Raw genomic sequence first — 41,198 nt, 5'->3', positions numbered from 1 at the left:
GAGCCCTGGGTCACGGCTGCCACTTCATGTACCTACCCCGCCGAACCGGCGCCGGTGCGCACCCGCCGCCGGCCGCACCCGCCCGGCGCTGCCGGCTGGACCGCCGGCGGCGCGGCGGCCAGAATGCTGCCAGTCGGCAGCGGCCCGGAACCGTGGCCGACTACGGCGCTTCTGTGGCACAGCAGCAAGAGGACGGTCGTGACCGAATGTCCGATGGGCCACGAACGCACCATCACCTATGACCAGCGCACGCCGGAGCAGGAGTGGACGCTCACCTGCCCGCTCTGTGGCGGCGAGCACCACATGCTGGCGCCGGAAATCCTGTGCTCCGACCTGTAGTTCCACCAATCCGCGAGTTGGACAAAACACCTCAGCCGCTCGATCCGGTCACATGGCCTTTGCAAGGTCGCAAAGTGTTCGGGCCAGCGGCGCTGGCCGGTGCGACGAGAGCCGGCCAAGTTATTACAATGTGATCATGACCCCCGAACGGCAACTGCGTGAAGAATTCAACCGCTGGGCCGAGGCGGGCCGCGGCGAGGAGATGGAGAAGCACCATCGCGACATCACCGAGAAGGCCATCCGGCGGATGGAGCTGCGGCCCGGCGAACGCGTGCTCGACCTGAGCTGCGGCACCGGCTGGGCGACGCGCATACTGGCGCGCCTGGTCGGGGAAGGACCGCAAGGTTTCGGGCAGGTAGTCGGCCTGGACATTTCCGATGAGATGATTCGGCGCGCGCGCGTTGCTTCCACGGATTTCGACAATGTCATGTTCGTGTGGGGTTCGGCGCAGCAGATTCCGTGGGAAGAAAATTTCTTCGATAAAGCGCTGTCGGTGGAGGCGTTTTATTACTATCCGGACCAGGCCCGCACCTTGGCGGAGCTGTTCCGCGTGCTGGCGCCCCGGGGGCGGTTCTTCATCTTGATCAACCTGTACAAGGACAATCCGTATTCGCTGCGCTGGGTGGACGAGCTGAAGGTCCCGGTGCACGTACGCTCGGAGGCGGACTACGTGCACCTTCTCCAGGTTCATGCCTTCGAAGACGTGTGGGCGATGCGCATTGCTGACGACACGCCGACCGCGGACGAGTACAGCGGCAAATGGTTCAAGAACGCTGCGGAGTTGCGCGAGTTCAAGCGCATTGGGGCGCTGCTGCTCAGCGGACGCAAGCCCGACATACGCTCCCTGGCGCCGGCGTGCCAGATTTACTGAGGAAAGTGACCTGGAGCGCCAAGGTTTTGCCTCCTCGGTCCCATGCGAGTAGCATATCGCGCAAGAAGTGGGGTGGCCTATGACAACGGGCACGGATCTGATTGCGGCGATCAAGAGCAACGAAGTGGCGCGCGCGAAACAGGTACTGCAGGCGAATCCCTCCGTGGCCAACGCGCGCGACGAAAATGGCGTGTCGGCGACATCGGCGGACATCGCGTCCGAGCGCGGCCACACCGATCTGGTGCGGCTGTTCGAGTCCGGCAGCCGGTCGCGGGCGGCCGGTTAGTCTTCCGCGCCGTTGACGGCGGGATCGAACGGCGATTCCGATTCCATCACGTCGGCATGGTTGTGATAGTCCGACCTGATCTCTTCCGGGTTCATCCGCTTGCGACACTCAAAGCAGATAATGATCGGTGTTTCCATGACCCTGACCCCCACTGCCCTTGACTCTACGAGCATTGCTCTGCGGATGAAAGATGGCGCGGGTAACCAGCTCGAGTCACGCCGGTAATGCGCGCCAAGCGCAAGGCTGGAAGCTTAGATCAGGGTTCGTGGCTGCAGGTATTGGAAAGTTTGTCGCGGGACGAGTAAAAAACCGGACCTGGTAATCGAAAAAACTGCGCCTATTGGGCGGCGGGCGGCGCAACCGGCTCGGACGTGTGGCGCGGCGGCAGCGGCAGCGCGCTCTCTTCCCAAGCTGTGTACCACAGGTTGAGCAGCATTTGCGAGCCGGCGGCCAGTCGACGGCGCAGGAATTCACGCGATTCCGGCGTGCCTGCATTCTTGAATTGTCCGGCTTTCTCCATCTGATACACCTTCTCAACAAGCTTGTTGGAATCGTGCAAGTATTGCAGGTAGTCGTGCCAGGGGTCCTGCAGGCGGACCGGAGCGCCCACCAGGCTGGCGATTTCGATCTGATCGACTACGCGGGTAACGAAGCGGCCTTCAAACTCGGCGTGAATACCCTTGGTGGTGGTGTATCCGCTGGGATTGTTGCCGACCCAGCCATCGTAACTGATGGTGGTGTGTAGCGGGTTGGAGCCGTCGCCCACGTAGTGGCCCAGCCATCCGGCGTACAGAGCAATGTTCTGTTCGACGCCTTCTGTCGGCAATTTTTGCGCCTGCAGGCGACGATATTCGCGGAAGGCCACCTTCAGGCGGTCATAAATTTCCGCCGTAATATAGGGCTGCGTGCCGACATGCTCGGGCAGGAAGTCATCGCCGTTTTTCTTGGCGGCAACGCGCTTGGCGTAGAGGAGGCGATAGTAGTCATAACGGCCCCGTGGAAGTTCGCGAACATCGGCCACCGACTCCAGGTTGATGTAGTGGTCGGGCTCTTGCGAATTCTTCAGGGAGTATTCGGAGCGCTCGCGCCAGCGATCCGGCTCCGGGCCCATGTAGGCGATGCGGTCGGCGGCGGCGCGCATGAACGCCGGCATGTCAGGGGGCACCTTCAGCGCGGCGGTGCGGTTGATCAGGATGTGCCCGTTGTCCCACCAGGAAAATGCGGGCTGAACCACCAGAACCACCATGATGAGGGCGGCGGTAATGCGAAGCGGAGCCGAACGCATGAGTGTTTCTCCAAGATTTTCGCAGCCGGTAGCAAGCGGGCGGCGCGGCTGAAGCCCCGCCCTGCCCGGTCGCGTCAAGCGGACTGAATGCGGTGGAACCCGATACTGTAGCAGAGCCCGATGAGTTGAACGCGATAGAATCGCCTGAGCAATGCGCAACCACCGCGAACAGACGCGCCGGGTCGAACCTTGCCTTGTGCCTCCCGAAGGGGGCGCGCGATTGCGCCTGACCCGGAACGCGTGGCTGTTAGCGGTGGTCTCGGGGGTCTTGCAGAGTCTGATTTACCCACTGCCGGCGTTGTCTTTTTTGTGTTGGATTGCGCTGGCGCCGCTGCTGCTGGCAATCCTGCGCGGGCGCGCTCCCGTGAGCGGACAGGCGCAACCGGTCAGCGTCGGGCAGGGATTCCTGCTGGCTTACATCGGCGGCGTGATCTGGTCGTTCGGCACGACCTATTGGATCTACCACGTCATGCACATCTACGGCGGGCTGGACGGCCTGACCTCGTTCGGTGTCCTGGTGCTGTTCTGTTTCGCGCTGGGCCTGATCTGGGGCGTGTTCGGGCTGGTGATGGCGTTCCTGGCCGGCGGTCGGCTGCGGCACAAGGCGCTGTTCCTGGCCCCGTTTGTTTGGGTGCCACTGGAGATGGTGCGCGGCTTCCCATTTGATTTTCCCTGGAACCCGCTTGGCACCGTGCTGGTGAACAACATTCCGCTGACACGCATCGCGACCGCGACCGGCGTGTACGGCCTTTCGTTCGAGATTGTGCTGGTGAACACGGCGTTCGCGGCGGCGTTCTTGGTCGATCCAAAACGGCGCAGAATGGTGCTGATTGCGGCCATTGTCGTAGCCGGACTGCTGCAAGCGGGCGAGCTGGTACAACCACCGAAGCTCGCCGCCGACGGCACGGCGCGCTTGGTGCAGGCGAACATTCCCATCCTTAACGCTGACCAGTGGACACCGCAGTACTTTCACGACACGCTGCGCGCGTTGAGCGACCTGAGCGTTCCGCGTCCGGGGGAACTCGGTCCCACCGAGCCCGCGCCCGATCTGGTGGTGTGGCCGGAGTCGCCGGCGCCGTTCTTCGTTACCCATCCCGAATTCCGCGCCGCCGCAAGCGAGGTGGCGCGGCACGCGCACGCCACCCTGGTGGTGGGAAGCTTAGGCACGCCAAACGGCCCGCATGCGGCATCGCAACTCTACAACTCGGCGGCGGTCATCGCACCCACCGGCAAGTGGATCGCGCGCTACGACAAGATTCACCTCGTGCCGTTCGGCGAATACGTGCCGTTCCAACGCGTGCTCAGCTTTGCCGGCAAGCTGACGCGCGAGGTCGGAGACTTCCTGCCGGGCGAGTCGCGCCAGGCGCTGCCCCTGGGCAATCACAGGATGGGCGTGTTCATCTGCTATGAAGCCGTGTACCCGGCGGAGATTCGCGAGTTCGCGAAAAACGGCGCCCAGGTTTTCGTCAACATTTCCGACGACGCATGGTTCGGCCAGACCGCGGCGCCGGTGCAGCACCTGAACCAGGCCCGGATGCGCGCCATTGAGAACCATCGTTGGCTGGTGCGCGCCACCGACACCGGCATCACGGTTTCCATAGATCCCTTCGGGCGCGTGGTGGCGCAGGCGCCGCGGAACGTCCGCACCGCGATTGACGTGCCCTACAGCTTGGTGGATGGCACCACGTTCTACACCCGCCACGGGAACTGGTTTGTGTGGGGATGTGTCATAATTTCCGCAGCGGCTCTGGTAGTGAGAATCGCCGGTCGAGCTAACGCGATTCTGTAATCTGAGAGTTGGGTGATTTGCCGATTGGGTGATTTGGTGATTGGAAAGCGCGCCGCTCCATCAGCGGATCACCCAATCAGCAAATCGGTAAATCGCTAAATCGGCAAATCTTATGCAGGAAGAATTTGAACAGGAATACCTCCCGTTGCGCGACAAGGTGCGCGAGCTGCGGGAGTATCTTTGACGCACCCCGCCTGCGCGAGCAGATGCAGCGGGTGGAAAAAGAAGCCTCCGACCCGAACCTCTGGTCCAATCCCGAGAAATCACAGACCGTAATGCGCGAGCGCAAGCGCCTGGAGGACATGCTGTCCACCGAGGCCGAGATGGCCCGGCGCATCAGCGACATTGACGCCTACTTCGAGCTGGGACGCGAGGGCGAGGACGTGTCCGCCGACCTGCGGCGCGAGATCGCCTCCTTGCGTGAGCGCGTGGAGAGGCTGGAGACGGAGACGCTGCTTTCGGGCGACCACGACGCGCGCAACGCGATTGTCACCATTCATCCGGGCGCGGGCGGAACCGAATCGCAGGACTGGGCGGAGATGTTGCTGCGCATGTACATGCGCTGGGCGGAACGCCAGGGCTTTCAAGCCATACTCAACGATTATCAGCCGGGTGAAGAAGCGGGGATCAAGTCGGCCACATTCACGGTCAACGGTGAGTACGCGTATGGTCTGCTGACCAGCGAGATCGGGGTGCACCGGCTGGTGCGCATGTCGCCGTTCGACCAGGCCAAGCGCCGGCACACCTCGTTTGCCAGCGTCTTCGTCTCGCCGGAGATCGACGAGTCCATCCAGGTGGACATTAAGCCGGAGGATTTGCGGGTCGATACCTACCGTTCCGGCGGCAAGGGCGGCCAGCACGTCAACACCACCGATTCCGCGGTGCGCATCACGCACCTGGCCACCGGGATCGTGGTGAGCTGCCAGAACGAGCGCTCGCAGCACAAGAACCGCGATCGCGCCATGAGCATGCTGCGCTCGCGCCTCTATGAATACGAGCTGGAGAAGAAGCGCGCGGCAAGCAAGAAAATCGAGGACTCCAAGCTCGACATCGATTTCGGCTCGCAAATCCGCTCCTACGTGCTGGCCCCGTATCGCATGGTCAAGGACCTGCGCACGCGCATGGAGGCGGGAGACGTGGACCGCGTGCTGGACGGCGATTTGCAGCCGTTCATCCGGGCGTATTTGCTGATGCGGCGGCAGGAGCAGCAGGCAAAGAGCTAACTTGCGGACTTGCCGATTTGGCGGTTGGACGGTCTAACGCGAATCGGCGAATCATCAAGTCATCCAATCCAATGTCTACGGCATCTGTTATCGCGCTATCTCGTGGTCGGCGTCTCGAGTACATGACCCTCGCCTGGAACTCGCTTGAAGCGGTGGCGGCAATCGCTTCCGGCCTGGTTGCCGGCTCCATCGCACTGGTCGGGTTCGGGCTTGATTCCATCATCGAATGCTTCTCCGGCGGCGTGCTGTTGTGGCGGCTGCGGGCGGGTGACGAAGGGGAGCGCCGAGAAAGGCGGGCGCTGCGGTTGGTGGGAGCGAGCTTCATCGCGCTCGCCATCTATGTCGCCTATGATGCGATCCGTTCGCTGGTACAGCATGAGGCGCCGGAGAAGAGCTGGTTCGGAGTCGCGGTGGCGATCGCCTCGCTGATTGCCATGCCCTTCCTGGCGCGCGCCAAGCGCCGCGTCGCGTCGCAATTGAACAGCGGAGCGCTGCGCGCCGATTCGCGGCAGACGGATATCTGTGCGTACTTGTCGGTCATTCTTCTTGGCGGACTTTTGCTCAACGCCTTGCTGCGCTGGTGGTGGGCCGATCCGGCCGCGGGGCTGATCATGGTCCTCATCATTGGGCGTGAAGGCGTCCAGGCGCTGCGCGGAAAAACTTGCGGTGGCGGGAAGTGCGAGTTGTGAGTTACGTGCGGCCAGCCGTCACCGGTTGGAACTAGTCCACACAGGGTCCAGCCGGACAAGGTAAAATCGCGAATCTAAAATCAACGATAAGATGCCCATGCCCGACAGCCACAGGCACAAGAAGCGCGTCCTCACACGTCCGTTGAGCGACAAGTTCAACGACGCGCTGGTCTACGCCGCGCGCCTGCACCGCGATCAGCCGCGCAAGGGCAAGGATATTCCCTACATCGGTCACCTGCTTGGGGTTGCCTCGCTGGTGCTGGAATCCGGCGGCGACGAGGAGATGGCCATCGCCGCCCTTCTGCACGACGCCGTCGAAGACCAGGGTGGGCAGCCGCGGCTGGAGGAGATTCGCAAGCTGTTTGGCGCAAAAGTGGCGCGCATCGTGCACGGCTGCACCGATTCCCACGAAATTGATCCCGACTGCAAGGCGCCGTGGTGCGAGCGCAAAGAGAAATACATCGCGCACGTTGCGCATAAGGCGGACCAGGAGGTGCGCCTGGTAACGGCCGCGGATAAGGTGCACAACGCGCGCGCGATCTTGTCCGACCATTACGAACTCGGCGACGTGGTCTTCGACCGCTTCAGCGGCAAGAAGCAGGGCACGCTGTGGTATTACCGCGCCCTGGTGGACGCCTTCGGCGCGGCCGAAGCGCGCGACCATCATCCGGCGGATGCGGCCGCGCGCGGGCGCAAACGCCTGCTGGAGGAACTGTCGCGCGTGGTGGACGAACTGGAGCGCCGCGCCGGCGGCAGGGGAGTGAACCCTTGCCGCGGATGATCGACTTGATCAAGCAATCGGCGGTGCCGGCCAGCATCATGCGCTCGGCGTCGAAGGGAGCGCTCACCCTGCCGCCTGCGGAGACCATCGCGATCCTGGTTTACCTGACCACGACCAACGTCTTCGGCGAGGACGCCAGCATGACCCTGGCAGGCTGGGACGAGGCCGCGTGCCGCTCCGTCTGCTCCGATCCCAACAGTCCCAAGGAAGTGCTCGACTATTTCCTGCGCAACCGGCGCCCGCGGCTGATGCTGGCGCTGCTCGACAATCCGGCCGTTCCGGAATCCGCGCTGCTGGACATGGCGCAGGAACAGTCCGCCGAGTCGGTACAACTGCTGCTGGCGAGCGCGCGCGCCCGCGATTCGCGCAACGTGCTCCACGCGCTCCACTCCAATCCCGTGCTGATGCCCTCGCAAATGCAGCAGATCAAAACCGCGCTGGAACAGATCGAGTCCGCGCCGGCTGAACAAGGCAAAGAAGGCGGGCACGACGAGTTCGTCGCCCAGTATGTCGCCGAGCACGCGGAGGAGATCGCGGCCGAGGAAGGGAAGAGCTTCCAACTCGTCGGAGAAGACGAGCCCGAGCGGGAGCCCGCGCAAGCCGCCCCGGTTGCGAGCGCGGCAGCTCTGGCAGCGGCCCCTCCAAAGAAGAAGGAGCTGGGCAAAGAAATCGAGCGCTTTTCGCCGCTGCAGAAAATCTCGCGCCTCACGGTCGGCGAGCGCGTACAGCTCGCGATGAGGGGCAACAAAGAAGAGCGCTTCATCCTCATCCGCGACGGCTCAAAGGTGGTGTCGTCGGCGGTGCTGGAGTCGCCCAAGGTTAACGATCAGGAGGTTGAGATGTTCGCCTCCATGAAGAACGTGCAGGAGAGCGTGCTGCGTGGCATCGCCGGCAAGCGCAAGTTCATGAAGGCCTACGCGGTGGTGCGCGCGCTGGCGAACAACCCGCGCGCCCCGCTCGACGTGCAGCTTACGCTCGTCAAGAACCTGCTCAACATGGACCTGCGTAACCTGTCCATGAACAAGAATGTCTCCGACACGGTGCGCAAGGTCGCGTACAAGCTGTACAAGGAGAGGACGGAAAAGAAAGGGTGAGCGGAGGCCGCGGCCGGACCGGCAAATTTGCGGCCGCGAGCCGGCATCTACTACCATCATGCGCACACCTCCAGGAGGGCCACGGTGCCTGTTGAGGCCGATCCGATCGAGGAATTGCTCAAGCATGCCCGGAGCATTGCGGTTGTCGGGTTGTCGAACAGCCCGCTGCGCCCCAGCCACGGCGTCGCCGCCTACCTGCGGAGCCAGGGTTACCACATCATTCCCGTGAACCCCACCATCGCCGACGCGCTCGGTGAAACCTCGTACCCATCGCTGCTCGACGTCGAAGAGAAGATTGACCTGGTGAATATTTTTCGCCGGCCGGAATTTGTGCCCGAGGTAGTGGACCAGGCGATCCAATTAGGCGTTCCCGCGATCTGGATGCAGGAGGGCGTGATTCACGAGCCCGCAGCGCAAAAGGCGCGCCGCGCAGGCATTTTCGTGGTCATGGACCACTGCATCCTGAAGGAACACCGCGCGCGCTTCCGGTAGCTCTCGCCACTGAGGAACGCGGATCGAATGTACGAACATGAATCCGCGTTGCTCTTCAGCTATTCCTTTTCTTCTGCGTGCTTCGCGTCCTTTGCGGGTTGCCTTTGCGCACTCACCCGCCGGCGCTTGATTTCCTCCAGCCGTTCACCGATGCGCTTCTCGATTCCTTCTGCCGTCGGGTAGTAATACGAGCGGTTTTTCAGATTGTCGGGCAGGCACTGCATGTCGGCGACCTTCTGCGCCAGATCATGCGCGTACTGGTAGCCGGCGCCGTAGCCGAGGTTTTTCATCAACGAAGTCGGCGCGTTGCGCAGGTGCAGTGGCACCGGCTCGGCGGCGGTCTTTTCCACGTCCTCCCGCACCGAACTGTACGCGGCATAGAGCGCGTTCGATTTCGGCGCAATCGAGAGATAAACCACCGCCTCCGCCAGCGCGAGATTGCCTTCCGGCATGCCGATGAAGTCCACCGCGTCGCGCGCGGCCATGCACAGCGAGAGGGCGTTCGGGTCCGCCAGGCCGATGTCCTCCACCGCCATGCGTACCACGCGCCGCGCGACATACAGCGGGTCTTCGCCCGCTTCCAGCATGCGCCCGAGCCAGTAGAGTGCCGCGTCGGGATCGCTGTTGCGCACCGACTTGTGGAGCGCCGAGATGAGGTTGTAGTGCTCCTCGCCGGTCTTGTCGTAGAGCAGCACGCGCTTCTGCAGCGCGTCTTGCACCAACGCATCGGTGATCTCGCCGTTTTCACCCGCGATTCCGGCCGCCACCTCCAGCACGTTGTAAGCGGAGCGCGCGTCGCCGCTGGAATAGGCCGCAATGCGCTGCAAGACGGTGTCGTCGGCGCGCAGGTTCATTTCGCCCAGCCCGCGCTCGCGCTCCTGCAGTGCGCGCCGCAGCAGAACGACGAGCTGCTCCTCGCTGAGCGGGTTGAGCACGTACACGCGGCAGCGCGAGAGCAGCGCCCCGATGATCTCGAACGACGGGTTCTCCGTGGTGGCGCCGATCAGCCGGATATTGCCCTTTTCGACATGGGGCAGGAATGCATCCTGCTGCGCCTTGTTGAAGCGGTGGATTTCGTCGATGAAAACGATGGTGCGCGTGCCGAACTGGCGGGCCTTTTCCGCGTCGGCCATCACCTGCTTGATTTCTTTGATTCCGGACAGTACCGCGGAAAATTCGATGAATTCCGCTTTCGTGACCCGCGCGATGATCTTCGCCAGCGTGGTTTTTCCGACACCCGGCGGCCCCCAGAAGATGATCGAGCCGGGATCGTCGCGTTCGATTTGCAAGCGCAGCGCCTTACCCGCCGCGAGCAGGTGCTCCTGGCCGACGAATTCGTCCAGCGACCGCGGCCGCATGCGGCCCGCCAGCGGCGTCGCGCGATCCGGCGGCTCGTCGGGACGGCGAATTGGGTTGAACAGGCTCAAGCTTGTTTTACACCACCGAGGCACCGAGGCCACCGAGATGCTCCGAGGACTTAAGCCTCCGAACACCTGTAATTTTATTCCTCTCGGTGTGTCTCGGTGGACTCAACGGCTCAGCGGTGAATGCGCGTTTTCCGCTGTCGCGATGCCTCATACAGCACAACCGACGCTGCCACTCCGGCATTGAGCGATTCCACGGTCGGCGTGTGCGGGATCGCGATCAGCCCGTCCACATGCCGCAGGATGTCTTTCGCTACCCCGGCGCCCTCGTTGCCGATCAGAATCACCATGCCTCCGGTGAAATCTGCCTCATCGATCGGCGTGCCCTTGTGCGATGAGGTCGCCAGCAGCTTCAGGCCGCGACTGCGCAACGTGTTCACGACTCCCGGAAATTCGACGGCGACCACAGGCAGCCGGAACAGCGAACCGGCGGACGCGCGCACGACCTTGGGATTGTAGGGAGACACGCTTCCCGCACCGACCAGCACGCCTGCGGCGCCAAAGGCTTCGGCGGAGCGGATGATGGTACCCAGATTACCGGGGTCTTGCACGCCGGCGGCAGCGATCATCAGGGGGTCCGGCGCACTCAGCATATTTTCGAGCGTGTGACTCTTGAGGCGAACCAGCGCGGCCACGCCCTGTGGCGTCTCGGTGGCGACAGCGCTCTGGAACACGTCGTCGGGCAGGAGCAGCGTTTCGACGTGCGCGGAAAGTTGCGGCAGCAACCGCTCGGCGCGGGCGCGCGCGGATTCGCTGAAGAACACTGCCTGCAAGCGCAGCCCGCTGCGGATAGCTTCTTCGATCGTGTGCACGCTCTCAATCGCTGTACAACCGCCGGGGGTCGGCTCACCGTCGTGGAAGGCGCGCCGGAGTTCCTTGACGAGCGCATTCTGGCGGCTGGCGACGTGGCGCAGGCGGTCGAGCTTGGGCATCGGCACGATGATACGCCGCCCCAATTTGTCCCGTTGGCAATGCGGTCCAAAACGGGCCTGCGCGGCCTACCGCGGCTGTACCGACGGCGCGCTCCTTCCCTTGCGGCTTGCGGCGATGGTAGGGTAGTATTCGCCGTCACCCCGAGAAGTTTCTTCGATGCAGGAACGAGTGTGCGCGCTGAAATCCTGAAGATCAGCTTCGAAAAGCCGGAAGCCTCGCTGGTCGCCTATGCCGCGGAGCAGATCAAGTCCGGCCAGGTTCTGGGAATGCCGACCGATACCTTTTACGGCTTGGCGGCCGACCCCTTTAACCTGCGCGCGGTGGACCGTGTGTACGAAATCAAGTCGCGCTCGCGGCACAAGCCGCTGTCGCTGCTGATTGAGAGCGAAGACCAGGCCGAGATGCTGGCGCGCGATCCCATGCCCGACGAATTCTACGAACTGGCACGCAAGTTCTGGCCGGGACCGCTGACCATCATCGTGCAGGCGGCGTCACGTTTGCCCCTGAAGGTGACCGCCAACACCGGCAACATCGCCATTCGCGTCCCGCAGGCCAATATTCCGTTGTCGATCATCCGCGCCGCTGGTGTGCCCATCACCGCGACCTCGGCCAACCTGCACGGCGCCAGCGAATGCACCACCGCCACCGCGGTGCGCGACCAGTTGGCCGACCGCATTGCTATCATCGTGGATGGCGGTCCGTCGCCGCGCGATGTCGCTTCGACGATCGTCAATCTTAGCGAGGGCGGCTGGCGCATCCTGCGCGAGGGCGCCATTCCCCGGCAGGCGATCGCCGACACTCTCGGCGGAGAATGAAACCGCCGGTTCCTGGACCTGCACGGAATACCTCGCTTGCGAGGCCGGTTTCCCAGCGCAAACGCAAGTCGCACAGGATCGTGGGCGTCGCGGTGCTCTGCCTCATAGCTGCCCTGGCCGCGTCGGTCGCCTTGACGGCAGAATTTGTCGTTCGCCAGGCGCAAGTGGATGAAGCGCGTCCGGCCGACGCCATCATCGTCTTCGGTGCGGCGGAGTATGCAGGAAGACCCTCGCCGGTGTACCGCGCGCGCCTCGATCACGCTTACGTTCTTTTCCAGCGCGGTTTGGCGCCCATGGTGATCACCACCGGCGGCGCCGGCGCCGATCCCAAGTTTAGCGAAGGCGGCGTCGGCCGCGATTACTTGTCGCAACGCGGCATTCCCGACCGCTGCCTTATTGCCGAAACGCAGGGCGCCGACACCGCGGAATCGGCGCAGCGCGTCAGCGCCATCCTGCACGTCAACGGCATGCATACGGTGGTGGCGGTCAGCGATGCCTATCACATCTTCCGCATCAAGCGCCTGATGCGGCAGTATGGCATCGTCGCCTACGGGTCGCCACGGCCCGCTTCGGTGCCGCACACGCCATCGGCGAAGATAACGGCGATGCTGCGAGAGTCAGCCAGCTACATCTTCTGGAGGCTCTACCCCTCCTGGTTCCCGCAATAAGGCCGTTTGTAAGTCGTGAGTTGTCAGAGGACGGCGGTTACTTCCCGCCGCGATAGACCAGCACCACCGAGCGTCCCCTATCCGGAGTCTCGGTGCCAAGTCCGTACGCATAGCGCGCTTCCACCAGGAAGCGGATGGCGTCTTCGCTGAATCCGGGGAAGTGCCCCGCGTTGGAGGCGCGATGGCTCGGATCGGGATGTGTGCGCCATCCCGTACGCGTGTCACTGCGCGCCATCATCACCGCGTTCGCGGGCACGTGGCCGTGCGCTTCCTCCCACTGCGCGACGTCATCAAGCGTGACCAGATAGTTGAGTTCTGATCGCGTGTGTTCCGTGACATCGAGCACCACCAGCGGCGCGACGATGCGCTGCGGATGGGCGATGCTCACACTCTCCGGCGAGTGCCCGGCTGCGGCTCGCCGCGGAGAACTCGCGTAGGTCAACTCCACCACCGCTGTGCCCACGTCTCGGTCGCCGGCTGGCGGCTTGGGATGGGCGATCCACAGCACTGCCAGCGCCATCGTCCAGCCGATCATGAAGGTCCGCCACCGCATAGCTGAACACTGCTCCCCTCTTAGACGCCTATGGTACGGCAGATGTTTCTTCAAAAAAATGGGACGAAAGGCATGGTCCTTCCGAGTTACTGGGATGGAGGGACGAGCACGCCCTCGGCGCGGAGCAGTTCTTGCACGCGCGCTTGGATTTCGTCGCGGATCCGGCGCACCATTTCGATGGGCTGGCCGCGCGTGTCGGTGATGGGCCAATCCAGCCGCTTTGCTCCGGCGATAAACGGACACGACTCGCCGCAACCCATGGTCACCAACAAGTCAGCTCCCTGCGCCAGATCCGGCGTCAGCAATTGCGGCCTGATGCCGCTCAGGTCAAGGCCGACCTCGCGCATCGCTTCCACCACCTGAACATTGAGCTGCGGTCCGGGCCCGGTGCCGGCCGAGACCACCTCGACCCCTCCGCCCGCCAGGTGACGGGCCCATGCGGCGGCGATCTGTGACCGCCCGGCATTGTGCACGCACGCGAATACGATCTTCTTCATCGCCTAATGTCCGATGAGCAGCGCGATCATTCCGGCTGCCAGTGTGCTGGCGACATTCACGCCATTGTTGCCAAGGATGCCGCGCTTCTCCAGGGTTGCGCCCAGCAGGCTGTCAATCATCGTCCCAAGCGTCCCTGCTCCGGCCACAACCGGCAGCGTCGGCCATGGGACTACCTGCCCCGCCGCAGCCACCCCGCCAATCATCACCGCAGCCACCACGGCGGCTATCGTTCCTGGCGCGCTGACGCCGCCATTCATGCCCGCCGGAACTCTGCGAAACGAAGTAATCAGGTAGGCGCGATCGCTGAGCGCTTGGCCGCATTCGCTGGCGGCGGTGTCGGCCGCGGCTTCGGCCAGCGCTGCCATCGACGCCAGCAGCAAGATGCGGTGCTCGGTTGTATGGGCCGCTACCGCAAATAAAGCGCCGCCGCCCAGGTTCGCCAGCACCTGCGCGCCGGAGCGTCCGCGCGCGTTCTCGGCCGTTCCCAGCGCTTGCTTGCGGTCATAGCCGAGCCGCGTGGTCAGCCATGCCACCGCAAACACCGCAATCAGAACCGCGAAACTTCCCGGTCCCGTGGTGAGGAAGAGGGCGAACGCAACGACAAACCCGGCGAGCGCTCCTCCGCTGGTCACCCCGCGCAGCAACCATGCTCCTCCCGCAAACGCTGTTGTGACGGCCACCGCAACCAGGGTTTCGTAGGTGAGCAAGGTATCCACAGTGGCGGCTGGCGACAGATTCGCTGCCCAGCATCGTACCAAAGTCAGAAACAACGAGCGCCGCGCAGCGCTGCCATCCGTTTCGGTGCACTGGCGCTGCCGCTGTCCCGCCGATTACAATGAACAGATTCCTCATGAGCAATGATTTTCTAGGTTCGGCTCAGCCGATGAACTCATCCGCAACCGTCCGCAAAACGCGTGGAAGCCCGCTGGCCGGTGTGGCAGCCGCGTTGGCGTGGGTAATCCTGACCGGCTGCGGCGACGTGTATCGCCCGGTGGCGAATCCCGTTCTCAAGCCCGGCGGCGATCCCACGGCGATACACGTCGCACTGGTCCTCAGCAACAATGCGGGCGCGCTCGGCATCGGCACGGTCGTGGACGTTTCCGGCGACACCAACGTCGGCAATTTCCCGATTGGGCGGAGCCCCGTGCATGCTGCTTTCGTGGCCGGCTCGGGGCAGGTGTTTGTGGCCAACAAAAACGACGATACCTTGTCGACATTCTTTCCTCTCGGTTTGGGTTCCACCATCAGCACAGTAACCTTGCCTCCCGGGTCGGCGCCGGTTTATCTCGCCAGCGCGCAAGCCACGTTCATATATGTGGCCAACTCCGGCACCAATTCCGTCGGCGTGATCAACACCATCCAAGCCACGCAGCAGCTCGCCATCCCGGTGGGACGCCAGCCGGTAGCGCTGGCCCAAACGCCCGACACTACCGTGCTCTACAGCGTGAACCAGGGTGATGGCACGGTGACTGCCATCTCGCCGGCACAGCTTGCCGCGGTCACTACCATTCCTGTGGGAGCGTCGCCAGTCGCAGCTGCGGTTAACTCCGACGGAAAGACGTTGTATGTCGCCAACCAGGGTAGCGGCACAGTCTCGGTAATCAATGTGGCCAGCAACTCCGTGACCGCAACCGTGCCTGCCGGTCCGTCGCCGAAGTTCATGATCTTCGAACCCCGCTTGCGCCGTTTATACGTGGCTAATGCCGGGTCGAACACGATTTCGGTTTTCAATGCCGACACCAGCCTGACCCTGCTCGCCAACGTTACGGTAGGCGCGGGGCCCACCTCGATTGCCCCGTTGCTCGACGGCACGCGCATCTACGTGGCCAACGCCGGTTGCGCCGACGCCGTTAGCCTGACCGGTTGCTCCGGCAACACCGTGTCCGTGGTGGATGCGGTGAGTCTGGCAGTTCGCAAGACCATTCCCGTTGGCTCGACGCCCATCTCGCTGGCGGCGGACCCCGGCTCTACCAAAGTCGTGGTCGCCAATCGCGACTCTAACACCATCTCCAATATCCGCACCTCCGACGACACCGTCGTCGCCACCCTCCCTTCCGGCGCTCCGCAGCCCGTCTGGGTAACCATGAGCCAGTAACCGTTTTGGTCCGACCACATCCGTGCAATCGAAAATCTGCAATCGACAAGCGCCAATGCCTTTCGGACTGAAACCTGATCCGCTGAAAAACTCACAGGCGACTACGCTAAGTTACTGAGGTTCGGTACTCCTCCATAAGCAGCGCTTTGCCTTGCCCACAGTCTGTGTTATACGTACCTGTTTTCCTTCGTGGACCATTTCCCCCCGGCCGCACCGGAGGTTTCTTGGACTTTCTACTCAACGACGAGCAATTGCAGCTCCAGAAGAGCGTGCGCGAGTTCGCCGAGCGCGAAATCCTGCCCCACGTCATGGAGTGGGACGAGGCATCGCAATTTCCGCTGCAAACGATCAAGGAACTCGGTCGCCTCGGCCTGATGGGCGTCGTCTTTCCCCCCGAATACGGCGGCGCCGGTATGGGCTACATCGAATACGTGCTCGCCATCGAGGAACTTTCGCGCGTCGACGGCTCCGTCGGCATCATCGTCGCGGCTCATACCTCGCTCTGCACCAACCACATCTTCCTCGCCGGAACCGAGGAACAGAAGCGCAAATACGTCCCCAAGCTTGCCACCGGCGAGCACATCGGCGCCTGGGGCCTGACCGAGCCCGGCAGCGGCTCCGACGCCGGCAGCGCCCGTATGACCGCCGTGCGGCGTGGCAATTGCTGGGTGCTGAACGGCACGAAAACCTTCATCACCAACGGCCACTACGCCGATGTTCTGGTCGTCATCGCCGTCACCGACAAGGCAGCGCACACCCACGGCCTCTCCGCGTTCATCGTCGAGAAGGGCGCCAGGGGGTTCCGGCCGGGTAAGAAAGAGAACAAGCTCGGCCTGCGCGCCAGCGACACCTCCGAACTCATCTTCGAGGACTGCTGCATCCCCGCCGAAAATCTGCTCGGCAAGGAAGGCGGCGGCTTCATTGACGCCATGCGCACTCTCGACGGCGGGCGCATCTCCATCGCCGCCCTTGGCCTCGGCATGGCTCAGGGCGCCTTCGAGGCGGCGCTGAAATATTCCAAGGAGCGCAAGCAGTTTGGCAAGGCAATCGGGGAATTCCAGGCCATCCAGTGGAAGCTGGCCGATATGGCCACCGAAATCGACGCCGCTCGCCTGCTTACCATGCGCGCCGCCAATCTGAAGGACAAGGGCATGAAGTCCACCCAGGAATCCTCCATGGCTAAGCTCTATACCAGCGAGGTCGCGGTGCGCTGCGCCAACGAAGGCGTGCAGATTCACGGCGGCTACGGCTTTATCAAGGATTATCCGGCGGAGAAGTTCTATCGCGACGTCAAGCTGTGTACCATCGGCGAAGGGACGAGCGAAATCCAGAGGCTGGTGATCGCGCGACAACTGCTGAAGGATTGAATCGATGTCGGATGCTGGCTTTACACCGCAGCTGGAAATTACCCAGGATGACCGTACCATGGGTATCTTGGCGCATGTGCTGCAGGTCGTGGGCTGGTGGATTGCGCCGCTGATCATCTTCCTTGTTAAGCGTGACTCGCTGTTCGTGAAATTTCACGCGCTCCAAGCGTTAATCCTGCAGCTCTGTCTCATGGTCCTGTGGATTGGTGGCATGGCTGTTTTCTTCGGCGCAATCTTTGCGTCCATGCCGATGTCCGGAAGTCCACCTCACAACGCGCCGCCACCCGCTATCATGTTCCTGTTCCCGATTTTCTGGCTATTGGCAATGGGCGGCTGGGTTCTGGTGTTGGTCCTCGCTATTGTTTACGGCATTAAGGCGGGTCGTGGAGAATGGGCCGCCTACCCTGTAATTGGGAACCTTGCGCGCCATTTCCTCAAAATGTAGGCGATCCCAGTCGTGATCGGGACTGGCAACTTGAAACTAGAAACTGGAAACTGGGTTTCACGCATTCGCTCCGGCGATTCCCGCGCCCTGGCGCGTGCCATCACTACGGTCGAGAACCGCGCACCCGAGTCCATGGAGCTGCTCAAAGCGCTGTTCCCGCACACCGGGCACGCGCGCGTCATCGGCCTGACCGGCGCTCCCGGAGCAGGGAAGAGCACCCTGGTAGATCAACTCGCGAAACATTACCGGCAGCAGAACAAGACCATCGGCATCATCGCCGTTGACCCCACCAGTCCCTACACTGGCGGTGCGATTTTGGGCGACCGCATCCGCATGAGCTCGCATTACTCCGACCCGGGCATCTACATCCGCAGCATGGCCACGCGCGGCTCACTGGGCGGACTCGCCGGCGCCACCACCGACGTGGCCGCTGTGCTCGACGCCAGCGGGCGCGACCTGGTGCTGATCGAAACCGTCGGTGTCGGCCAGGACGAGGTGGACATCGTCCGCCTCGCCGAGATCACCGTCGTCATCCTGGTGCCCGGCATGGGCGACGACGTGCAGACCATCAAGGCCGGCATCATGGAGATTGCCGACATCTTCGTCATCAACAAGAGCGACCGCGAAGGCGCCGAGCGCGTCGAGCGCGAGATTCGCGCCATGCAGTCGCTCTCCACGCGCTCCGATAGCTGGACGCCGCCGATCGTCAAAACCGTCGCCACCAGCGGCCAAGGCATCGCCGAGTTGGCAAAGGCGATTAGCTCCTACGAGGAGTTCCTGCGCACGCACAATCTCGGCCTGCAGAAAAAGGTGCAGAATTGGCAGGAGCGGCTGGTCGAGATGCTGCGCCAGTCGCTGCTGGAGCGCGTGCTGCGCGAGCACATGGCCGACGGCGCGGTCTCCCGCTACGCTGCCGAGATCGCCGAGCACAAGCGCGACCCGTACTCGCTGGTGGAAGAAATCGTTGCCAAGCTTGGACGTTCCTGATCCGAGAATTCAGGCTGGAGCGCGCTCGCCCTCGCGCGCGATGAGTTGGAAACCGGTAACCTGAAACTGAAACTTGAAACTGAAACCGAGGTTCCCATGATTGCTCGCCTCTGGCATGGCTACACGACTCCCGCGAATGCCGACGCCTACGAGCAGCTCCTGCGCACCAAAATCCTTCCCGGCATCCATCGTGTGAAGGGCTATCAGGGCGCGCACCTGCTGCGCCGAACGGTCGGCTCTGACGTGGAATTTATTACCTTGACCCTGTGGGAATCCATGGACGCTGTTCGCCAGTTCGCCGGCGAAGGCCACTCCAGCGCCGTGGTTCCCGAAGAAGCGCGCCGCCTGCTGGCGCATTATGATGAACAGTCCGTGCACTACGACGCGGCCTGGTGCCCGTGAGTACATTTAGTGATTTGTGATTGAGCGATTGCACAACCGGCACGTGGCCCTTTAAATCCCGAAATCACAGAATCGCAAATCCTTAAGGACCCGCCATGTTCGAAATCGATCATCTCGGCATCGCCGTCAAATCTCTCGCGCAAGCCAAGATTTTCTACGAGAACCTCGGGATAAAGGTGATGCCCGAGGAAACCGTGCCCCAGGAAAAGGTTCGTCTCGCCATGGTGCCGCTGGGCGACAGCCGCATCGAGTTGCTGGAGCCGCTCTCCGAAGACTCACCCATCGCCAAGTTCATCGCCAAGCGCGGCGAGGGTCTGCACCACGTTTCGCTGCGCGTGGACAACCTGCAGAGCACGCTGGAGAACCTGAAAAAATCCGGCGTGCGCCTCATCAACGACCAAGTCCAGGTTGGCGCCGGCGGGCACCTCTACGTATTCGTGCATCCCTCCAGCGCCGGCGGCGTGCTGCTGGAGTTGTGCGAGGAGCATTCATAAGGCGTGTAACACGGTGATCGTTCTCGCGATAGACACGGCAGGCCCCAACGGCAGCGTCGCCCTGTGCGAATGTGGCGCGGGCGCCCTCGCCCGCGATTGTCAACTGATCGAACTCGTGCCCCTCGCCGGCCGCACTTACTCCGCCCAGTTGATGCCGCAAATCGCTGGGTTGCTAGCGCGCCACAAGCTCGACAAGCGTGCGCTTGATGGCTACGCTGCCGCCTCTGGCCCGGGCTCTTTCACCGGGTTGCGCGTGGGACTCTCGACGGTCAAAGCGTTGGCGGAGGTCACGCAGAAGCCGATTGCCGCCGTGTCGCTGCTGGAGGCGCTGGCCTGGGCCGGCGCCTCTGATGGCCAGGTCATCGCCGCACTTGATGCCATGCGCGGCGAGGTCTACGTCGGCGAGTACGTCATTCACGGCAACGTTGTCCCCAAGCTGCTGCGCGAGGTGCTGATGCCGGTGCAGGAATTTGCCGCCGAGGCGCAACTCGGGGAACCCCTGCGCATCCTCACTCCCGACGAATCTGTCGCCTCCGTGCTGCACGCCCGCGGACTGGAGGTGCGCGTGGTCCCGCGTCCGCAGAGCGACATCATCGCCCGCATCGGCGCCCTCAAAATCGCGGCCGGCCTGGTCACTTCGCCGGATGCTCTGGATGCCAACTACATTCGCCGCTCCGACGCCGAAATTTTTTCGAAAGGAAGCTCATAGTTGTCAGCTCTTAGCCAAACGCATCCCATGCGGCACGGAGCGCAGCCATGAGCCGAAGAACTAAGAGCGAATAGGTTAAAAGCTAACAGCTTGCACATCCGTACCGCCACCTCCGCCGACGTTCCCGTCATGCGCCGGATTGAAGCACAGGCCCCGACCGCCGCGCACTGGAACGAAAGAGAATACGACCGCATTCTTGGCGGCGATGCGCCCCACCTCGCGCTCGTTATCCACGACGACGCCGTGCGGGGCTTCCTGATCGCCAATCAAATCGGCCCTGAATGGGAACTGGAGAACATTGTTGTCGCTGCCGGTGCGCGGCGGCACGGATTGGCCTCCGCTCTGCTCGGCCATTTCCTCGATGTGGCGAAGCAGCGGGGCGGCGAAAGCGTTTTCCTGGAAGTGCGCGCATCCAATGCCGCCGCGCGCGCTCTCTACGCCAAGTACGGTTTCGTCGTGACCGGCCGCCGACGCCGCTACTACCAGTACCCCGACGAAGACGCCGTCCTCTACCGCAAGGCAGTCGGTCCGTAAGCCGCTCTTTAGCTCCGCCTCCCCGAGTACTGACTACTGACTATTGCCTTCCTGGCCGGCGCCCCCCCTTCTGGTCGCAATTTGGGAAAAATATGCACCACCCCCGGGGCGTTCTTAAAAAGGGGGTACCTGCCGCAAAAGAGATTGAAGTGGCTCCGGCTCTGTGCTAGCTTTTAATTCTGTCAGACTGTTGGTAGGAGGTCTGCTGGATGGCAGCTCAGGTTAGGGATGTGCTTATCGCCAGCAATGAAGAATTTCGGCGCCTTGTTACAGAACATTCTCAACACTCCCAGCGGCTCGATTCCCTCACCCAGAAAAGATATCTTTCCGAGGATGAGAAGATCGAAGAGGTTCGTCTGAAAAAATTGAAACTGCGCCTCAAGGACCAAATGGAGTCCCTGGAGCGGCAGTTCCGGCTACAGGGCAGCAACGTAGCGTAAGCACTTACAAGCCCCGAGCGCGGGGTCATTGCCGCTACCACGGCAAGCAAGTTTCGTATGTCTCGAAGACGCGGCTTCGGTCGCGTTTTTTCTTTCACTCGCTTCCTCTCTTGGTCTTTCGGTAGACCGAAAGACCGAAAGACCGGACTCCGCCTCCCCGTCTATAATTCCCTTGCGCCATGGTTCGTGACGGATACTATTACGCGCTCGCATCGCTGGTTGTCGCCGGGCTCATTGCCTGGTTGGCCAGTCCGCCATGGGCAGTGATCCCGCTGGCGTTTGGCGCATTCTGCGCCTGGTTCTTCCGCGACCCCGAGCGCCAGATTCCGGCCATCGAGGATGCGATCGTCTCTCCCGGCGACGGACGTGTCACCGACATTGTCAGCGTCGAGCAGGATGGCCGGTCGCGCACCCGCATCAGCATCTTTCTCAGCGTCTTTGACGTGCACGTCAACCGCTCGCCCATCGGAGGCGTCATCCGCGATGTGCAATACCGCAAGGGGCTGTTCAAGAACGCCATGGGCGCCGCGAGCGCTGACTGCAACGAGCAGAACATCGTGACCCTGGACGATGGCCGCCAGGCGGTCGTCTTCAAGCAGATTGCCGGCCTGATCGCGCGACGCATCGTCTTCACCAAGCGCGTCGGCGACGCGGTCGCGCGTGGCGAGCGCATCGGCCTGATCAAGTTTGGTTCGCGCTGCGACGTCATCTTCGACGCCGCTGCCAGCGTGCAGGTGACAGTCGGCCAGCATGTTTCCGGCGGGTCAAGTATCCTTGCCCTCGCTCCCGTATGCGTGCCGGCGCCGCCGGAGCGTGAGCCGCGAAACCCAGAGCGCAAGAAGGGAGTCCTCCGGTGACTGCCGAATACCGCCGTGCCGACGACCGTCCGCCGCGCTCGCGCCGTTTCCGCAAGGGCATCCATCTACTGCCCTCGCTGTTTACCACGCTCAACATGGCTCTGGGCTACTACGCTCTTTACCATTCCATCCAGGGCTCGGCGGCCGAGCCCTGGCATTACGACAATGCCGCCAAGGCCATCGGTTTCGCCATCGTCTTCGACGGTCTCGACGGCCGCATCGCGCGCATGACCAACACAGTAAGCGATTTCGGCCGCGAGTTTGATTCCCTCGCCGACGTCATCACCTTTGGGGTCGCGCCCGCGTTTCTGGCCTGGATGTGGGGCTTCCGCCTGCTCGCGCCGCTCAACGGCGCCGATCTCATCGCCCGCGTGGTGCAACTGGGTGCGATTGCGACTTTCTTGTTCCTGGTCGCCGGCGCCAGCCGCCTGGCCCGCTTTAACATCCAGGTAAACCCGCAGCCCTCGAATCCTGGCCGCCCCGGCAAAAAGTATTTTGTCGGAATGCCGATTCCCGCCGGCGCCGGTGTCATTGCCGCCGTCGTCCATTTCACGGACGGCGTTCCTGTCGTGACCTGGTGGATGGGTCTGATCTGGGCCGCACTGGTCTTCGTCACCGGCTACCTGATGATCAGCACCTGGCGCTTCTACAGCTTTAAGGACATTGACTTCCGCAGCCGCCGTCCCTTCTGGGTGGTGGTAATCGTCGCCGGCGTCATTGCCTGCATTCGCTATTTTTCCGAGTACTTCCTGTTTTTGCTGGCGCTGTTCTATATGCTGTCGGGTGTGCTCGCGCGCCTGATGTACATTCTCCGCCGACGCGGCAGCCCGCCGCCTCCGCCGCTGGAGGCTACGCCCGTACGATGAACCGCGCGCACCAAACCGGAAGATCCGAAAACGGCATCTACCGCGTTGCCATTGTTGGCGCGGGTACACTCAAGGGCAAGGAACTCGCCGAGGTGTTGCCCGAAACCAGCTTCCCGGCCGTGGATATCAAACTGCTCGATGATGACGAATCTCTCGGCCAGCTTGAAGCTGTCGGCGAGGAAGTTACGTTCGTGCAGAGCGTGCGCCCGGAAAATTTCGCGAATGTGGATTTCACCTTCTTCACCTCGCAGCCGGAATTCACCCGCAAGCACTGGCGCATCGCGCAGCAGGCCGGCAGCATGATCGTCGACCTCTCCTACGGCCTCGAGGACGTGCCCGGCGCGCGCATCCGCTCGCCGTGGGTCGAGCGGGAACTCCGCCAAGCGCAGATTCCTGAACTCGAGCCCGCGCCCGTGGTCGCCGCGCATCCCGCCGCTGTCGCTTTGACGCTGCTGATTGCGCGCGCGCAGAAAGTCGCGAGCCTGCGCTCCGCCGTCGCCACCATCTTTGAGCCCGCCTCCGAGCACGGCCGCGCCGGCATGGACGAACTCCACGAGCAGACCGTAAACCTGCTCTCCTTCCAGGAACTGCCGAAGCAGGTTTTCGACGCGCAGGTCGCTTTCAACCTACTGCCGCGCTACGGCGAGCACTCCTCGCCCACGCTCGACAGCGCCGAACGCCGCATCCTGAGTCACTACCGCGCCATCACCGCCAATGTCCTGCCCGTGCCTTCGGTGATGCTGGTACAGGCCCCTATCTTCCATGGACATGTCTTTTCGCTTTACATTGAGCTGGAACAGGCACACTCCATCGGTGATCTGTCGCAGGCGATTGCCGGCGAGCACGTCGAACTCACCCGCGTCTCCGAGGAGTCGCCCAGCAACGTCGCCGCCGCCGGCCAGGAGGAAGTGCTGGTGTGGGTGCGCGCCGACGCCCAGCGCGAGACCGGCTTCTGGATCTGGGCCGCCGCCGACAATCTGCGCGTGCTCGCGCTCAACGCCATCGATGTCGCGCAGCAAATGGCGGCCGCTATGCCAAAAGGGAAGTTGCAGTGAAACCGCCGTTACCTGTCAGTCGTTGGTCGTCGCCAACACGCGGACCACGCTGGCTAACGACTAACGACTGACGACCAACGACATTAACTTGCGACAGAAACTCACCATTGCCGCTATGCTGGTCGCCGCGCTCGCGCTCTCCGCCTGTGGCTATCGCACCACCACTCACTCCGTCCGCCTGCCCGACTCCGTCCATACCATCGCCGTCCCAGCCTTTACCAATCAGACGCAGAATTACCGCCTGGAGCAGGTGCTGACCGCCGCCGTCGTCCGCGAGTTCGTCACCCGCACAAAATTCCGCATTCTCAGCGAAGCCAATGACGACGCCGACGCCACCCTGCGCGGCACCGTCGTTTCCGCCCAGCTCGCGCCCCTGACCTACGATTCGCAGTCCGGCCGCGCCTCCACCGCCCTGGTCACCGTCACCATGCGCGTCTCGCTGGTGGACCGCAATGGCACCGCGCTTTTCGACAGCCCCAACTACACTTTCCGCGAGCAATACCAGGTCTCGCGCGAGCTCACCAGCTTTTTCGAGGAAGACTCGCCCGCCGTGGACCGCCTCGCGCGCGACTTCTCCCGCACCTTGGTCTCCAACATCTTGGAGGCCTACTGATGCGCGCCTTCGCCGCTGCGGAAAAATTTGTCGCCGAGGTTAAGCAGCGCAAGCTCAAGCCCGCCTACCTGCTCGTCGGCGACGAAGCTTTTTTCCGGAAGCAATGCCGCGAAGCCGTGCTCCAGCACCTGGTTCCGCCCGATCTCCGCGACTTCTCGCTCCACGAATTCGATCTCGCCGAAACCCCGCTCGTCGAAGTCCTCGATGCCGCGCGCACGCCCTCGCTGATGGCGCCCTTCCAGGTGTTTTTCATCCGTGGCGTCAAGGCGCTCTATACCCGCGGCTCGCACGACGCCGAGTTCAAGGCCATCGCAGACTACCTCGCCAATCCCAATCCCGATGCGCTGCTCATCTTTGTCGCCGACCACATCAACATTCCCGCCGACGTCCGCCGCATGGAACTCACCGACCGCGAGCGCTACGAGCGCATCCGCGAAACTCTCGGCCAGTACTGCGGGATGGTCGAGCTGGCGCGTGTCGAGGAAGGCGAGGCCGTGCGCTGGGCGATTGAGACCGCCGCCGCCGAAGGCGTGAAAGTTGACAACGATGCCGCGCGCGAACTCATTGACGCGCTCGGCGGCGACATGATGCTGGTCGCCAACGAACTGGAGAAGCTCATCCTCTACGTCGGCGCGAAAAAGCGGATCGCCCTCGGCGACGTGGAAACCATGGTGCTCGCCGCCAAGCAGCGCTCCCTCTACGACCTCACCGACGCTATCTCCGCCAAGGATCGCGTGCGCGCCCTCGGCGTCCTGGAGGCGATTCTCTCCAGCGGCGAAGGCGAAGAAGCCGCCATCGGCCACCTCTACATGCTGGCCAAAACTTTCCGCCAGATGCTGGTGATTTTCGAAAAGCGCGTTCGCGACTCGCGCTCTCTCTGGCAGGCGCTGTGGCAGGGCTTCCGCGTACCGCCGTTCGCCGCCGAAGACATCCTGCGCCAGGCGCGTCGCTATAAATCGCGCCGTGAACTGACGCGCGCCCTGCGTCTGATTGCCCGCGCCGACCTTGACCTCCGCTCCAACCCGCCGGGCAAGCGCCTGGTCTTGGAGCGCCTCGTCCTCGATCTTTGTTCCGAACCCCAAGTGCCTGAAACTGGCTGGGAACAGCAGCAGTTGCCGGTATAACTTGAACTTCAACTTGAAGCTCGATTCCTATCTCGCCCGCATCTCCTACTCCGGCCCGCTGGCGCCGACGCTGGAAACTCTCCGTGCCCTTCACTACGCCCACCTGCTCGCCGTGCCCTTCGAAAACCTCGACGTCCATCGCGGCGTGCCCATCGTCCTCGACCAGGAGCGACTCTACGACAAGATCGTTCTCCACCGCCGCGGCGGCTTCTGTTACGAGCTGAACAGCCTCTTCGCCGCGCTCCTGGGACAACTCGGTTTCAAGGTAACTCTGTTCTCCGCCCGCGTGCCCATCGAGGAGAACCGCGTCGGGCCCGAGTTCGACCACCTCACCCTGCGCGTCGACCTCGAAACCCCCTGGCTCGCCGACGTCGGATTTGGCGAGTCTTTCATTGAGCCGCTCCCGCTGTTGCCCAACGCCGAACAGTATCAGCGCAACGTCTTCTACTGCCTCGATACTCGCGATGACCGCTGGCGCGTGCTGCGCTACTCACCCGAACCCGGCAGCCAGCGCGGCGTCGCGGTGCAAACCGACTCAGCCTGCGAATGGAGAATGCTCTATGACTTCACGCTGCAGCCGCGGCAGATCTCGGATTTTTACGCCATGTGCCACCATCACCAGACCTCGCCGCAGTCGCATTTCACGCGCAACCGAGTTTGCAGCATCCTGACGCCTATGGGCCGTGTCACCCTGACCGACGCGCGCCTGGTGATAACCGAAAGTGCCACCCGCCGTGAAATCTCCCTCATCAGCACAGAACAGTACGACACCGCGCTGCAGCAGTATTTCGGCATCCGCCTCGACGCTGCTCAAACCACTGCCGTCTGATCCAACCTGTAGGAGACGCACCTCCCAGCGTGCAGCTCGCGGCAGAGTCAGATCCCCGCAAAAGCAAAACGGCAGGCCGCCGAGCCTGCCGTCCAAGAGCTAAAAGCTAAGAGCTAAGAGCTTGTTTTCCCCACCGCGTTCAGCCGCTTGCCCAGCCGCGACTTATACCGTGATGCCGTATTCTTGTGCAGCACGCCCTTCTGCACCGCCTTGTCCAGCACGGATGTCGTCTCGCGATATCCCGTTTCCGCCTGTTCACGATTGCCGGCGCTCAGCGCCGTCCGGAATTTGCGCAGCGCGCTGCGCAGGCGCGACTTGTTGGCGCGATTGGCGGCGGTGCGCTTTTCCGTCTGCCGGGCGCGTTTCAGGGCCGAGAAGTGATTTGCCATATTCGACTGACTATCCTGTGAGAAATTTTCTTACGGGCCAAACCTTTATTTTAGGGGTTTGCCGCCCCATCGGTCAAACGCACTTTGCCGGAGCCTCCTCTGAAAATCTCTATGAAACGCTCCCTTGACGCCCGCTCTCCGTTTCCCCCGCTGCCTCAATACGAGTACCCATCTCGCTACCTTTCAGCCCGGCATCCAAATAATAGCGGATGGTAAGCGGGAATTTTGCTCTCCAGATGTTCGCCTTGTTGTCGGCCAAAGCGGCGGCTGAAAACTGTCAGGCTGTTTGCATTGACTCCATCCAGAGCAAGTCGTACTCTAAGTACAATGGTAGTTGCTCCATCTGTTGGCGAGCATCGAGCCTGCTTCCCAATCTACACCTGTCCATGTCTGCAGATGCGCGCCCCGGCTTGTCCGGTGCGGCGGCGGGAGGTTAACGCCAGCATTAAATGAAGAAAAACATCGAGATCACCCAGAACATTGAAACCCTGTTCGGCACTCGGGATGAAAATCTCCGTCTCCTCGAAGCAGGCCTGAACGTCACCATTGACCTGAAGGCGGAATCCGTCGAGATTGAAGGCGCGGCCCGTGACGTCGCCCGCGCCGAGCAGGTTTTCACCGACTTCGATCACCTCCAGCGCACTGGCTGCGTCTTCAATAATGGCGACCTCGGCTCCATGCTGCGCGTGCTGGCCTCCGATCCCACCGCCACCCTGCGTGGTCTGGTAGAGGCCGGACGCCAGCGCTCCTTCGGCAAGCGCACCGTCCAGCCCAAGAGCCTGAACCAGCGCCGCTACGTGGAGGCGATCGAGAAGAACGACATGGTTTTTGGCATCGGCCCGGCCGGCACGGGCAAGACCTACCTCGCGGTCGCCATGGCCATCTCCGCCCTCGTCAGCAAAAAGGTGAATCGCATCATCCTGGCGCGCCCCGCGGTCGAGGCTGGCGAGCGCCTCGGCTTTCTCCCCGGCACGCTGCAAGAGAAGGTCGATCCCTATCTCCGCCCGCTCTATGACGCGCTCTACGACATGATGGATCCCGAAAAGATCGACCGTTACCTGGAGAAGAACATCATCGAGATCGCGCCCATCGCCTTCATGCGCGGGCGCACGCTCAATGACTCCTTCATCATCCTCGACGAGGCGCAGAACACCACCTCCGAGCAGATGAAGATGTTCGTCACCCGCCTCGGCTTCAACTCCAAGGCGGTCATCACCGGCGACATCACTCAGATTGACCTGCCTACCAACAAGCGCTGCGGCATGTTGGAGGCGATGGACATCCTGGGCAACGTCAACGGGATTTCGTTCGTTCACTTCGATGAAAGCGACGTGGTCCGCCACCACCTGGTGCAGCGCATCATCCGCGCCTACGACGACTACAAGTCGCGCATGAATGGCGACCAGATGGTGCTGCCCATCAACGGCAAGGCGGGCCGCAATGGCTCGCCACCGCCGGTGGAAGCAGTCGCGCCGGAGCCGAAAACGGTTCCCGAGCACGTCGAAGAGTAGAATGATTCGTGGTCACGGGAGGGCTGCACGTGCCCTCCCGTTTCCTTTTATGGTCATGATCAAGAAAGCGGCGCCGGGCGTTTCCGAGAGCGCGCTGACTCGTTTCATCCAGCGTGCGCGCAAGGCCGCTGGTCTGCGCGGTCAAGCCAATGTACTGCTGACCTCCAGCCGAAACCTCCGCGTCCTCAATCGCCGTTTCCGCGGAATCGATAAGCCGACCGACGTCCTCTCGTTTCCGCCGATCCCCGCCGTCGCGCGCCAATTCTCTGGCGACATCGTCATCTCTGCCGACATCGCCGCCCGCAACGCCCGCCTCTACCAGCACACACTGGCGCAGGAGGTGAAGATCCTTATTCTCCACGGTATGCTCCATCTCGCCGGCTACGACCACGAATCCGATCGCGGCCAGATGGCGCGCAAGGAAGAGCGCCTCCGCCGCGAACTCGGCCTAAGCAACGGCCTGATCCGCCGCACCGAAGATGGAGCGCTCTCGCCCTCGCGTGCGACGGAAGCCGTTGACCGTCGACCCTCGACCATCGACCCCCGGAGGCGAGTCCAATGACCCTCGCCCTCGCCGTCGTCTTCGTCATTCTCCTGTTCGTTCTCGGTCTCGTCTCCTACGTCGAGCGCGTTTGCACCGAACGCGGCAAGTTTCTCTCGCGCGAATTTGAGGAAAATATCGAAGCCTTCGAGCAGCAGGTCGAGCCCAGGTTGAAGATGCACCGCGACCGCGTCGCGCTCTCCGTCGCCGTACTCGAGCAGATCACAACTGCCGCCATCGCCATGCTGGTCGCCTTCACCGTCTTTCGCGACGGCATATGGTCGGCGCTGGAGATTGTGCAAGCCGCGTTGGCCATGGTCCTGATCGTCGTCGTCTTCAACCGCCTGCTCCCGTTCGTGCTTTTCTCGCGCACCCGCGGCGCTTGGCTGGCGAAGTTCACGCTCCCGCTCCGCCTCTTGCTGTACCTGGTGTTCCCTGTAACGCTGGTGATCGGCTTCTGCATCTCGGTCGCGTCGCTCACCAAAGAACACTCCGAGCCGCAGCCCGAGCGCCCCTCCGAAGCCATGGACGCCTTCATTGAGGCCGGCCAGGAAGAAGGAATCATCGAGGAAAGTGACCGCGACCTCATCCAGTCTGTCGTCGAGTTCGGCGACAAGACGGTGCGCGAGGTCATGAAGCCGCGCCCCGAAATGTTCGCCGTGCCCGCCGATATGACCATCGAGAAGCTCACCGAAATGCTGCGCACCCGTCCGTATTCACGCGTGCCCGTGTTTGAAGGCTCCATCGACAAGATCGTCGGCATCGTGCACGCCCGCGACCTGCTCCAGGTACCCGACACCGAGGCGCGCACCCGCACCGTCACCCAGTTGATGAGCACCGACGTCAAGTTCGTCCCCGAGAGCAAGCGCGTCAGCGACTTGCTGCGCGAGATGCAGCGCGACAACCTTCGCATGGAGATCGTCGTCGACGAATACGGCGCCGTCGCCGGCCTGGTCACCATCGAGGACATGGTGGAGGAGATCGTTGGCGAGATTCGCGACGAGCGCGAGACCGACATCGTCCGCGAGAACGAGTACTCCTACATCGTGCCCGGCAGCATGGACGTAGACCGCCTCGATGAACTGTTCAGCGTTCGCTTTGAAGGCCACGAGGCCACCACCGTCGCGGGGTTGGCCAGCGAAATCGCCGGACGTATCCCGCAACACGGTGAAGTCATCAACGCCGAGGGTCTGCGCTTCGAAGTGCTGCAGTCCACCGACCGCCGCGTCGAGCGCCTGCGCATCTCAACCTTGCAACGCGCCAAAACCGGAACGTAAAGCGGTAGCTGGTAGTTTGTAGTTGATAGCTGGGGAACCGGCCTTGATAGCAGCTACAATCCCAGCTACCAGCCACGAGCTACCATGAAGAGCGGTTTCGTCACCATTCTCGGCCGCCCCAACGCAGGCAAATCCACCCTGCTGAATGCGCTGGTCGGCGAGAAGCTCGCCATCGTCACCCACAAGCCCCAGACCACGCGCAATCGCATCCGCGGCATCCTCAATCTGCCCGCGAAGAAGGGAAGACCCAGAGCGCAGGTCATCCTCATTGACACTCCCGGCGTGCACCGCCCGGAAAATCGCCTCGACAAGAAGATGATGCGGGAGGTCCGCGACGCCCTCGAAGGATGCCACCTCGTGCTGCTCATCGCCGACGTCACTCAGAAGTTCGGCGCGGGCGAACCGTTGGTCATTGACCTGGCCAGACGCGCCAACACCTCGGTTATCCTGCTGCTCAACAAAGTTGACTTGGTGGACAAGCCGCGCCTGCTGCCCCTGATCGAGCACTGGTCCAAGTTGTACGATTTCCGCGAGATCATTCCCATCTCCGCGCGCAAGCAGACGGGCCTCGACGACCTGCTCGACGCCTTGGTGCGCGCGATCCCCGAGGGTCAACCGTATTTTCCTGCTGACCAGCTCACCGACCAGCCCTTGCGCTTCCTGGTTGCCGAAATCGTTCGCGAGCAGGTGCTCATCTCGACGCACCAGGAAATTCCGTACGCCACCACCGTGCTCATCGACCGCTTCGAGGAAGGCGAGCGCCTCGACAACATCGCTGCTACCATCTATTGCGAACGCGAAGGCCAGAAGGCGATTCTGATCGGCAAGGGCGGCTCCATGCTGAAAAAGATCGGGACCGAAGCGCGTCACCAGATCGAGCGAACGCTCGGCAAGAAAGTCTTTCTCGACCTGTTCATCAAGGTGCGTCCGGGCTGGCGCGATTCCAGCGATTTCGTCGAAGGCCTCGACTGGCGCCGCCAGCTTGAAGACATCGCCGCCCGTGCGCAGTGGGAGAACTCCGCCGCGGATGAACGCGGATGAGCGCTGATCATGGAAGCGGCCGACGCAGGTCGGCGACAGGACCTGGCCCACGGCGTAAGCCATGGGTTTTAGTGCGTTTTGTTGGCTGAGCTCGCTTTAGCGGGCGGCAGAATCTCATGAGGAGCTACCATGTCCATCGGCTCGGAAGAAGAACTTCGCGGCATGAAGGCGGCGGGCGCAATCGTGGCCCGCGTGCTCGCGGCAATGAAGCAGTGCGTTCGCGCCGGCGTGGCCACCCGCGAGCTCGACGAAATCGGCGCCCGCGTCATTCGCGAAAACGGCGCCGTCTCCGCTCCGCGCAAGGTCTATCAGTTTCCCGGCGAGAATTGCATCAGCATCAACGACGAAGCCGTGCACGGCATTCCCGGCGACCGCGTCATCGAGCCCGGGGACCTCGTCAAGCTCGACGTCACCATCGAGAAAGACGGCTACATGGCCGACGCTGCGCTCAGCGTTGCCGTCGAGCCGGTGCGCCAGCTTCATTACAAGCTGGCGCGCTGCGCCGAGCGCGCATTCCAGCGGGCGCTGCTGGTGGCGCGGGCGGGTGCGCGGGTGCACGATATCGGGCGCGCGGTGGAAAACGAAGTCCGTCACAGCGGTTTCTCTGTGGTTCGCGGCCTCTGCGGTCACGGCATCGGCCACAAGATCCACGAAGCGCCGGAAGTCCCGAACTTCTACGAGCCCATGGCGCGCCAGGAACTTACCGAAGGCCTGGTCATTACCATCGAGCCGATCATCGCGGCGGGCAGCGGGGAATCGCATACCGCGGCGGACGGCTGGACGGTTAAGACCACCGACGGCAAGCCCTCAGCGCACTACGAGCACACCATTGTGATCACCCGCGGCGCGCCCATCATTCTGACGGCGTGAGGGCTACTCCTTAAACGCAATCCCCAGCGTCTTCATCTTCCGATACAGGTGGGATCGCTCCAGGCCCAGCACTTCCGCCGTGCGGCTGACGTTGCCGTGGTTCTGATCCAGCGTCTTGAGGATGAAATCGCGCTCATACGCCGCGCGCGCCTGGTGCAGGGTGGAGAAGCCGTCGCCGCCGCGCCGCGGGGTGTCGCGATAGACCAGCGGCGGCAGGTGTTTGCGGTCGAGCTTCGCCACCGTCGGGTTCATAATCACGATGCGCTCGATCACGTTCTTCAATTCGCGTATGTTTCCCGGCCACGAGTAGCGCATCAGCGCCTCAATCGCATCGTCGGTCATCTCTTTCGTGCGCCGGCTGTACTGCGACGAAAATTCCTTCAGGAAATGGCGCGCCAGCAGCGGCACGTCTTCCAGGCGCTCGCGCAGCGGCGGCACGTAGAAGGGAATGACGTTGAGGCGATAAAACAAATCTTCGCGAAAGTTTCCCTTGGAAATCTCCTCTTCCAGGTCGTGATTGGTAGCCGCGATCACGCGCGCGTCCACCGTGACCACTTCGTCGCCGCCGACCGGCGTGAAGCTCTGCTCGTCGAGCGTGCGCAGCACCTTGGCCTGCGTCTTCAGGCTCATATCCCCGACTTCGTCCAGGAACAGCGTGCCATCGTGCGCCTTCTGAAACTTTCCCTCTTTGTCCGCGCTCGCCCCGGCGAACGATCCCTTGCGATGGCCGAACAGCTCGCTCTCGATCAGATCCTCCGGAATCGCGGCGCAGTTGACCTCGACAAACATGGCTTCAGCGCGCGGACTCTCGGCGTGGATGGCGCGCGCGACCAGCTCTTTCCCCGTGCCTGACTCGCCGAAGATGAGCACGCGCCCGTTGGTTGGCGCCATCAGTGCGATCTGCTGCCGCAGTGCCTTCATCGGGATGCTCTCACCGGCGATCACCGTCTTGGGCTGCTGCCGCTTGAGGTCGCGGTTCTCTACCCGCAGCCGCCGCGCCTCGGCCGCGTTCTTCACCAGGATGAGGGTCTTCTCCAGCGAGAGCGGCTTTTCCAGGAAGTCGAATGCGCCCAGCTTGGTGGCGCGCACCGCGGTTTCGATGGTACCGTGCCCGGAGATCATGATCACTTCGGGCCCGTCGTCGGACTGCTTGATCTTCTCCAGCGTTTCCAGGCCGTCCATGCCGGGCAGCCAGATATCCAGCAGCACCACGTCAAACCCCCGCTTGTCGAGCATCTCCAGGCAGACTTCGCCGCTGCTCGCCAGCGCGGCGGTGTAGCCTTCGTCCTCGAGCACGCCTTTCAGCGACTCGCGAATGCCAGATTCGTCGTCAACGATGAGGACGTTATGCATGGACGATCTGCGCCGGTTCCGACGCCACCGGCAGCTCCACAATGAAGCGTGCGCCCACCGGCTTGTTCTCCTCCACCCGGATCGTGCCGCGGTGGTCCTCCACGATGCGGCTGACAATCGCCAGCCCCAGCCCGGTGCCGCGCTTCTTGGTCGAGAAATACGGCATGAACAGCTTCTCCTTGAGTTCGCGCGTGACGCCGTGTCCGGTATCGGCAATCACAATCTCCACCGCGTCGCGCGTGCCCGCCAGCGCGGTCGAGATTTCCACTTCTCGCATCAGCGATTCCTGCATTGCTTCGGCGGCGTTGTCCACCAGGTTGGCGATGGCGCGTTTGATCGCTTCCGGATCGGCCATCACTTTGGGCAGGTCGGGGGCAAGCTGTGTCAGCACGCGGATGCCGTCCAGACGCCCGTTGAACATTGCGAGTGCGGATTCCACGATGGCGTTCACGTCCGCCGGTTGCGGCTGTGCCTGGGGGAAGCGCGCCAAGGTGGAAAACTCGTCCACCAACGTGCGCACCGTCTCCACCGCGCCGCCGATCGTTTCCGCGCACCCTTTGATGATCTCCAGCGACTGCGCGTCGGGCGGCGTTCCACGCTCCAGGTGACGCCGGATGCGCTCCGCCGACAACGCGATCGGCGTCAGTGGGTTCTTGATTTCGTGCGCCACGCGCCGCGCCACCTCGCGCCACGCCGTCTGTTTCTGCGCCTTCAGCAGATCGGAAAGATCCTCGAACACCAGCACGTAACCCTGCCGCCGGCCATCGTGCTGCAGCGATGCCGCGGTGACCGCCGCGATCAGGTGATGGCGCTGGAACGGGATTTCCATCTGGCTGGTGGTGGAGCCCATGCGGTCGGCCTTGCGCAGCAGGTGACGCATCTCCTGCATGACGTCCGGCGGAAAGATGGTGTCAATGCGCGCGCCTTCGTGCGAGCCATTGCCGTCGGGCCACAGAATGCGGTTGAGTGCGTTATTGGTGTGCGTGATGCGGCGCTCGGCGTCGAGGGAAAGCACCCCCGTGGGAATGCTCTCCAGAATGGTCTCCATGTGCCGGCGGCGCTGTTCCAGCGCGGCGTTAGCCTCAGCTAGGTCGCGGCTGGACGCCTCAATCAGCCCCCGTGATCCTTCCAGCTCCTCCGCCATCCGGTTGAACGACTGCACCAGCTTACCGAGCTCATCTCCGGTATGCACCGCGACCCGGTAGTCCAGTCTGCCGCGCGAAATTTCCTGTGTCGCTTCCGCCAGAGCGGCCACCGGCCGAGTCACGAATTTCGAAAGGAATAGTGCCAGCCACGTCGCCGCGAACAGCACCAGCACCGTCAACAACAGGAGCAGGCCCATATAGGTGCGCCGCACCAGCTTGCGTTGCTGCGCCAGTTCCATGTAGCGGCGCTGGCTGGCTTCGATCTGCGCTATGGTGCGCGAAAAGTCCACTGGCAGCGGCATGCCCACCATGATCCAACCGCCCCGCCCGCCCACCATCGCCGCGCCCAGCATGTATTCGGCGCCGTTGAGCGTGAACGATTTCGGCAGCGGCAGCAACGAACCCTGGTGCTCGCCGATGCGCTCCCGCAACATCGGCCACGGCTCCGGAAGGTGATAAGCGGCCTCCGCTTCGCCATCGACAATCGCGGCCGCGAATCCGCCCTGCAGCGGCGCCTCGTGGTGCCGGAAGACACTCACCACCTGCCCGAAATCGCCTTTTTCAAAATCGCGCTGCGTCGGCGGCGCCTCTGCAATCGATCTCGCCTCTGCCTTCGCGTTTTCCAGCGCGTAATTGGAAAGCAACGACGTTACCTTGGCCGTATCCTCACGCACCTCTTCCACGGGGCGCGAAAACCATTTGTCAATCGAGCGGTTCATCAGCCCGTAGGCGAACAGGAACAGGAACAGCACCGGGCCGAACGACAGCACCAGCGCGCCCAGCACCATCTTTACGCGGAATCTCGACCCCAGCACGCCGCCGCGCGTCTCCGCAAACAGCTTCAGCAGCGTGCGCACCAGCACCACCATCAGCGCCACGAGCAGCAGGAAAATCAGCGCCGACAGCGCCGAGAAAATCAGTGTCTGCTCGCTGGTGGTGGGCCGCATGAATGTCAGGTTGAACGCCTGCTGCGACGAGACGATGAAAAACAGCAAGAAGATGGCGACGGCGAGCACAATCAGGGCCGTCCTGCGCCGGTGCGACGTTTCTTCCCGACGAATTGGCGCGTTGGCAGACAAACCAAATCCTGCCCCGCGTGCCATGGGCCTTCCTGTCTGCGGAGCGGCACCGACATTATAAGACTGGACGGCGCTAGCTACAGACTGGACGACACTGAACAGGGGCCTTAACCCTGGTCAACGCGAACGCACGCGTCTCCGCGCCCCCGTGCCGGATTCCAATCTCGCTCCTCTCGCCGGCAACAACTCCCGCAGCGGACACTGCTCACACCTCACCTGCGCCTTCAAACAAAAATTCTTCCCCACACCCACCATCAACCCATGCATCTCGTTAAACACCTGCGCCGCCGTCGTCCGCCGCGCTGTGCTCATGCGCGTCGGCGGATGGCACGACCCTTCCGGCTTCGCCCCTGCACTCTGGGGGACCTGGCTTTCGCACTCGCTCAGGAAGTCGGCGGCCCCCAGCGCCTCCTCGAATAGCCGGCGAATGTCTTCATACGGAGCATTCGGGGGCAGGATCCGGTGACGGTCGAGAATCCTGCGCGTGTACGCGTCCACCACGAACACGGGATGATTGCCGGCGTAAAGCAGAATCGAATCCGCGGTCTCGGGCCCGATGCCATTCAGCGCCAGCAATTCCTCGCGCAGTTCGGCCGTCGGGCGAGCGAACATGCGGTCCAGCGACCCGCCGTATCGCCGATCGAGGTGCGCGACAAAATTCTTCAGCCGTTGCGCCTTCTGACGGAAATATCCGGCGGAGCGTATCAGCCGCTCCAGTTCCGCCGTCGGCGTATTCCGGATCCCCGCCAGGCTCAGCACGCGCGCCCCCCGCAGTTCCGCCGTCGCCTTCTCGACGTTCGTCCACGCCGTGTTCTGCGTCAGAAATGCGCCCACGATCACCTCAAACCGGCTCTCTGCCGGCCACCAATGCAGCCGTCCCCACGCGCCAAACAATGTGCGATAGAACGCGCGAAGTTTTTCCGTCTTCGATGGAGTCACGCGAGGAGTTTAAACGAAGGCAGCTGTGGAAGGGCACGGCTTCAGCCGGGCCACCTAGCCGCCTTCAAAGAAGCCGCGCCCGCTTCACCGGGCGGCAGAATCAGGCGTTCTGTTCACCGCCGCGAATGTCATTTCCTCCGCCGGGCTGCCGGTCCGCTTCTTCCAGTCGAAAAAAAGCTGCGCATACGATTCCGTGATGTACTCCTCCGGAACTATCCCCAGCGCGTGCGCCGTTGTATCAATCCACGGCGGAGGTCCCTCGATCTCGCCGTAATTTCCGATCGGCGTCTCGTCCACCACGACGTGTCCCGTGCCGTCGCTCCACTCGCTGCGGAATTTTTCGTAGCGAAAGCTGGGCGCCAACCCGAGCGCGCTCAGGATCGCTTCCATCCGTTCGCCCTGCTCCACCGCCGTCTCATTTTCCACCCGCGTTTTGTGCCGTCCCGGGCTCCCCGGCCCCTTGTGCGTCAGCCTCCATTTGTCGCCGTACTTGCGCAGCCGCAGAAGTTCGCCCCGCTGTCGCAGGACCTCGCCCGGCAGGTCGTAGAGGGTGTTCATCTCGTGCGTACGCGGCGTCTCGCAGCGGAATCCCAGCGCGCGCAGCTTCCTTCCCACCGCGCCCGGGTCCTCCAGCGCGAACTTGATTTCCACTTCCTTCGGCCCCGCCATGCCGGGAAGCATAGCATTGCGCCGCCGGCCTGCGATTTGCCTTACAATCTCGGACCGTGATAGGGAGGATGAGACATGCACAGCCGGTATCTGCTGCTGGTCCTGGCGATGTTGTTAACCCCGCTGTTACTCTGCGCGCAAACCGCGCCCAAGTCCGCAAAAAAGGCCGCTGCACAGCCGTCACGCCGCTACATCAACCTGCCCAAGCCGGTGCAAGCGCCCTTCAGCGACGCCGTCCTCGTCGGTAATACGCTCTACATCGCCGGTCGCATCGGCGTGGATCCCAAGACCGGCAAGCCGCCCGAGCGGATCGAAGAAGAAATCCGCATAGCGCTCGACGGCATCAAGTCCGTGCTCGCCGAGGCCGGCATGACCATGGACGACCTCGTCTTCGTCCAAGTCTTCAGCCCCGATCTCTCCCTCTACGCCAAGTTCAACGACATGTACAAAACCTACTTCGGCAAGGATTACCCCGCGCGCGCCTTCATCGGTTCCGGGCCGCTGTTGCGCGGCGGACATTTCGAGATCAACGCCATTGCCGTAAAGCGGTAAGCAATCTGTCAGTGATCGGATTAAAATAGACGCACCATGAAGCGGCTTGCGCTTATACCCACGTTGGCGCTGCTCTGCGCCCTCGCCCTCCACGCCGAGGACAATGTCGCCACCCTGAATTTTCTCGTCGTGAAGGCGGACAATGGCAAGCCCATCCGCAACGCCGCCATCGTTCTGCACCCCGTCAGAAAGGACGGCAAACAGGAATACGGCGGATACGAGCTCAAAACCGATCTCGAGGGCAAGGCCAGCTTCGCCGGCGCCCCCTTCGGCAAGCTGCGCGTGCAGGTGCTGCAGCGCGGCTTCCAGACCTACGGCGAGGACTTCGACATCTACCAGCCGACGCAGCACATCACCATCAAGCTCAAGCGCCCGCAGCCCCAGTACTCGATTTACGATGACAAGTCGAAGTCCGGCGAAAAGAAGCCGGATGACAAGCCGAAACAGGACGCCAAGAAGCCCGACGAGAAGCCGAAATAGTCGACACCAGCGATGCCTTACCGACTATAACTACTGCCTCTCGCCTAGAGTATCTTCCTCAACTCCCTCCGCAGAATCTTCCCTGACGGGTTCCGCGGAATCGCGGTTATGAATTTCACTTCGCGCGGCTGCTTGTATCCTGTCAGTCGCTCGCCCACGTAGCCGCAAATCTCGTCCTTGGTCTTTTCAATTGACGGAAACCCCTCCCGCAGCACGATAAACGCGCACGGAATCTCGCCCGCGGTGTCGTCCTTCTTGCCCACCACGCCGCAATCGCGCACCGCGGGATGTTCCAGCAGCACGCTCTCCACCTCCGCCGGCGCCACCGGGAATCCCTTGTACTTGATCATCTCCTTGCGCCGGTCCACGATGTAATACAGGCCGTTCTCATCCCTGCGCGCCACGTCGCCGGAGTAATACCAGCCTTCGCGCAGCACGTCGCCGGTGGCCTGCGGGGCGTTCCAGTAGCCCAGCATGAACTGCGGCCCGCGCATCACCAACTCGCCAATTTCGCCCGCTCCGACCTCGTTTTCCGACTCGCCTAGCAGCCGGCAATCCGTCAACGCCACCGGCTGCCCGATCGACGTCGGGTTATACAGCGGCCCGTGCTCGAATCCGACGTGCGTCACCGGCGACGCCTCCGTCATGCCGTACCCCTGCGCGATCTTGACCCCGGTCAGCGAAGTGAACCGTTTTGCCAGCTCCGGCGCCAGCGGCGCCGCGCCCGATTTCACCCACTTGATGCGGTGATCGCGAGGGAACTCGCCTTTTTCCGCCGCCTGACAAAAAAGGTTCAGTACCGGTGGCACTACCGGCACGAACGTGATTCCTTCCTCGGCGATCAACCGCAGCGCGCACTGCGCATCGAAGCGCGGCATCAGCACCAGCGTGCAGCCCAGCATCAGGCACGGGTTCAGCACCACGTTCAGTCCATAAATGTGGTACAGCGGCAGGAAACACAGCCCGACCTCGCTCGCCGTGAACGGCGCCGCGCCCGGCCCGCAAAGCTGATACACGTTTACCACCAGGTTGTAGTGCGTCAGCATCACGCCCTTGGGCAGCCCGGTAGTGCCGCTGGAGTAGGGAAGCGCCGCCAGCGTTTGCTCCGGCGGCTTTTCCGGCGACGGCAACGTTGCGCTGCTCACTCTCAGCAGTTCAGAAAATTCGCTTGCCCCAGCGCCCGCGTTGCGTGTGGTGTATACGCGCCGCAATTCGGGCAAGCCTTCCAGGTTCATTCCCGAGATGAGCGAGCCGTCGCTGACCAGCACTCTCGCGCCGCTATTTTCGAGCTGGTACCGCACCTCGCGTTCCTTGTAGCTCGGATTCAGAGGTGACGGCGTCGCGCCTGCCAGCATGGCCGCGTGGGACGTGGCTGCGAACTCCCACGTATTCGGCAGGAGGATTGCCACTCGGTCGCCCGGCCGCACTCCCGACGCCACCAGACCGCGCGCGATCCTTTCCACCAGCTCACCGTAGCTCCCGTACGAAATCCGTCGCGCCGGCGCGTACGACGTGTCCACAAACGCCGTCTTGGCGTCGAATTTCCGGCACGCGCTGAGAACCGCGTCATGCACAAACACGCCCGCCGGATCGGCATACAGCTCCGTCCGCAGGCGCAGAGGATTGGTCGGAATGCTCTGTGCGGAGATAGACATTTTGATTTAGTGATTTAGCGATTTGCGATTTAGCGATTTGTGCTTGAGTGATCTACGCAGTGCGTATGCCCCTTAACGTAATAATCACTAAATCACTGAATCCGCGCCAGCTTCCTCAAAAACTCCTCTTCATCCATCGCGTACTTGAAAGCCTTTCGCCCATTGATGAACACCACCGGCACTTCGTTGTTATATTTCTTTCGTAGCTCCTCGTCCTGATCGATGTCCACTTCGCGCCAGGTGAACTGGGCGCGGTGCACTAGCCGTTCCAGCGACTCCTTTACCACCTCGCACAAATGACAACCTTTGCGGGAATAGAGAATTACCTCGTCGGCAGGCATGAAGAACAGCGTAGCAGATGATCAACGCTTTCTGGCTTTGAAGCGCCTCGTTTCAGCCGAGCCGTAGATGGACCCAGGAGCTCTCAGCTCCGCCACCTTGTCTGGCTACTGCTCGTCCAAAGGTTTTCGCGTTATTAACGCCCAACCTTCTGAACCATCTGCGAGCAGTACGCCCCTGGCATCCAGCTCAATCAGCAATCGGCGGCACTCGTCGGGGCTCGTCCCACTCACGCGAGCGAGCGTCTCGATTTTCCGACCATCGGTATATCGGGAGTCTGCTAAGAGCTTTTTCAGAAGCCGCTTTCGAGGACCGTTGATTCTCTCTTCCAGTCTTCTTTCGCGCCACTCTTCGAGCTTTCGCGGACCGTAGTACGAAGTTAGAATTGTGCCTACTACGCCGAGGACTCCGCCGACCATGCCGCCGATGATGGCCGTCCAAAGTTCTGGGCTAACAGATGTGATCATGGTTATGCGCCCCGCTATCGCTTCGGAGTCATCCAGATTACGTGGCCGTCCTTGCCTAACAGGGTCAGCGTCGCCGCAGAAGTGCTAATACTTTCACCGCTTCGCGCACTCACAAGCGACGCCCTACCCAGAACAGCCTGAAATCCTGCTTTGTCAGTGATCCTCAAGCTTTCGCCAAAAGCACCCGCACTTATTTCGGTTCTGCACAAGAATCTGGTGAACTGCGCATTCTATGCGGCTTTCTGAAGAACCAGGAATTGGGTCTTGGTGGCGGCCAGCCGCTGCGCCTTGAGCAGCAGGTAGTTCAGGTCGCGGTAGCCGCGGCCACGACGTA

General features: G+C 62.6%; 48 protein-coding genes. 33 read left to right on the top strand and 15 right to left on the bottom strand.

The genetic code is table 11. The annotated features are described in order from the left end of the window. The 3 genes from LAN64_12905 to LAN64_12895 form a co-directional block, all read left to right on the top strand. A partial coding sequence (locus tag LAN64_12905; GenBank protein MBZ5568735.1) for a hypothetical protein occupies positions 1–339 on the top strand: 339 nt, incomplete at its 5' end. Positions 340–475: 136 nt separating this feature from the next. Next, positions 476–1,210, top strand: coding sequence for a methyltransferase domain-containing protein (locus tag LAN64_12900; GenBank protein ID MBZ5568734.1), 735 nt, complete (start codon positions 476–478; stop codon positions 1,208–1,210). Between the two features lie 79 nt (positions 1,211–1,289). Continuing rightward, positions 1,290–1,496: a hypothetical protein gene (locus tag LAN64_12895; protein MBZ5568733.1), complete on the top strand. Its 207-nt coding sequence runs from the start codon at positions 1,290–1,292 to the stop codon at positions 1,494–1,496. Here the strand turns inward: LAN64_12895 and LAN64_12890 are convergent. Next, complete coding sequence (locus LAN64_12890) at positions 1,493–1,633, bottom strand: hypothetical protein (GenBank protein ID MBZ5568732.1); 141 nt, start codon at positions 1,631–1,633, stop codon at positions 1,493–1,495. The genes LAN64_12895 and LAN64_12890 overlap by 4 nt on opposite strands. A gap of 200 nt (positions 1,634–1,833) precedes the next feature. Then, complete coding sequence (locus LAN64_12885) at positions 1,834–2,781, bottom strand: nuclease (GenBank protein MBZ5568731.1); 948 nt, start codon at positions 2,779–2,781, stop codon at positions 1,834–1,836. 307 nt (positions 2,782–3,088) lie between these two features. On the opposite strand from LAN64_12885, the gene lnt reads away from it, so the two are divergent. The 6 genes from lnt (at position 3,089) to LAN64_12855 (ending at position 8,849) form a co-directional block, all read left to right on the top strand. After that, positions 3,089–4,570: an apolipoprotein N-acyltransferase gene (gene lnt / locus LAN64_12880; protein MBZ5568730.1), complete on the top strand. Its 1,482-nt coding sequence runs from the start codon at positions 3,089–3,091 to the stop codon at positions 4,568–4,570. 112 nt (positions 4,571–4,682) lie between these two features. Next, positions 4,683–5,793 (top strand): peptide chain release factor 2 gene (prfB, locus tag LAN64_12875; GenBank protein MBZ5568729.1). Its coding sequence is split into 2 segments (ribosomal slippage): positions 4,683–4,751 and positions 4,753–5,793, totalling 1,110 coding nucleotides; the frame shifts between segments, so codons are not numbered across the junction. 71 nt (positions 5,794–5,864) lie between these two features. Next, the gene (locus tag LAN64_12870; GenBank protein ID MBZ5568728.1) at positions 5,865–6,482 is read left to right on the top strand and encodes a cation transporter; all 618 of its coding nucleotides are present in this window, start codon (positions 5,865–5,867) and stop codon (positions 6,480–6,482) included. A gap of 97 nt (positions 6,483–6,579) precedes the next feature. Further along, on the top strand, positions 6,580–7,263 hold the full coding sequence (locus tag LAN64_12865) for an HD domain-containing protein (protein ID MBZ5568727.1): 684 nt from the start codon (positions 6,580–6,582) through the stop codon (positions 7,261–7,263). Further along, complete coding sequence (locus tag LAN64_12860; GenBank protein MBZ5568726.1) at positions 7,251–8,357, top strand: hypothetical protein; 1,107 nt, start codon at positions 7,251–7,253, stop codon at positions 8,355–8,357. Before LAN64_12865 ends, LAN64_12860 begins: the two co-directional genes overlap by 13 nt. Positions 8,358–8,441: 84 nt before the next feature. Further along, positions 8,442–8,849: a CoA-binding protein gene (locus LAN64_12855; GenBank protein MBZ5568725.1), complete on the top strand. Its 408-nt coding sequence runs from the start codon at positions 8,442–8,444 to the stop codon at positions 8,847–8,849. A gap of 59 nt (positions 8,850–8,908) precedes the next feature. Here the strand turns inward: LAN64_12855 and LAN64_12850 are convergent, their stop codons facing one another. After that, positions 8,909–10,207, bottom strand: coding sequence for a replication-associated recombination protein A (locus LAN64_12850; GenBank protein ID MBZ5568724.1), 1,299 nt, complete (start codon positions 10,205–10,207; stop codon positions 8,909–8,911). A 179-nt stretch (positions 10,208–10,386) separates the two neighbouring features. Then, a complete protein-coding gene (locus LAN64_12845) occupies positions 10,387–11,205 on the bottom strand; it encodes an RNA methyltransferase (protein MBZ5568723.1) in 819 nt (272 codons plus the stop codon). Between the two features lie 171 nt (positions 11,206–11,376). Between LAN64_12845 and LAN64_12840 the strand changes: the two genes are divergently transcribed. Both LAN64_12840 and LAN64_12835 read left to right on the top strand, forming a co-directional pair. Beyond that, positions 11,377–12,021 carry a threonylcarbamoyl-AMP synthase gene (locus LAN64_12840; protein ID MBZ5568722.1) on the top strand — a complete coding sequence of 215 codons (645 nt, stop codon included), beginning with the start codon at positions 11,377–11,379 and terminating at the stop codon, positions 12,019–12,021. A gap of 92 nt (positions 12,022–12,113) precedes the next feature. Continuing rightward, on the top strand, positions 12,114–12,689 hold the full coding sequence (locus tag LAN64_12835) for a YdcF family protein (GenBank protein MBZ5568721.1): 576 nt from the start codon (positions 12,114–12,116) through the stop codon (positions 12,687–12,689). 37 nt (positions 12,690–12,726) lie between these two features. On the opposite strand, the gene LAN64_12830 is transcribed toward LAN64_12835, so the two are convergent. The 3 genes from LAN64_12830 to LAN64_12820 all read right to left on the bottom strand — a co-directional run bounded on the left by LAN64_12830 (position 12,727) and on the right by LAN64_12820 (position 14,447). Next, positions 12,727–13,224, bottom strand: coding sequence for a cyclase family protein (locus LAN64_12830; GenBank protein ID MBZ5568720.1), 498 nt, complete (start codon positions 13,222–13,224; stop codon positions 12,727–12,729). A gap of 104 nt (positions 13,225–13,328) precedes the next feature. Beyond that, on the bottom strand, positions 13,329–13,739 hold the full coding sequence (locus tag LAN64_12825; protein MBZ5568719.1) for an arsenate reductase ArsC: 411 nt from the start codon (positions 13,737–13,739) through the stop codon (positions 13,329–13,331). A 3-nt stretch (positions 13,740–13,742) separates the two neighbouring features. Continuing rightward, entirely contained in the window at positions 13,743–14,447 is a 705-nt protein-coding gene (locus LAN64_12820) for a DUF92 domain-containing protein (GenBank protein ID MBZ5568718.1), read from the bottom strand. Positions 14,448–14,623: 176 nt separating this feature from the next. Between LAN64_12820 and LAN64_12815 the strand changes: the two genes are divergently transcribed. The 15 genes from LAN64_12815 (at position 14,624) to LAN64_12745 (ending at position 26,557) form a co-directional block, all read left to right on the top strand. Beyond that, a complete protein-coding gene (locus LAN64_12815) occupies positions 14,624–15,835 on the top strand; it encodes a YncE family protein (GenBank protein ID MBZ5568717.1) in 1,212 nt (403 codons plus the stop codon). Between the two features lie 224 nt (positions 15,836–16,059). After that, on the top strand, positions 16,060–17,202 hold the full coding sequence (locus LAN64_12810) for an acyl-CoA dehydrogenase (GenBank protein MBZ5568716.1): 1,143 nt from the start codon (positions 16,060–16,062) through the stop codon (positions 17,200–17,202). 4 nt (positions 17,203–17,206) lie between these two features. Then, positions 17,207–17,647: a DUF4870 domain-containing protein gene (locus tag LAN64_12805; protein ID MBZ5568715.1), complete on the top strand. Its 441-nt coding sequence runs from the start codon at positions 17,207–17,209 to the stop codon at positions 17,645–17,647. Positions 17,648–17,677: 30 nt separating this feature from the next. Further along, positions 17,678–18,634 (top strand): methylmalonyl Co-A mutase-associated GTPase MeaB, encoded by a 957-nt coding sequence (gene meaB, locus LAN64_12800; GenBank protein ID MBZ5568714.1) that lies wholly within the window; start codon positions 17,678–17,680, stop codon positions 18,632–18,634. Positions 18,635–18,730: 96 nt separating this feature from the next. Further along, positions 18,731–19,036: an antibiotic biosynthesis monooxygenase gene (locus LAN64_12795; protein MBZ5568713.1), complete on the top strand. Its 306-nt coding sequence runs from the start codon at positions 18,731–18,733 to the stop codon at positions 19,034–19,036. Between the two features lie 95 nt (positions 19,037–19,131). Then, a complete protein-coding gene (gene mce / locus LAN64_12790; GenBank protein ID MBZ5568712.1) occupies positions 19,132–19,530 on the top strand; it encodes a methylmalonyl-CoA epimerase in 399 nt (132 codons plus the stop codon). Positions 19,531–19,543: 13 nt separating this feature from the next. Then, positions 19,544–20,239, top strand: coding sequence for a tRNA (adenosine(37)-N6)-threonylcarbamoyltransferase complex dimerization subunit type 1 TsaB (gene tsaB / locus LAN64_12785; GenBank protein MBZ5568711.1), 696 nt, complete (start codon positions 19,544–19,546; stop codon positions 20,237–20,239). Between the two features lie 90 nt (positions 20,240–20,329). Next, positions 20,330–20,773, top strand: a complete 444-nt coding sequence (gene rimI, locus LAN64_12780) for a ribosomal protein S18-alanine N-acetyltransferase (GenBank protein ID MBZ5568710.1) — start codon at positions 20,330–20,332, stop codon at positions 20,771–20,773. A gap of 209 nt (positions 20,774–20,982) precedes the next feature. Further along, on the top strand, positions 20,983–21,213 hold the full coding sequence (locus tag LAN64_12775) for a DUF465 domain-containing protein (protein ID MBZ5568709.1): 231 nt from the start codon (positions 20,983–20,985) through the stop codon (positions 21,211–21,213). A 179-nt stretch (positions 21,214–21,392) separates the two neighbouring features. Beyond that, positions 21,393–22,070: a phosphatidylserine decarboxylase gene (locus tag LAN64_12770; GenBank protein ID MBZ5568708.1), complete on the top strand. Its 678-nt coding sequence runs from the start codon at positions 21,393–21,395 to the stop codon at positions 22,068–22,070. Positions 22,071–22,165: 95 nt separating this feature from the next. Beyond that, positions 22,166–22,936: a phosphatidylcholine/phosphatidylserine synthase gene (locus LAN64_12765; protein MBZ5568707.1), complete on the top strand. Its 771-nt coding sequence runs from the start codon at positions 22,166–22,168 to the stop codon at positions 22,934–22,936. After that, entirely contained in the window at positions 22,933–23,991 is a 1,059-nt protein-coding gene (locus LAN64_12760; GenBank protein MBZ5568706.1) for a segregation protein B, read from the top strand. The genes LAN64_12765 and LAN64_12760 overlap by 4 nt, the downstream gene beginning before the upstream one ends. Before the next feature lie 115 nt (positions 23,992–24,106). Then, entirely contained in the window at positions 24,107–24,604 is a 498-nt protein-coding gene (locus LAN64_12755) for a hypothetical protein (protein ID MBZ5568705.1), read from the top strand. Next, positions 24,604–25,728 (top strand): DNA polymerase III subunit delta, encoded by a 1,125-nt coding sequence (gene holA / locus LAN64_12750; GenBank protein ID MBZ5568704.1) that lies wholly within the window; start codon positions 24,604–24,606, stop codon positions 25,726–25,728. The genes LAN64_12755 and holA overlap by 1 nt, the downstream gene beginning before the upstream one ends. A gap of 13 nt (positions 25,729–25,741) precedes the next feature. Continuing rightward, positions 25,742–26,557, top strand: coding sequence for an arylamine N-acetyltransferase (locus LAN64_12745; protein MBZ5568703.1), 816 nt, complete (start codon positions 25,742–25,744; stop codon positions 26,555–26,557). A 113-nt stretch (positions 26,558–26,670) separates the two neighbouring features. Here LAN64_12745 and rpsT read toward each other — a convergent pair whose 3' ends face one another. Then, positions 26,671–26,946, bottom strand: a complete 276-nt coding sequence (rpsT, locus tag LAN64_12740) for a 30S ribosomal protein S20 (protein MBZ5568702.1) — start codon at positions 26,944–26,946, stop codon at positions 26,671–26,673. 449 nt (positions 26,947–27,395) lie between these two features. On the opposite strand from rpsT, the gene LAN64_12735 reads away from it, so the two are divergent. From LAN64_12735 to map, 5 genes are all read left to right on the top strand, one after another. Further along, positions 27,396–28,457, top strand: coding sequence for a PhoH family protein (locus LAN64_12735; GenBank protein ID MBZ5568701.1), 1,062 nt, complete (start codon positions 27,396–27,398; stop codon positions 28,455–28,457). A 49-nt stretch (positions 28,458–28,506) separates the two neighbouring features. After that, positions 28,507–29,019, top strand: coding sequence for an rRNA maturation RNase YbeY (gene ybeY / locus LAN64_12730; protein MBZ5568700.1), 513 nt, complete (start codon positions 28,507–28,509; stop codon positions 29,017–29,019). Further along, positions 29,016–30,275 carry a hemolysin family protein gene (locus LAN64_12725; GenBank protein MBZ5568699.1) on the top strand — a complete coding sequence of 420 codons (1,260 nt, stop codon included), beginning with the start codon at positions 29,016–29,018 and terminating at the stop codon, positions 30,273–30,275. The genes ybeY and LAN64_12725 overlap by 4 nt, the downstream gene beginning before the upstream one ends. An 84-nt stretch (positions 30,276–30,359) precedes the next feature. Beyond that, a complete protein-coding gene (gene era, locus LAN64_12720; GenBank protein MBZ5568698.1) occupies positions 30,360–31,316 on the top strand; it encodes a GTPase Era in 957 nt (318 codons plus the stop codon). 129 nt (positions 31,317–31,445) lie between these two features. Beyond that, positions 31,446–32,186: a type I methionyl aminopeptidase gene (map, locus tag LAN64_12715; GenBank protein MBZ5568697.1), complete on the top strand. Its 741-nt coding sequence runs from the start codon at positions 31,446–31,448 to the stop codon at positions 32,184–32,186. A 3-nt stretch (positions 32,187–32,189) separates the two neighbouring features. Here the strand turns inward: map and LAN64_12710 are convergent, their stop codons facing one another. The 4 genes from LAN64_12710 to LAN64_12695 all read right to left on the bottom strand — a co-directional run bounded on the left by LAN64_12710 (position 32,190) and on the right by LAN64_12695 (position 37,371). After that, positions 32,190–33,539, bottom strand: a complete 1,350-nt coding sequence (locus tag LAN64_12710) for a sigma-54 dependent transcriptional regulator (protein MBZ5568696.1) — start codon at positions 33,537–33,539, stop codon at positions 32,190–32,192. Continuing rightward, positions 33,532–35,787: a HAMP domain-containing protein gene (locus LAN64_12705; protein ID MBZ5568695.1), complete on the bottom strand. Its 2,256-nt coding sequence runs from the start codon at positions 35,785–35,787 to the stop codon at positions 33,532–33,534. The genes LAN64_12710 and LAN64_12705 overlap by 8 nt, the downstream gene beginning before the upstream one ends. Before the next feature lie 93 nt (positions 35,788–35,880). Beyond that, positions 35,881–36,657: an endonuclease III domain-containing protein gene (locus LAN64_12700; GenBank protein ID MBZ5568694.1), complete on the bottom strand. Its 777-nt coding sequence runs from the start codon at positions 36,655–36,657 to the stop codon at positions 35,881–35,883. A 129-nt stretch (positions 36,658–36,786) separates the two neighbouring features. Beyond that, positions 36,787–37,371 carry a class IV adenylate cyclase gene (locus LAN64_12695; GenBank protein ID MBZ5568693.1) on the bottom strand — a complete coding sequence of 195 codons (585 nt, stop codon included), beginning with the start codon at positions 37,369–37,371 and terminating at the stop codon, positions 36,787–36,789. A 108-nt stretch (positions 37,372–37,479) separates the two neighbouring features. Here LAN64_12695 and LAN64_12690 point away from each other — a divergent pair, with 108 nt between their 5' ends. Further along, a complete protein-coding gene (locus tag LAN64_12690) occupies positions 37,480–37,923 on the top strand; it encodes a RidA family protein (GenBank protein MBZ5568692.1) in 444 nt (147 codons plus the stop codon). A 36-nt stretch (positions 37,924–37,959) separates the two neighbouring features. Beyond that, positions 37,960–38,403 (top strand): carboxypeptidase-like regulatory domain-containing protein, encoded by a 444-nt coding sequence (locus tag LAN64_12685; GenBank protein ID MBZ5568691.1) that lies wholly within the window; start codon positions 37,960–37,962, stop codon positions 38,401–38,403. Positions 38,404–38,447: 44 nt separating this feature from the next. Here the strand turns inward: LAN64_12685 and LAN64_12680 are convergent, their stop codons facing one another. From LAN64_12680 to LAN64_12670, 3 genes are all read right to left on the bottom strand, one after another. Next, positions 38,448–40,058 carry an AMP-binding protein gene (locus LAN64_12680; GenBank protein MBZ5568690.1) on the bottom strand — a complete coding sequence of 537 codons (1,611 nt, stop codon included), beginning with the start codon at positions 40,056–40,058 and terminating at the stop codon, positions 38,448–38,450. Between the two features lie 92 nt (positions 40,059–40,150). After that, positions 40,151–40,399 (bottom strand): glutaredoxin family protein, encoded by a 249-nt coding sequence (locus tag LAN64_12675; protein MBZ5568689.1) that lies wholly within the window; start codon positions 40,397–40,399, stop codon positions 40,151–40,153. A 105-nt stretch (positions 40,400–40,504) separates the two neighbouring features. Beyond that, positions 40,505–40,864 carry a hypothetical protein gene (locus LAN64_12670; protein MBZ5568688.1) on the bottom strand — a complete coding sequence of 120 codons (360 nt, stop codon included), beginning with the start codon at positions 40,862–40,864 and terminating at the stop codon, positions 40,505–40,507. Between the last annotated feature and the right edge of the window lie 334 nt (positions 40,865–41,198).

The organism is Terriglobia bacterium (genome assembly GCA_020073185.1).
GTDB lineage: Bacteria > Acidobacteriota > Terriglobia > Terriglobales > Acidobacteriaceae > JAIQGF01.
Note: the sequence above shows the minus strand (reverse complement) of the source record. Positions and strands in the feature narration are given on the sequence as shown.

Excerpts from the sequence above, each read along its gene's own strand:
- LAN64_12670 (MBZ5568688.1), bottom strand. The coding sequence starts at position 40,864 with ATGATCACATCTGTTAGCCCAGAACTTTGGACGGCCATCATCGGCGGC.
- LAN64_12695 (MBZ5568693.1), bottom strand. The coding sequence starts at position 37,371 with ATGGCGGGGCCGAAGGAAGTGGAAATCAAGTTCGCGCTGGAGGACCCG.
- LAN64_12805 (MBZ5568715.1), top strand. The coding sequence starts at position 17,207 with ATGTCGGATGCTGGCTTTACACCGCAGCTGGAAATTACCCAGGATGAC.
- LAN64_12705 (MBZ5568695.1), bottom strand. The coding sequence starts at position 35,787 with ATGGCACGCGGGGCAGGATTTGGTTTGTCTGCCAACGCGCCAATTCGT.
- LAN64_12865 (MBZ5568727.1), top strand. The coding sequence starts at position 6,580 with ATGCCCGACAGCCACAGGCACAAGAAGCGCGTCCTCACACGTCCGTTG.
- LAN64_12900 (MBZ5568734.1), top strand. The coding sequence starts at position 476 with ATGACCCCCGAACGGCAACTGCGTGAAGAATTCAACCGCTGGGCCGAG.
- LAN64_12825 (MBZ5568719.1), bottom strand. The coding sequence starts at position 13,739 with ATGAAGAAGATCGTATTCGCGTGCGTGCACAATGCCGGGCGGTCACAG.
- LAN64_12755 (MBZ5568705.1), top strand. The coding sequence starts at position 24,107 with ATGCTGGTCGCCGCGCTCGCGCTCTCCGCCTGTGGCTATCGCACCACC.
- LAN64_12815 (MBZ5568717.1), top strand. The coding sequence starts at position 14,624 with ATGAACTCATCCGCAACCGTCCGCAAAACGCGTGGAAGCCCGCTGGCC.
- LAN64_12895 (MBZ5568733.1), top strand. The coding sequence starts at position 1,290 with ATGACAACGGGCACGGATCTGATTGCGGCGATCAAGAGCAACGAAGTG.
- map (MBZ5568697.1), top strand. The coding sequence starts at position 31,446 with ATGTCCATCGGCTCGGAAGAAGAACTTCGCGGCATGAAGGCGGCGGGC.
- LAN64_12770 (MBZ5568708.1), top strand. The coding sequence starts at position 21,393 with ATGGTTCGTGACGGATACTATTACGCGCTCGCATCGCTGGTTGTCGCC.
- LAN64_12890 (MBZ5568732.1), bottom strand. The coding sequence starts at position 1,633 with ATGGAAACACCGATCATTATCTGCTTTGAGTGTCGCAAGCGGATGAAC.
- LAN64_12795 (MBZ5568713.1), top strand. The coding sequence starts at position 18,731 with ATGATTGCTCGCCTCTGGCATGGCTACACGACTCCCGCGAATGCCGAC.
- LAN64_12775 (MBZ5568709.1), top strand. The coding sequence starts at position 20,983 with ATGGCAGCTCAGGTTAGGGATGTGCTTATCGCCAGCAATGAAGAATTT.
- LAN64_12765 (MBZ5568707.1), top strand. The coding sequence starts at position 22,166 with ATGGCTCTGGGCTACTACGCTCTTTACCATTCCATCCAGGGCTCGGCG.
- LAN64_12725 (MBZ5568699.1), top strand. The coding sequence starts at position 29,016 with ATGACCCTCGCCCTCGCCGTCGTCTTCGTCATTCTCCTGTTCGTTCTC.
- rpsT (MBZ5568702.1), bottom strand. The coding sequence starts at position 26,946 with ATGGCAAATCACTTCTCGGCCCTGAAACGCGCCCGGCAGACGGAAAAG.
- ybeY (MBZ5568700.1), top strand. The coding sequence starts at position 28,507 with ATGGTCATGATCAAGAAAGCGGCGCCGGGCGTTTCCGAGAGCGCGCTG.
- LAN64_12685 (MBZ5568691.1), top strand. The coding sequence starts at position 37,960 with ATGAAGCGGCTTGCGCTTATACCCACGTTGGCGCTGCTCTGCGCCCTC.
- LAN64_12870 (MBZ5568728.1), top strand. The coding sequence starts at position 5,865 with ATGTCTACGGCATCTGTTATCGCGCTATCTCGTGGTCGGCGTCTCGAG.
- LAN64_12735 (MBZ5568701.1), top strand. The coding sequence starts at position 27,396 with ATGAAGAAAAACATCGAGATCACCCAGAACATTGAAACCCTGTTCGGC.
- LAN64_12830 (MBZ5568720.1), bottom strand. The coding sequence starts at position 13,224 with ATGATCGGCTGGACGATGGCGCTGGCAGTGCTGTGGATCGCCCATCCC.
- LAN64_12690 (MBZ5568692.1), top strand. The coding sequence starts at position 37,480 with ATGTTGTTAACCCCGCTGTTACTCTGCGCGCAAACCGCGCCCAAGTCC.
- LAN64_12710 (MBZ5568696.1), bottom strand. The coding sequence starts at position 33,539 with ATGCATAACGTCCTCATCGTTGACGACGAATCTGGCATTCGCGAGTCG.
- mce (MBZ5568712.1), top strand. The coding sequence starts at position 19,132 with ATGTTCGAAATCGATCATCTCGGCATCGCCGTCAAATCTCTCGCGCAA.
- holA (MBZ5568704.1), top strand. The coding sequence starts at position 24,604 with ATGCGCGCCTTCGCCGCTGCGGAAAAATTTGTCGCCGAGGTTAAGCAG.
- era (MBZ5568698.1), top strand. The coding sequence starts at position 30,360 with ATGAAGAGCGGTTTCGTCACCATTCTCGGCCGCCCCAACGCAGGCAAA.
- LAN64_12680 (MBZ5568690.1), bottom strand. The coding sequence starts at position 40,058 with ATGTCTATCTCCGCACAGAGCATTCCGACCAATCCTCTGCGCCTGCGG.
- LAN64_12760 (MBZ5568706.1), top strand. The coding sequence starts at position 22,933 with ATGAACCGCGCGCACCAAACCGGAAGATCCGAAAACGGCATCTACCGC.
- LAN64_12845 (MBZ5568723.1), bottom strand. The coding sequence starts at position 11,205 with ATGCCCAAGCTCGACCGCCTGCGCCACGTCGCCAGCCGCCAGAATGCG.
- LAN64_12885 (MBZ5568731.1), bottom strand. The coding sequence starts at position 2,781 with ATGCGTTCGGCTCCGCTTCGCATTACCGCCGCCCTCATCATGGTGGTT.
- LAN64_12850 (MBZ5568724.1), bottom strand. The coding sequence starts at position 10,207 with ATGCGGCCGCGGTCGCTGGACGAATTCGTCGGCCAGGAGCACCTGCTC.
- LAN64_12675 (MBZ5568689.1), bottom strand. The coding sequence starts at position 40,399 with ATGCCTGCCGACGAGGTAATTCTCTATTCCCGCAAAGGTTGTCATTTG.